Here is a 57,671-nt window from a genome sequence, read left to right as displayed (position 1 = left end):
CACACCGCTTTCCCACAAACCCTAATAAGCAGATAAGAAAAATGTCGAATATAATAACCATTGAAAAACTCAACGAATCGCATTTAGAAGCGGTCAAACGCGTGACATTATCCGACCCGCAGATCGCGTTTGCAGGTACCGCAGAAGACTTTATTGCACAGCGCAGTGATACCACACACCTGCACGTCATTTCCCACCAGAAAATGGTCGTTGGTTTCTTTAAACTGGACCTCGCCTATGCGTCCAAGTACGAATTTTGTCCTGAGCAAGCCCTCGGCTTAAGAGCGTTTGCAATAGACCAAAAGCAGCAAGGAAAAGGGCTGGGCACGCTCAGCGTCCAAGCACTACTCCGCTATCTTGCAAAGCATTATTCTGCCTACAAGCACATTTTTTTAAGCGTCAACGTTAAAAACCCAACGGCACGCGCTTGCTATCTTAAAGGTGGTTTTGAGGACACGGGAGAACTCTACCTAAAAGGCCCAGTTGGCCCACAACATATTATGCGAGCACCAATCTCACCGCTGAGCATCTAACGATGTTGTCTTAAACCAGCCTGTTCATGTGACAGGCTGGCGCTGAATGGACGGTTTTCTGCCGCGTCGATCAGCCCAAATCAATCACGGCACGAAACCTCAATGGTAGCGCGTTCCGGGGAAGCCCTGATGAAGCCCAGTCGAGATCACTTCATAGCGATTGGCGCTAAAGTTGGGCAGCGGATCAAATACAGCTCTTGGTAGACGCGGAAGTTGGACTAAGTACCCCTTTGGTGCCGACAAAAAGCCCACTTCGATGCCTATGTTATGTAGCTCCCTAGCCAATTTTGAGAGATAAAACCCACCGCCCACATTACAGGATTGTACTTTAAGCACACCCACTTTTCTTAAGCCCAAATCGAACAGCTTGCTCGCCAACCCTCTTGGACTCAGCGACGTTTCCAAACCATTTGAGTTAATGCAAACGGGGCCATAAGGATTGCCGTGTGCAACTACGTCCAATCGGTGAGCAAACGTCAGCTGAGAAAGTTTGCCCGTATTGACCTCAGGGAACAGTCTTTTCAAATGGTGCGACACGACATCGCCATCACTGTATATATTGCCTTGCGGTATACCGTAGCGGCTTTTCACATTCTCACCAAAGTGACGAAACAACGACGCCGGTTCCCCCTTACCCAACAAAAGTACATGGCGATAATCACCAGAAGAGACCCAGTTGGTTAGGCCGGATGTGGTTTGATTGAGAACCCAACCCGCAGCGCCTGCTCTCGCCACTTTATGCACACCAAATGAACCTGTCCCTTGGTACAAGGCATAATCATCACTAGAGGGGAATCGCCTAACACGCTGCCAGTCTCCCTCGACATTGGCGACGTAATCGGCACCTTCTACTGCCCCTGCACCCGCATAGTGATGCAGACCGGCTTCCACTTCTTCGCCGACTGCTGCCACGTTATCGACACCGCCCAACTCTAGTACTGAACTGGCATCAAGAGCATCGACACTGATGGTCGCTTCATGGGCTGCCAGTTCCACCGCCTCACTGGTATAGACGGCATCGGCAGCCGAAGCACCACCAAACATCAGACGGGAAAATATCAGCTCTTGTGCCAACTCCCCAAGTGCCAGCTCTCCGACAATCTCAGGTGCCACCAAAGTGGCCAGCGTCATCGCCGCCAAGCTCGGAAACTCCCAGCGGCTATGGTGAGGCTGCTGTTTGTGATCTCGCGTTGCATTCACAACCGCCTCCCCAACCATGGAGTAGCCGTATTTTTGATTGGGCAGGTCCTTGACGTGGTGATACCATTCCTGCCATTGATTTTTCTCTTCGTCACGCAGCCCATCCCACCGGCTCAAAAGTAGGTTTTGGGTCAAGGCCCCAACTCTGGCGTAGGGATGGGGCCCATTTTCTGCGCCGACAAACTGGTCGTAGCTTGGCTTCCAATTGGTGGCAAAACGTTTAAGATCATTTAACAGAACCCCCTCCAAACGCGCTTTAAACGTTCCACCCGGGGAAAAACCTGAGATTAAAAACTGGCGCAGAGACGTGGAGTGTCGATGGCCTGTTTGCTGGGCGAGTCTGGTCACTAACGCCGCCTCACCCCGTTGTTCAATCCCGATATTTAATGCAATGGAATACACCGCCAATTTCAACAAATCACTTTCATAGTAGCGCTGCAAATACAGGGCTTCATCTTCGGCCGATGGATAAATCAGCTCAAGCTCTGTCAAAAATTGGTCGAGAAACATCGCCCGCATATAATCGGCAGGAAACACTTCATGGTGAGGGAGATCATGTGCCTGAGAGAGGATAAACAAGGCCGAGGCTTCATTGACTAACGCTTGCTGAATCGGCGCTAGCGTGTGAAAGTCAAATTTGTCTTCTGCGAGTAAGCTTAAGCGAGAGAAAAACACCTCCCCCATCGGATCCACACCGTGCTTTTTCTTCGCGACATTAAACGCGTCAACCGCGCTAAGCGCATGCTCCTGAGCCTGCCAATCCACCCAAGTACTGACCTTGTCACGGATCGCCTTATGATGATCGTATTGATTATAAATAGGCTCAACCGCACTTGCAGTAAAACCCGATGCCGCCAGTAAAACAGAAAGAATAAACTTTATTTTCATTATTATATTTTCATTTGTAGGGTCACGAGAAGGCCGTGATACAGACGCGCACCGACGACCAATAAAAAGCCAGATCGTTACAATCTGGCTGAAGTAAGGAGTTTCATTCTCGACAAGATCGATTATTGATTGAAGTCAACTGGGTTGGCCATTTCCAAACGATGAAGAACATGGTCAGGCAAGTTGTTCAGGAAAAGGTTAAGGTCAAGTTCAAACGGGCTGTTAGCCGCAGAGCGGCACATCACTAAGTCATCACCCAAAATGGCAAGTTTAGGTACGCCGCCATCCCAAACCAGTTTAGCGGTCAAGTTGAGATCACTGATGTCGATACCACAATCATAAGTGCGTGAGCGGAAAATACCGTTTTCAATGGTATAGCCACCAAGCAGTGCAACAGGGTGTTGCGATTGAGGGAACACAATCGATGCATTTTCAGTCGCAGCGGAGTGTGTTGGGAAAGAAAGGCCCGCATTGGCAGATGCGAAAGCGGAAGCGAACAGGGTCACTAAGCCTATAACGTAACGAAGTTTCATTTATTGTTTCTCTTATAATTAAATGGGAATATTCCCAATGAGAATGTATATCAACCTCATATCACAGAGCAATCCGCATAAGTCTATGATTTATGTAGGAAATATGCCCTGACACACTTAAGACTCACACAAAAAGATTAAAATTCCTTATGAAACATGGAGTTAATCATTTGTTATTTCTCTACTTTCCCGTTCATACACCGTCAAAAATACACGGTCACAGGGATCGCATGAATAGACCCATTTATGTCAATAGCTCATCGTTTGTTTTTTTTAGGAAATTTCGACTTTAGCCAACCAAAACATCCCATATCTTGATTCGTATAAACCAATCCTCTTTTTAGAGTAAATACTTATTTAACGGCCGAATATCACGCCAACAATAGGTGATCTCGCACGGTGTTTTCAGTGAAAGGGGATTGCTATTTGGCGGCCAGTAAGACTGGAGACAGTAGGCAGAAAAAGATCTGGCGACGCATCTCAACCATGCGTTGATTAAAGCGCCGTCCCTGAATAGACTTGTGCCTCTGTCTTACTTGCATCCACAGAAAGGATTTCCATGCATACTCAAACCCTTAATGCCATTGCCGTCACAGGCTATCAAACCACAACCACCAACGCTCGTGAGCGTGATCCCGCCACCGCCGCCATCGGTCAACTGTGGCAAAAGTTCTCTACCGACCTAATTCCCAAACTCGCCGAAGGAAGCGGAATCTATGGGCTGTACACCCATTATGAATCCGACGCTGACGGTCAATTCGATGTGATTGCCTGTTGCGATGATCGCTCACTCATCGAACAGCCAGATCTGATAACAACAAGCATTCAAGCAGGCCGCTACCTCACATTTTCTGCGTCCGGAGAGATGCCTCAAGCCGTGATACAGCTGTGGGAAGAGATCTGGCGGTACTTTGCCTTAGAGGATTGTCCGCATACCCGGGCATACACCACGGATTTTGAGCACTATACCGGCCAAAACAGCGTCAACATCTCGATAGCCATTCACCCTTAATTCCTCACTTCGTCCGTCAACGGCCGGGAAAACCGAGCCTTCACAGCAACCCGCCAGCCCTAACCTCACTCAACCCGTGAGTGACGAGCAAGTCCGCATCTGTGGCGACACTGACCCACCCCACCCGAAAAGTCGTCAACACCCTTGCTAAGCTATTGGAACGCGCTAAATTATTCATTAGACCTCTACTTAATATCAACATGATATAACAACACGATTATCAGCAATATAGGGAAAAATTTCCGTTTAATGCCAAATTCTGTTAACCTTTCGCCGATTTTTTATTTCGAACTCTAACGAATTAGTGAGGACCAATGAGTAGTAGTAAGGATAGATACAGTATCGACAATACCGATTATACCGTCGGGCAAGATAATGTTCAGAAGTGGGGGTTTGATGTCCATAACCCAGTTTTTGGTGCCAGTGCGGGCCTGATCATTGTATTTCTTGTCGCCCTTCTTATCGTTGACCCCTCCGATGCCAAAGCCGCGCTGGACGGCGTCAAAGTACAAATCATTGAATCGTTTGACACCTTATTTATGTGGTCAGGCAATGTGTTTCTGATTTTCTGTATTGGTCTTATTCTTTCCCCTTTTGGTAAAATTCGCATCGGTGGTGTTGACGCTAAGCCCGAACATTCAAACCTTTCTTGGATAGCGATGCTGTTTGCCGCTGGAATGGGAATTGGCCTAATGTTCTGGGGAGTGGCAGAGCCTGTTGCTTACTTCACTGGCTGGTTTGAAACCCCTCTGGGTGTTGAGCCATACACTGAAGAAGCAGCAAAAGTCGCTCTGGGTGCAACCATGTTCCACTGGGGTCTTCACCCATGGGCCATTTACGCTGTTGTCGCGCTCGCCATGGCGTTCTTTGCGTTTAACAAAGGATTGCCCCTGTCTATTCGCTCCGTGTTTTACCCCATTTTAGGTGACCGTACTTGGGGTTGGTTTGGCCATATCATCGACATTCTCGCAGTGCTCGCCACCCTATTTGGGTTAGCCACATCACTGGGATTGGGCGCGCAACAAGCGGCCAGTGGCATCAGCCATGTGTTCGGCGTCGAAGGCGGTTTGGCATTGCAATTGGGCGTGATCGCCTTTGTCACCGGCTTGGCTATCTTGTCCGTGATCCGAGGAATTAACGGCGGCGTCAAAGTATTGAGTAACATCAACTTACTGATCGCCTTTGCCCTGCTGCTCTTTGTGGTAGCGGTTGGCCTAGCGACCACATTGGGGACTCTCCCAATCACGCTTTCCGGTTACGTAGAGAACATGTTGCCGCTGAGCAACCCTTACGGACGTGAAGACGAAGCTTGGATGCATGGCTGGACGGTCTTTTACTGGGCGTGGTGGGTGTCTTGGTCACCGTGTGTCGGGATGTTTATCGCCCGTATTTCCAAGGGCCGCACCGTACGTGAATTCCTCAGCGCTGTTATCCTGATCCCAACGACCATTACCCTTGTATGGATGTCAGCATTTGGTGGTTTAGCGATCGAGCAGGTGGTCAATCAGGTCGGTCAACTGGGTGAAAATGGTTTAACCGACATCACGCTATCCCTGTTCTATGCGCTAGATGCCATGCCCATGGGTACCCTATTGTCGGTGATTTCAATTGTGTTGATCATGGTGTTCTTTATTACCTCTTCTGACTCCGCCTCATTGGTTGTAGATAGCATCACCGCGGGCGGTAAAGTCGATGCGCCCGTTCCTCAACGTATTTTCTGGGCCTCAATCGAAGGCGCCATCGCCGCCGTGTTACTCTGGATTGGTGGAACAGAAGCAATACAAGCGCTGCAAGCGGGCACCATCTCGACGGGCTTGCCTTTTACCGTGATCCTGCTGACGATGTGCGTCAGCCTACTCATGGGCATGAGAACCGAACTGCAACACCATAAAGTCAGCTACGCTTAACCTAGGTTTCGCCGTACCTTCATTCAATCGCAACGCCGAGTCTGCTCAGACTCGGCGTTTTTTGTTGGCGCCTCCTTGCGAATCTACGCCTCGCCCATCTGCCTTGAATTACACCGATCCAAATTGATAATTTTATTATTTTTCATATGGTTATGAATGGTCGCTTTTTTCTGGTATAACTAAAAAACAAGGTTCTTTGGCGACAAATTAACCAGGAGAAACAGGGATGACAAACACCTTCCGCCACCAGCAGGGAAGCCGAGTTTATACCTTTAAATCCTTGGCCGATGTGATGGCAAAAGCCACCCCACAACGTTCAGGAGACGCCCTTGCTGGCGTGGCCGCTGAGTCAGCGGCAGAGCGTGTCGTTGCTCAAATGACACTGGCTGATTTACCACTCAGCACTTTTCTCAATGAAGCCGTGATCCCCTACGAACAAGACGACGTCACCCGCTTGATTATCGACAGCCATGACCAAGATGCCTTTGCCCCACTGGCGCACCTGACCGTGGGTGATTTTCGCAACTGGCTCCTCAGTGATCACACCGATACCGCTCTTTTAACAAAAGTTCGCCAAGGACTCACCCCTGAGATGGTTGCCGCCGTAAGTAAACTGATGCGTAACCAAGACCTGATCTTGGTAGCACGAAAATGTCAGGTCACCACCGCATTTCGTAACACCATCGGCTTACCCGGCCGCCTTTCTACCCGATTACAGCCCAATCACCCCACCGATTCGCTCAACGGGATCGCGGCCACCATTTTTGACGGATTAATGTATGGCAATGGTGATGCCGTGATCGGCATTAATCCAGCCACCGATAATGTCCCTCAGGCCATCAAGCTGATAAAACTGATGGACGACGTGATCCAGAACTATCGCATCCCGACCCAATCCTGCGTCTTGACCCATGTCACCAATACCATTGAAGCCATCAATCAAGGGGCGCCCGTCGATCTGGTTTTCCAATCTATCGGAGGAACGCAAGGCACCAATGAAGCCTTTGGCGTGAATTTGCCCTTGCTCAAGGAAGCGCAGCAGGCAGCGCAGTCGCTCAATCGCGGTAGCCTAGGCAACAACGTCATGTATTTTGAAACCGGACAAGGCACTGCGTTATCGGCCAACGCCTTCCATGGCGTCGATCAACAAACCTGTGAAGCACGCGCCTACGCCGTGGCGCGCCACTTTGACCCCTTATTGGTTAACACCGTGGTCGGATTTATTGGGCCTGAGTACCTGTTTGATGGCAAGCAAATCATACGGGCGGGTTTGGAAGACCACTTTTGTGGCAAGTTACTCGGCCTGCCCATGGGGTGTGACATCTGTTACACCAACCATGCCTATGCCGACCAAAATGATATGGACAACCTGCTCACCTTACTCGGAGTCGCCCAGTGCTCGTTTATCATGGGGATCCCCGGCTCAGACGATATCATGCTCAATTATCAGACCACCTCATTTCACGATGCCCTATACGCACGTAAAGTCCTCGGGCTCAAACCCGCCCCCGAGTTCGAACAATGGCTGATCGACATGCAGATTTTCAACAACGTGCCACAAGTCCGTTTGAACGATCACCCTAGCGGACGATTTGCAGGGGCGATTCAAGATCTGCACACCAACCCAAACAAGGGGAAACGCCATGGCTAAAACCAAACCGCCGTTGCAGCAACACGCCCATGTGACCGACAACCCTTGGCAAACATTGCGTGATTTTACGTCGGCTCGGATTGCACTGGGCCGCAGTGGCACCAGCATTCCAACCGATGCCCTGCTCTCTTTTCAACTCGACCACGCTCAAGCGATCGATGCCGTACACTGCCAGCTCGATACCGATGCCTTAGTGAAGGCGCTCAGCGATTGCGAGCCATTGACGGCGTTCACCCATCAGCCCCCGCAGGTCGTCGATAGCCAAGCCAGCGATCGATTGATGTATTTACAACGTCCCGATCTCGGCCGTTTGCTTTATCCACCTCATCAACAACGGCTTTATGACCATGCCCCTCAGGCACAAGTTGATCTCGCCATTGTCATCGCCGATGGCCTCTCAGCCCTTGCGGTACAAACGCATGCCGTCCCCGTGATTCGTCGTTTAGTGTCTCTATTACATAACGATCACTCGCACCGCTGGACATTGGCGCCAGTCACCATTGTGCGTCAGGGGCGAGTCGCCGTGGGTGACGATGTGGGTGAATGCTTGCAGGCTAAGGTGGTCATGATGATGATTGGCGAACGGCCGGGGCTGACCTCACCCGACAGCCTAGGCATGTATTTCACTTGGCACGCTAAACGGGGCACCAAAGATGCCGATCGTAACTGTATCTCCAACGTTCGCCCACAAGGACTCGATTACGATCAAGCCAGCCAGCGAGCATTCTATTTGCTGGATCAAGCACGCAGGCTTGAGCGCTCCGGTATCACTCTCAAAGATCACTCCGTGATCAGCGTTCAAGATGACCCTGAACAACCCAACAACGATGACAATTTCTTAATGTCCTAACCACACCTGTTAACCAGTAAAAGGATTTACTATGTCTCAACATCAACAATATTTGGCCAAACGGCAGCTCAAACGTGGCAGTGCCGGGTGGGTCCTGTTGGCCGGCCTTGGCGTCTCCTACGTGATATCCGGCGATTTTGCAGGCTGGAATTTTGGTTTGGCTCAGGCAGGCTGGGGCGGCTTTTGTCTCGCTGCCATTGCCATGGCGGTGATGTATCTGTGTTTGGTTTTATCGCTGGCAGAAATGTCGGCCGCCCTACCAACCGCAGGGGGAGGCTATAGCTTTGCGCGTCTCGCCATGGGGCCAACGGGTGGCTTTCTCACCGGATTATCGGTGCTGATCGAGTACGTTCTCGCGCCGGCGGCCATTGTGATTTTTATCGGCTCTGCGGTCAACGAACTGCTCGGGGTCGATGGCCCTTGGGTTTACGCCCTGTTTTACGCCGCGTTTATTGCAATTCACCTCACAGGGGTGGGCGAAGCCCTAAAGCTGATGATGGTAATCAGTGGCTTGGCTGTCGTGGCGATTCTGATCACAGCAGGTGTCTTGATCACTCATTTTGATTGGAACCGTCTTTTTGATATCGCCCCTGCCACCGAGCACGCGTCAGTCTGGTTGCCCTTTGGCTGGCATGGTGTTTGGGCCGCTCTGCCCTTTGCCATGTGGCTGTTCTTGGCCGTAGAAGGCGTCCCATTGGCCGCCGAAGAAGCCAAACAACCGGAAAAAGACGTCCCCAGAGGCATTATAGGTGCGATGCTATTCCTGCTGTTCACCGCCACCTTGGTCACCGTGTTACTGGCTGGCGCCGCCGGCTCTCAAGTGATCGCTCAAAGCGCGGTGCCCTTGGTCGACGCCTTGAAACTGACAGGAAACCCGACGGTGGCAACTCTGGTCAACCTACTTGGGTTGGCGGGTTTAATTGCCTCGTTCTTCTCGATCATCTACGGCTACAGTCGATTGGTCTTTGCGCTGTCACGGGCAGGCTACTTACCCAAAAACTTATCCCTGACCAATGACAAAAAAATCCCAGCGCGCGCCTTAATCGTTCCCGGTGCGCTTGGGTTTATGGTGTCATTGAGCGGAGAAGGGGATCGGATCCTCGCCATGGCCGTCGTGGGCGCAACCGTCTCTTACGCACTCATGTCACTCAGCCATATTCTTTTGCGCCTCAAACAGCCGCAACTGCCGCGCCCGTATAAAACACCAGGAGGCATACTCACCTCTGGCGTTTCATTGCTACTGGCCTTAGTCGCCATGACGGGCGTCTACGCCTTCGACCCGATGGCTTTTTATATGACGCTCGGCCTCTATCTAATGGGGATTGCATACTACGGTCTCTATAGCCGACATAAACTGGTGGCAAGCAATGCCGCCGAGGAATTGGCGATGTTAAGCGAAACGGACCTAGGCTTGAGTGGCAACGATCAGGCACTCAGCGATCCAAACAAACCCTTAGAGCCCAAGCCGCTTAACCCATCATAAGCCTTTGCCCACTAAGATAGCGCCGCGGACCACTCTGAATTAGCGTTTGTTGTCAGGGTGGCGCGGGCAATCTTGGCACAGTTCCCTACCCGTACACTTAATCACAAGGCAGCAACTGGTTCGGACCAACTTCAGCCGGCCAGTGTCGTTGTCCACCGTCAAGGTATCGGCGAGCGCTAGCGGCAAACCGCACGCTTTAAGCCACAGCTGAGCATGCTCAAGCAGGGTTTCAACCGGTTTATCGGGCGCAAACTGGCTGAGCTTGACCAAGCATCCCAGTACACAGTCGGCCAACAAATGACGAGTAAAACCAGGGCGTATTCGAGTCCACTGGCTCATTTCGTTGCGGTAAAACTCAAACAAGGTAGCGAGCTCAACGCCCGCTTGGGCAATCAGAGCTTCCTCTGTTCCATGTTGATGCTGAGCCGAATCAAATTGATACCCAGAAACAAATTCGGACTGCACCGTCTGGGCGATTCGCTTAAGTTCAGGCAGTCCATGTAAGGTATAAATCGACACAAACGCAACGTACACAGGTTGCCAGCAAATCACATCCCAGCTGCGGGTCAGCCAGTAGGCGGGGCCAGCTTCAGGGTTTGCGGATTTCAGCCGCTCATACAAGGCTTGGATGGTGTCACTGCATGGCCTATCAATATGCAACAGACCAAGCTCTGGCGGCGGTTCCGGGAGTGGTGCCAGCGCCCCTGCCAAATAGGGCGTGACTTGCAGTGAATATTCAAACAGGTGGTCAAAAAACGCATCCGAGCTCATGGCAACCCTAATACTATCTTAAAATCAGTCTCTTAGAATAAAGCGTTCCCCAGTTTAATGCAATCCGCCCAACTCAGCCCTTATTATGGTCACTTTATTCCATAATGATTGGGTGTTGTGGCTCTTTTTTCTTCGCCAACGGCCCGTTATTCTTTGGTTATCGCCGCCATGACTGCCCAGTGAACAACGCGCCGTGATAGAATCAAGGCCAGCGCAAACCAAGGGCTGCACTGGCCTCAACACACTTATTAGACCCAATCAGGAACCCTTATGACTCATCCAATCATCGCAGACCTCAATACTCGCTATACCACCAAAAAGTACGACGCCTCTCAACGTATTTCCGCCGAAGACATGGACATCATCAAACAAGCGATCCGCTTGTCGGCGTCGTCAATTAATGCCCAGCCATGGAAATTCATCGTATTGGAAAGCGATGACGCCAAACAACGTTTTTACGACACCTTTGCCCACCAGTTCCAGTTCAATCAGCCCCACGCCAAAGAGGCGTCACATACGATCTTGTTTGCGCATAACCCGCGCTTCACCAAAGAAGATTACAAAAAAGTCGTCGATGCCGAAGTCACGTCCGGCCACCTGCCCGCCGACCGCTATGACGCCATGCTCGACGGTGCGTTTGGCTTTGCCGAAAGCAATACCGATCAAACCGGTTTTAACGGCCACTGGACCAAAGCACAAACATACATTGCGCTGGGCAATACCTTACATACCCTCGCTCGGCTTGGGATTGATTCAACGCCGATGGAAGGGGTCGACCCTCAATTGATTGGCGACATCTTTGAACAAGAGCTGGACGGGTTTGAATGCAGCTTTGCTCTCGCCATGGGCTACCATAAATCGGGCGATGATTATAACCACGGCCTACCTAAAGCACGCTTGCCTATGGAATCGGTCATCACCGTACTCTAACTGGTGTCGCCGCCCCAGCTTGGCGCTGGGGGCGTACCCTAGCGCAGGGTTTACAGCCTTGGTCGTTACCATCAATAAGGCCACAGTGACAGAAAAATGCCCGACGGCGCGCGGCAAGCCAATAACAGTACTTGAGTTCATTGTCATTTCCTGTACTTTAACCGCTAGTCACCTGCACATTGGGCAGGCTCTTAGCGTTGAATAGTTCAGGTAAGCACATGTCATCATCAGAGATTAAATTTATTGCCACCGATATGGACGGCACACTTTTGGATCAAAACAGCCAGTTAAATCCCGAGTTTTTCGACATCTATGCTCAGTTAGAAAAGAAAAACATCCTGTTTGCTGCCGCTTCAGGCCGCCAGTATTTCAGCCTGCTGGACACCTTCGCGCCGATCAGTGACCGCATGATGTTTATTGCCGAAAACGGTACCCTAGTGATGCACAAAGGCCAAGAACTGTATAGCTGCCCAATGGAAAAAGACTCAATTGGTGACATCATTACTCAAGCGCGCGCGATCAAAGGCGCTCACATTGTGCTGTGCGGCAAACAGTCAGCCTACATCGAAACACAAGATCCTGACGCACTGGCGGAATTTTCCAACTATTACCATCGCTGCCAATACGTGGATGATTTGCTCAAAGTCGACGACCAATTTATTAAGATTGCTATTTGTCATTTTGAAGGCACCGAAACTCACGTATTCCCATCCATGAACGCGGGGTTTGGCACTAGTCATCAGGTCGTGGTGAGTGGGCAAATCTGGCTCGACATCATGCACGCGCAAGCCTCGAAAGGCGCGGCCATTGAACACCTGCAACACACCTTAGGGTTTAGCCGCCAGCAAACCATGAGCTTTGGCGATTACCTCAACGATGTGGAAATGCTGCAACAAAGCCATCACTCGTACGCGATGGACAATGCCCACAACACCATCAAGAAAATCGCTCGATTCCACGCACCCAGTAACCGCGAAGACGGGGTACTGACCGTCATTAAAAATACCGTGTTGGCGTAAGTTTCCCAAACAAGCCGCAAAAATAAACCCGCCGGACCTCAGTAGGCTCGCGGCGGGTTGCTTCGTCATATCGAGTCTTGTTTCTCGGAACAGTCTCCGTGCCGCGGCCATCTCGCGATATGGTCATCCTATTGATGGTAAACGCCGCCACCGCCCCTAATAACAAGTCAGACATTAAAAAACACCCACCATTTTTGAGAGGTTGTGCGAAAATTAATGACTTCAGTGATTTTGCCTATGAAAACAGGTATTTTCACTAGGCAATTCATTGGATAAATGCGTCATGAGTTTTATATCATAGGGACTCGATTATCAATAGATAAGGGTTGACTATGGGCGTCACTGTTTGCGCAAACGGGCTTAGCGTCATACACAAAGGATCGGGCGGCGAAGCCAATGCAACACTGCCGGATGTGTGTTTAACAACGGTGGGCAATGCCGTTGTTCCTATTCCTTATGGCAATAACGCAAAATCGTCGGATCTGGTGGATGGCACCACCACCATAACCATGGACGGCGGCAACAGCGTGGCCATCAAGGGCAGCAAATTTTCAAAAAGCACAGGCGATGCCGGTGGCGATAAGAAAGGCGTCGCGTCTGGCACCATTGAAGCCGAAGCCAAGTTTATTTCCGCGTCACCGACGGTCAGCATGGAAGGCAAAGGCGTCTGCCGTCTGAGTGACCAGATGACCATGAACAAAGGCAATACCATGTGCCTTGGCGGAGCACAGAACCCGTCGGTCACGGTCACAGAAGATCAAGAAGGCACCTACACAGTCGATTTGGCCCTGTCGTATGCCGATGGTGATCCAGTCCAAGGTGCCAGTTACACGCTGGTGGATCAAACCGGCGCGACCTTTACCGGCAACCTTGACAGCAAAGGCAAGGCCGCGGTGGGTGGCGTCGCACCGGGCCAGTTTGAGGTGGAATACGGGGAAGATACTCGCGAGTTCACCCCAAATGCCCCCACCAAAGCCAACCCAAGGTTTAACCCCACCACAGATCCAAAACAACTGGTCGATAACGCCAAACAAGGGGAATTGGGCTTTTGGGAAAATGCATGGCGCAAAACCTCTGGCACCGCCAGTTGGGTATGGGGGGTGATCCTCGGTGATTTCAACAACAACGCCACCGTTGAGCAGATCATCGCCAACACCGCCATTACCATGATACCTGTGGTCGACCAAGTCGCCGATTTGCGCGATCTCGCCGCCAACATACTCAAGCTCCTCGATGAGGACGCAAGAGAAGAGCCCGAAAACTGGCTGATGCTCACCCTCACCCTGATTGGCTGTATCCCATTGTTTGGCAGTGCCATGAAAGGCACCTGTAAAGTGGTCTTAAAGCTGGGTAAAGAGACACCAAAAGACGATTTACTCGCTATTATGCGGGCCCTTGGTAAAGGCGACCCAGAAAAGTTTCTCCGTGAGCTCGACTGGGGCAGCTACGCCAAACAATGCGCAGAAATCTTATCCGATGTGATCAAACCCTGCCGAGACATTGGTCTTGAGCTGGCCGAATCGGCCAACCGCATTGGCGCCGATTCACTGGGCGAATATTTCCTCGATTTGGTCAGTGAGTTAAAAACCCTTGAAAAACTCGCTTCAGACAATATCGCCAAAGCCACCGATAGCTTTGAGCACTTATTCCAATCGGTCTTAGGCAAGGCGGATGATGTATTCCCCGCCAAAACCTACCACAGTGGTGGTAAAGGCACAGCGCAAAGCGGCAATAAAACCACCAAAGCCAATGAAAAGAAAAAGGGCACGGGGACATGTAGGCTCTGCAACCGTGTAATTCAGGAAAAGGGCAAAAAAGCCGCCAAGAAACAAGATGGCAACTGTGTAGGACATAAGGTGATCTAATGGCAAAGAAAAGCGAACCAGCCCCGACAACAAAGATAGAGCAATGGCGCCCGTATTTAAAATGGATAAACAATAAGGGTAAGGTTGGCGAGTTTAAGGGCAACCTTAAGAGAGGCAATAACGGTGTCTTAAACGCTTCTATTGGTGCAACGAAAGCCTTTACTGATAGCGAAACAACCGCTGCAGCAAAACGTGATTGGAACGCCCGTCACCCTTGGGCCACTGATAGCGGAATAACCGAGCCTTATAAGACAGATAGGGCACTATTGACACCGCACCATCTAATTTCATGCAACGTTACCGAGAAGGTCCTGACAAGACATTTTGCAGACATAATTGAGAATGATATTGGTTATAATGTCAATAGCTCTCATAACTTGGTGCTATTACCCAACAGTACCGTTGTGGCCTGCTACCTAGGTGTACCACCACATGAAGGAGGCCATAAATACGAACTTTCAGCTCAGGAAACTCTCGACATTGAACGCTCATCCGATGCCAAAATTGCTGGCAAAAGAGTCTGGAAAAGCACATTTGATGTCGAGACACAAGGTTATCATGCGAAAGTGCTTAAGCTGGTACATCAAGTGATCGTCAAACACTTTGATTGTAAAGATAACATAGATCACAACAAGTTTATTGCCGATATGAATCAAGTTTCAAAAAAAATCCTTAAAAAGCTTGCCGAGTTTCAGTGGCTGCTGCATGAAAATGGCGACGATTATCATCCAGACAGCCATCAAGGTTGCCGCAATACTCGATTAATCAGCTCCTACGTCAAGGGAGAGGGTAGAGAAAAAGCCATGGGCCGCGAAAGTTCGAAACGTGTAACTAAGAACTTTCCAAAATTACAAACCGAGCCCTGCACTAATCGTGAACACACCAAAGATATGGAATATTTTGTGCATAAGCTTAATAAAAATGACATGCGTAGCAGAGGGATGAAAGTCGCCACTGAAGTCGAGTGGGTCATGTCCGCAAGTACTTCAAAAACGCCAGCCACTCAAGACAACAAACAAACCGAGACGGCCTAACCATGACTAGCCCACAAGTGTATTTTTTAAATGAAAACTACGACAAGCTGACGGATTTACTGGTGCCTGAGCATGATCTCGCCCAGCTATTTATTAGCCAAACCGAGCTATCTACCGCCCGCCCTTTGCCCTACAGAAGCCTAGAAGTGCCCTCGATGTATCGCAAAAAACTTTACGATGGTGATGGCCTTTTTGTTGATGAAGAAATTTACCAAATTCTCGCCAGCAGCGGCGCCCGTGGCCTGTATATAGTGCCGGTGCAGATTCGCTTTAGCGACGATATCACCTTTGACTACTACCGTATTGATACACGCCAAGCATTTGATCTTATCGACCTCGCCCAATCTACCGTTGATGAAGACGGTGACCTAGAGGAAGTCGTGCTTGATACCACGCCCCTCACCCAACAGGCCGAGTCCGATTTTACCTTATTTCGCTTAAACGGCCTCGACGCTATTCAGTATATGGTCAGCGAGGGGTTGCGTGATAAACTGGTGTCTTTTCATGATGATATTGTGCTCAGCACCGAACAGGACTATGAACTACTATGGTGATTGACGGCTATTTTAAACTCGATACCGCGAGTTATTTACAGTGCCCGGTAAAGGCCCATTTGGGGCATAAGGTGATCGGCGTTGAACCCGATTTAGCGTTTGACCTAACCTTAACCCCACCTCGGGTGTTTATCCGTAATGAGCTAGCGGACCTGTTAGGCGAGCTTACGCCTAAACTGATCCAAGGCGCCTACCTTAACCCAAACAATAGTCATGCCTATCAAAACTTTCGCGTGATCACTGCGGACCACTTTAGCCTGCCTAAAGTGGAGGCCGATGATGCCTTGCCTGCGGTATTTTACTACCAGCAAGCCCTCTACCTTTCACTGGCCCTGCTGGACGAGATTAAGCACGACAAAAAAATTATGGATATTGAATACAGAGTATAACTATGACTAAACCAACCATCGAACAGGTTAACCAGATTTTAACCCAGGCCAACCTTGCGTCAGTGACATTGACTACTCCGTCTTTCAAGTTATCGAAGGTTATCAACTCAATTGTTAAAGACAGTAGCTTGAGCGAAGAAACTAACTTTGAAAGGGTCCGAGTCCTCCTTAAAGCAGGTATTTTAACAGAACGTGATGTTTTGGAACTCTATAATAATAAAGTCGAACATATGGACTTATCTTATGAATACTGTCCATTGGTCAAAATATTGGCGCCACTAGAGCGAGATGGCACTTTATATTTATCTGACTCTGAAGCTATTTACGAGCTCAGCTGGGATCTGTATCTGGATTATATAAAAAGTATTGTCTTACTCGGCGGAAGAGTAGACCATGATGGATTATTGTGTTGGTTGTTTGATGATAGATACGAAGTTGAGATGTTTAATTACTTAATGGACAATTTCAATATTAAAAAAGAGACAATAAACTATGTTGCAGCACAATTATTATATAAGCAATACTGTAGCGATGAAGACTCAGATGAGGAAGATAGGGCTCTGTTTAACCGGTTAATTGAAAAAGGTATTGATATTAATTTACCTTTCGATGAAAATTCTCATATGTCTGCATTTCACTCATTTCTCGGTGCAGCTTTATTTTGTTCACCTGATCTTTTTGAGCAATATTTATTACAGAGACCCAGCCAAGAGATTATTGAAAACTTACCTTGGTCATACCCTATTAGCGAAGCGGCTTTCACCGACAAACATGTTCAATTAGTAAATAAACTTATCGAGCTTGGTTATCATGTCCCCGTAGATGAGATAATTTCGGAACTAGAAGAATACGAATATTTTGATTACGCTAAAGCCCTTTCTCACTAAGCTGACGCTTGCCCCTAAGCCTATTCTGCTTAGGGGTTTATACTGTCTATACCTCAACGATAAAGTGCCCGGCGGTAAGAGAAGAAGTCAAATTGACCAAGGTCTAATCTAAGCCAAGTTTGTAAACTTAACATTGATGATACTGGGTTATGTTGTTGAACTCCAGCCTGATTTGACAACGCTTAATCAAAAAAATAAGGGAATAACCATGGACACTACCCACGACAAAGCAGAACTAGAACAAATGTTAATCAGGCTCAAACTAAACGACTCCGCGTTGAGTGAGATTAAAAACCAGACTCCTGAACTTTGCAATATCGCGATTCAAGCTCACCCCGAAGCATTGCAGTATGTACAAAACCAAACCCCTGAACTGTGTCTTACAGCAGTAAAGCTCAGTGGATGGGCACTACCCCATGTAAAAGAGCAAACCGCAGAGATTTGCCTTGAGGCGGTTAAGCAAACTGGCCACGTATTACGCTTTGTAAAACAACAAACTCCAGAGATTTGTTTGGCTGCCATTCAACACAGTGGTTTAGCGCTTCAACAGGTAAAGGAACAGACACCGGAGCTTTGTTTGGCAGCGGTCAAGCAAAATGGCAACGCACTACGCTATGTAGAACAGCAGACCTCTGAGATATGTTTTGCTGCGGTTAGGCAGAACGGATACGCACTAGAGCATGTTAAAGAGCAGACCCCTGAGCTGTGTCTTGCAGCGGTCAAGCAGAATGGCGAGGTACTAGAACATGCAAAACAGCAGACGCCGGAACTTTGTCTTGCAGCGGTAAGGCAAAATGGCAACGCATTACGCTATGTCAAAGAGCAGACCCCCAAGATTTGCCTTGCTGCAGTAAAGCAGAGTGGATGGGCAATAATGCATGTAAAGGAGCAAACCCCTGAGCTTTGTCTAGCAGCGGTTAAACAAAATGGGTTGGCAATAAAGTATGTACCAGAGCAAACCCCTGAGCTTTGTCTGGAAGCAGTAAAGCAAAACGGCTACGTGTTAAGAGAAATAAAAAAACGGACACCTGAGATTTGTTTAGCAGCAGTAAAGCAAAATGGCCATGTATTAAGCTGTGTATCAGAGCAAACTCCCGAGATTTGTTTGGCAGCGGTAAAGCAAAATAGCGACGCGTTAAAGTACGTAAAAGAGCAAACGCCTGAGATTCTTTTAGCTGCGGGTAAGTAGAGTAGAAAGGTCACGGACCTACAAAAAGAACAGGGCGTTCAATAGTCTGTGTTAGGTTATTTTTTAGATGTCTAGCACACTGGCTAAACGCCCTTAAAAATCTATGACTTATCGAGATAAATAAGCGGTGAACCCAAGCTGATAGTCACTTGATTTTATCGCACTTATGGCAGGCTGGACGAGATGACGTATAACAAAAAACTTAAAGATATTGAATACAGAGTGTAACTATGACTGAGCCAACCATCGAACAGGTTAACCAGGTTTTAACCCAAAACAACCTAGCAACAGTGAGACTGATCACTCCGTCTTTCGACTTATATGAGGTCATCCATTCAATTGTTGATGATAGCAAATTCAGCGAAGAAACTAACTTTGAACGGCTCCGAGTCCTCATTAAAGCAGGTATTTTAACAGATTGTGATGTTCTAGAACACTATAATCATAAAGTTGAACATATGGATTTATCTTACGAACGCTGTCCATTGGTCAAAATACTAGCGCCATTAGAGCGCGATGGGACCTTATATTTATCCGGCTCTGAAACTATTTACCAACTCAGCTGGGATCTGTATTTGGATTATATAAAAAATATAATCTTACTCGGCGGAAGAGTGGATCATGATCGCATGCTGTGTAGCGTCTTCGGCGGAAGAGGTGAGTTTGAGCTGTTTAACTACTTAATGGATAACTTCCATATCAAACCAGAGACCATTAACTTTGTAGCGGGAATGCTAATAGGCCAAATATATTGGGCAGAGGGCAATGCAGATACACAAGATAGAGCCGCATTTGAAAAATTAGTTGAAAAAGGGATTGATATTAATCTTCCTTTTAGCAATGGCGACGATTTTAATTCCTTCCTGGGGTATATGTTTTGTTATGATCCCGAGATGTTTGAGCAGTATTTATTACAAAAACCCAGCCAACACATTATTGCAGCTTTACCATGGGAGTTTGCTATCGAAGAAGATTACTTCCATGATAAGCAATTGCAATTGGTTCAAAAATTGATTGAGTTGGCCTATCCGCTGCCTCTGGATGAGATCATCGAATTATTGGAAGAAGAAGAGCTGGACGATTATGCTAAAGCCCTTGCTCACTAAGCTGACGCTTGCCCCTAAGCCTATTCTGCTTAGGGGCTTATATTTTCCCTCAATACATCTTAGTGATAAAACTCCCTTCATATACTGATAGGTGGTAAGAGAAGAGAGCAAATTGACTACGGCCTAATCTAAACCATTAACATTGACGAAACTTTATGACGTTATTGGGTTAGTTGTTGAACTTCAGCCTGATTTGAGAACGCTTAATCAAAAAAACTAAGGAAATAACCATGGACACTACCTACGACAAAGCAGAGCTAGAGCAAATGTTAATCAGGCTCAAACTAAACGACTCCGCGTTGAGTGAGATTAAAAACCAAACCCCTGAACTTTGCAATATCGCGATTCAAGCTCACCCCGAAGCATTGCAGTATGTACAAACCCAAACTCCTGAACTTTGTCTTACAGCGGTCAAGCTAAGTGGTTGGGCACTACCCCATGTAAAAGAGCAAACCCCAGAGATTTGCCTTGAAGCGGTAAAACAAACTGGTTACGTATTACGCTTTGTCAAACAACAAACCCCGGAGATTTGTTTGGCTGCCATTCAACACAGTGGTTTAGCGCTCCAACAGGTAAAGGAGCAGACACCGGAGCTTTGCTTGGCAGCGGTAAAGCAAAATGGCAATGCGTTACGCTTTGTAAAACAGCAGACCCCAGAGATATGTGCTATTGCGGTTAGGCAGAACGGCTACGCATTAGAACATGTTAAAGAGCAGACCCCTGAGCTGTGTCTTGCTGCGGTAACGCAAGATGGCAATATCTTAGAGCATGTAAAACAGCAGACGCCGGAACTTTGCCTTGCAGCGGTAAGGCAAAATGGCAACGCACTACGCTATGTCAAAGAGCAGACCGCTGAGATTTGCCGTGAAGCGGTAAAACAAGATGGCTACCTACTAGAATTCGTTAAAAAGCAACCCCTCGAGATCTGCCTTGAAGCAATCAAGAACGATGGTTATGTATTAAAGGCAGTAAAAGAGCAAACCCCTGAAATTTGTCTTGCAGCGGTAAAGCAGGACGGTATGGCATTAGAGCTAGTAAAAGAGCAAACCCCTGAAATTTGTTTGGCAGCGGTAAAGCAAGATAGCGACGTATTAGAGTATGTAAAAAAGAAAACCCCTGAGATTCTTTTAGCTGCGGGTAAGTAGGGTAGAAAGCTCACGGCTCTCTACAAAAAAGTACAGGGCGTTCAATAGTCTGTGTCAGGTTATTTTTTAGATGTCTCGCACACTGGCTAAACGCCCTTAAAAATATAGGACTAACTGAGATAAACAAGCGATGTACCCAAGCTAAGTTGATGACTTGATTTTATCGCTCTTACGGGTTTTTCTGGACGAGATGACGCATAACAAAAAACTTAGGGATATTGAATACAGAGTGTAACTATGACTGAACTGAACATCGAACATATTAATCATTGCTTAGCCCAAGCCAACTTAGAAAAACTAAAACCGACTAAATCCTATTACAATATTTGGTGTGTGCTAAATGCTATTCTTGACAATAGTAACTTGAGTGAAGAAATTAACTATGAGCGGATTCGAGTATTACTTAAAGCTGGTTTAGTATCAGAGCTAGAAGTTCTAGAACTCTACAATAATAAAGTCGAATACATGGACTTATCTTATGAATACTGTCCATTGGTCAAAATACTGGCGCCACTAGAGCGAGATGGCACTTTATATTTATCTGACTCTGAAGCTATTTACGAGCTCAGCTGGGATCTGTATCTAGATTATATAAAAAGTATTGTCTTACTCGGCGGAAGAGTAGACCATGATGGATTATTGTGTTGGTTGTTTGATGATAGATACGAAGTTGAGATGTTTAATTACTTAATGGACAGTTTCAATATTAAAAAAGAGACAATAAACTATGTTGCAGCACAATTATTATATAAGCAATACTGTAGCGATGAAGACTCAGATGAGGAAGATAGGGCTCTGTTTAACCGATTAATTGAAAAAGGTATTGATATTAATCTACCTTTCGATGAAAACTCTCATATGTCTGCATTTCACTCATTTCTCGGTGCTGCTTTATTTTGTTCACCTGATCTTTTTGAGCAATATTTATTACAGAGACCCAGCCAAGATATTATTGAAAACTTACCTTGGTCATATCCTATTAGTGAAGCGGCTTTCACTGACAAACACTTACATTTAATAAATAAACTTATCGAGCTTGGTTATCATGTGCCTGTAGATGAAATAATTTCGGAACTAGAAGAATACGAATATTTTAATTACGCCAAAGCCCTTGCTCACTAAGATTACTCTGCCCCTAAGCTTATTCTGCTTAGGGGCTTAATATTTCCCTCAACGATAACCCCCTTCGCATTCTGAGAGGTGCTACGCAAACCGATCATTTTATTGATATTTCCTCGCGTTACTCACCGTTTTACTGCGTAATTGATTGGCGAGAGACCCTGTTGGTTTTGTATTATAGAGGCTGGATTATGAATCAATAAAACGACACTGGCGCCCTTTCACAACGATATTGTGCTCAGTACCCAACAGGACTATGAACGACTATGGTGATTGACGGCTATTTTAAACTCGATACCGCGAGTTATTTGCAGTGCCCGGTAAAGCCCCACTTGGGGCATAAGGTGATCGGCGTTGAACCAGATTTGGCGTTTGACTTAACCTTAAACCCACCTCGAGTATTTATCCGTAACGAGCTGGTGGACCTGTTAGGTGAGCTTACGCCTAAACTGATCCAAGGCGCTTATCTTAATCCAAACAATACTCATGCTTATCAAAACTTTCGCGTGATCACCGCGGATCACTTTAGCCTGCCTAAAGTGGAGGTCGATGATGCCTTACCCACGGTATTTTACTACCAGCAAGCTCTCTACCTCTCACAGGCCCTGCTGGACGAGATGACGCATAACAAAAAACTTAGGGATATTGAATACAGAGTGTAACCATGACTGAACCAACCATCGAACATATCAATCAACGTCTTGCTCAGGCCAACTTAGCAACGCTAACATCTACTGAACTTTATGATAATATTTGGGATGTGCTGGATGCTATTCTTGAGGATGACAACTGTAGCGAAGAAACCAATTTTGAACGGGTTCGAGTATTACTTAAAGCAGATCTCTTAACTGAGTTACATGTTCTGGAATACTATAATAGCTATGTTGAAGATATGGACTTATCTTATGAAGGTTGCCCACTAGTTAAAATACTGGCGCCATTAGAGCGAGATGGCACCTTATATTTATCCGGATCTGACAGTTTTTATGAAGACCTATGTTATGATCTTTATTTGGATTATATAAAAAATATTGTCCTACTCGGAGGCAGAGTGGATCATGATGGTATGTTGTACTGGGTTTTTGAATCAAGGTGTGAGCTTGAGATGTTTAACTACCTTCTGGAGAGTTTTCAATTTAAACCTAGCGCTATTAATACTGTCGCGGCACACATATTATCTGAGGAGTATTTCAAACATGATGGCCATGAAAAGCGAGGGAGAGGAATATTTAAACAGTTGATTGAAAAGGGTATTGATATCAATTTTCCGTTTGATGAAGAATCTGGGATGTTAGATTATCATTCTTTTTTAGGTGCAGTCTTAATTTTTGATCCTGAGTTTTTTGAACAGTATTTACTGCAACAGCCTAATAAAGAAATCGTCAAAGGATTGCCATGGCGTAAGGTAATTAAAAATGGCTATTTCAGAGAAAAACATATGCAAATAATAGAAAATCTGATAAGTCTAAAGTATTATGTGCCTCTAGATGAAATAGTTTCTGAATTAGAAAAAAAAGAGCTGTTCGATTACGCTAAAGGCCTTGATATCTAAACTAACTACTGCCCCTGAACCTCTCCTTTTCAGGGGCTTATATTTTTTAATAATACCACGACGATAACCCATTTGCATTTTGAGAGATGGCAAATAAATAGGCCATTCTATTGATATTTACTCACTTAATTACTTGTTCTATAGCATAACTTATAGATAAAAGGCAGTGTTGATTTTATATTGTGTGGTAGCGGAAACAATCAACTTCGAGCGTCGACGACACTTTACCCGCGGTATTTTACTACCAGCAAGCTCTTTACCTTTCACTGGCCCTGCTGGACGAGATGACGCACAACAAAAAACTTAGGGATATTGAATACAGAGTATAACTATGACTGAACCGACCATGGAACGCATCAACCATTGCCTAACCCAAGCCAACTTTGCAGCGGTGGCAAAAATTACGTCTTACTACCAGATATGGGAAGTGATAGATGCCATTCTTGAAGATAGCAACTTTAGTGAAGAAACCAATTTTGAACGAATCCGAGTATTACTTAGGGCAGGTATTTTAACCGAGCTCAACATTCTGGAATTCTATAATAGTGATGTCGAAGATATGGACTTATCTTATGAACATTGCCCACTGGTCAAAATACTTTCACCATTAGAGCGTGATGGGACCTTATATTTTTCTGGGTGTGACAGCTTTTATGAAGACCTATGTTATGATCTTTATTTGGATTATATAAAAAGCATTGTCCTACTCGGGGGCAAAGTAGACTGTGATGGTATGTTACGTTGGGTGTTTAATGAGCACAGACGCGAGTTTTATTTGTTTAACTACCTTCTGGATAACTTCACTGTTAAACCAGAGACAATCAACTCTGTTGCAGGGGCAATCATACTCAATAATTATTGGAAAAAGGGCTCTTCAGAAGAACAAAGAAAAGCCAAAGCAGCATTTGAAAAATTAATTGAAAAAGGCATTGATATTAACCTGACCATTGAGGAAGGTGATTGGCACTCTCAGTTTAACTCTTTCTTGGGAATTGCTTTTTGCTATGACCCTGAACTTTTTGAGCAGTATTTATTGCAAAAACCCAGCCAACAAATTATTGCAAATTTACCATGGGATTTTTCTATTAAAGAAGAACTTTTCGATGATAAACAAGTACGTTTGGTTCATAAACTGATTGGTTTGGGTTATCCGCTGCCTCTGAATGAGATCATCGAGTCGTTGGAAGAAGAAGAGCTGGACGATTACGCCAAAGCAATTGCTCACTAAGCCTTGTCCCCTGAGCCCTAATCGCGCTTAGGGGGACAATGTATTTATCGATATCCTGACCTTTTCAAAAAGATAGAATAGAGAATACCCCGCCATTAATATTAAATTAATCACATAACTATCCTAAATTTGGGAGGTTACACGTAAATGCATAAATTTATTGATTTTTCCTCGCTTAACAGACCTTTTCACTGCGTAATTTATTGGATATAGGCCGTGTTAGTTATGTATGATAGGGGCTGAATTATCAATCCAAAAAGATGGCGAAGAGCATGTTAGCGTGCCTAAGTTTGAACCCGCCGATACCTTGACTGCGGTGTTCTATGCTAGCAATCGCTATCACTGGCACGCCTAGACACGATGTCTGTTTGCAAAGCGTTAATTGATATTGAATATAGAGTGACACTATGACTGAAAAGACCATCGACAACATCAACCGAATTCTAGCCAAAGCCAACTTGGCACCAGTAACACTGCCAACCTTGGATATATTACATGCACTCTCTATCATTCTTTGGGATAGACAAGTTAGCCAAGAGCTCAATTATGAACGAGTCCGAGTGCTGATCAAAGCCGGTATTTATACAGAGCTTGACATTCTTAACGAATGTAATGATAACGTTGATAGAATGCATAAAGCCTATGAGTATTGCCCACTGGTTAAATTACTCTCGCCACTAAATCGTGATGGTACTTTGTATTTGTCCGGTGCAGAAACCATCTGTAATCTTAGCTGGGACATTCATTTATTTTATATAAAAAACATCATCTCATTGGGCGGAAGAATTGATCATAATGAATTTATCGTCCAAGTTTTTAATGATAACAAAAGTGCATTCGATACCTTTAATTACTTAATTGAACATTTTCAATTTGAACCTTTATCCATTAACAAGTCGGCCAGTAATTTGGTGATCAATCACTATTTCAAAAAATATAAAAAAGAAGAAAAAGGCAGGGCTGCGTTTGAGAAGTTAATTGAGAAGGGCATAAACATTAACTTGGCCTTTGAGGAAGGCGATGGGTTGTCAGATTACCACTCATTTCTAGGTGTTCTCTTTTGCCATGAACCCGATGTTTTTGAGCAGTATTTATTAATACAGCCCAATCAACCGATCATCGTCAATCTACCATGGAACTATTCGATTAAGAAAGCGTACTTCAATAAAAAACAGACCAAATTAGTGAAAAAGCTTATAAGTCTTGGGTATCAACTACCACTGGATCAAATCATTGAGACATTGGAAACGTTCGAACTTTTCGATTACGCCAAAGCCCTGGCGAACTAACCGGATCTTACCCCAGAGCCTCATGGCGTTCTGGGGCACCGTGTCTTATATCACCCAACGTTTAACCGCTCACTAGAGGATGTCTTCAGTAACGCATTGTCCTGACGGTTGTAGCCACTCTTTTCAAACTTCGCATCAATTTCTCGTTCGAGGTGTTTTACCGAAAGACCTCCGTGTCGTGCATAGGATTTGATTGCGCTGGTTAAAATTTGAGCTCTTGCCAAACCATGACTGCTACTTGTTTTTCCCCCGTCAGGATGAATGTCGGAAAATTCAGAATAAGAGACGCCTGGTGTCAAACATTTCATGCCGGTAGGGGTATGAGGGAGCAAAGTGTGGCCAATTTTTTGACTAATCTTTTCACTGATCTCATTGGCTTTTTTTATGTCCGCGTGATTAAAATAGATAATCGCGCTGTCAGTCCGATTGCCTTGTTCATCGGGGCCCATAATTTTTGCACTTTCGATACATGGCTCTTTCGCAACAATATCAGCCAAGAAGGGAACAAGTTCGCGCGCTTTATGGCTATCGACCGTCAAAGCGATTCTTGAATGCGGTCCATCATTTTCTAAACGCATTTCCTGTGGCGAGATAAAATACGCAAATTCGTCAAAGGCCGGCGCTAGATTATCGAGATCTAATGGAAATGGCTTGGCGTCGAGGTTTTGCGGCGTCACGTTAATGTTTTTGTTTTTTCTCGCCCGATCGATAGCCAACATCAGATCCGTTTTTTGTTGCTGATTTAAAGGTCTCATCCCTTTAGGCTTGGCATCAGCATAGACGTCATAAAGCATGCTTTCTACTCGGCTTTGCAGTTTCGTGTCCCACCGGCTTCGCAGTAGTTTAGGATCGCTTTTAATGACCGTTAGGGCTTGTTGGTATACACTCTCACTGCTGGTTGTCTGTGGCCGACCCGCAAGCTTGGCAGCCGCCTTTGCTTTGCGCAATTTCTCTCCCCTGCTCACGACTTTTTTCTCTAATTCTTGAATAGAGAGGCTTAACTCTCTGGCCTGTGGTTTTTTGCTTAACCTATCGAGTCGATCTTTAAGATTAGCGATTTTCTCTTTATCGGCAATGTTCTTTACTGAGATAATCTTTTCCGCCAAGGCCAATTTACCCAGCTTCAGAGCGGATGATGATGAATCACACAAGGCGAAACGAGCGCGGTGGTAAATAGTCTGTATTGGTTTCATAAATGACTCTATCAAGGGAAGGATACTGGCTTGATTATCTCCCTTTTTTGCCAAAAGCTAACGAGACTATTCGTGAAACATCCTGAAAACTCCCTCAAAGGCCCAGTTTAGTGTGTGGTATAGGCTTCAGATTGGTGGGATTGTTATTCGATAAGAGCCGACATAAAAGAGGCCATTGACGGGCTAAACAAGCAATGTTGGGGGGCATAAAAACGAAAAACCCCGGCAGTGACTGCCGGGGTCTAATAATATGGTCGGTGAAGAGGGATTCGAACCCCCGACCCTCTGGTCCCAAACCAGATGCGCTACCAAGCTGCGCTATTCACCGAGTTGTCTTTGGGGAATGCCCGTCGACGGATGGCTATATTACGGATTCTGTTTGCTAACGCAAGCCATTTCCTTGGGTTTTTTCCCTATCGAGCCTATTTGGTGAAAACACGACCAATGATGACAAAATGTGAACAGCAGCACATTGCTTATCCCCCTTATGCTATGACCCACACATCCTTGATCTAGATCAGTATGACCCGTCGATCCAACGAGTAATTTAGTCCCTGTCATCACTATTTTGTATTTGGAGGAAACATGGACTTTTGGCTCAATCTCCTGTTTGGTAACGCAGTTGGACTGTCTTCTATGTTGGTCATATTTAGTGCTTTAGGTCTGATGCTCTTTTATGGCGGTTACTTCATTTATAAAGTAATGAACGACAAATCTCCTCACTAAAATCGCTTAGCCCTTATTATTAGGCTTTCGCTATGCACCGAAGCAGAGGGCTTGTCTGCTTCGGTTTTTTATTTTTGCCTACCTGTGTGTTGATCACTCCCCTACCTTCAAGGGTATAATACGGTTATACATTTCCCTCTCTGAGCGTCCGTTATGTCTCAAGAAAACGATCTCGGCCTGTTTATGGAAATGATGGGCGATGTTAAGCCCATCAAACACGATACCACCGAGCATAAAAAGCACCATCACGTTACCGAGGCTCAGTTGGCCAAACGGGATGCCGCCGTGTGGTTGAGTGAGGGTGACTCGGAACAACTTTCACTTGATCATGCGCCGATGCTACACCCTCACGATGTGATCGAGTTTAAACGGGACGGGGTCCAAGACGGGGTCTATCGTAAGCTGCGATTGGGTAAATACCCGATTCAGGGCAAACTGGATTTGCATCGCCATACCCTGAAAGAAGCTCGGCAGGCGGTGGTAAAGTTTCTGCGCCAATGCAATAAGATGGACATTCGTACCGTGCTTATCGTGCATGGCCGCGGAGAAAAGTCGAGCCCTCCCGCTTTGCTGAAAAGCTATGTCGCCCAGTGGCTGCAACAACTCCGAGATGTGCAATGCGTTCACAGTGCTCAGCATTTTCATGGCAGTACGGGCGCGGTGTATGTGTTGCTGCGCAAAAGTGCAGACAAGAAACTGGAAACCCGCGAACGGCATCAAAAGCGTTTGGGTTAAGCCCATCTATAATGCTAATATACCGCCAGCAGCCATAGTGGCTGCTTTTTTAATTTTTAACGCCGTTGTGAAACGTCACTAAGGGTCTAACATCATGTCGCAAGAGTCAGCCAAACGCTTAAATAAATACATCAGTGAGACAGGGTTTTGCTCTCGTCGTGAAGCCGATAAACTGATCGATCAAGGTCGCGTCACCATTAACGGCAACGTTCCCGAGATGGGCACCAAGGTCACCCCTGATGATGATGTCTGTATTGATGGTAAGCCAGTGAGCGCCAAAGAAACTCCTGTCTACATTGCTCTCAATAAGCCCACCGGCATTACTTGTACCACCGAGCGTGATATTCCGGGCAATATCGTCGATTTTATTGGACACAAAAAGCGTATATTCCCAATTGGCCGACTCGACAAACCCTCAGATGGCTTGATTTTTTTGACCAATGACGGCGATATCGTCAATAAGATTCTCCGCGCAGGCAATAACCACGAAAAAGAGTACGTGGTCCGAGTTGATAAGCCGATCACTGAGCACTTCATCAAGATGATGAGCGCTGGGGTCGATATTCTGGATACCACCACGTTACCGTGTCAGGTCAGCAAAGAAACCAAATTTTCCTTTCGTATTGTCCTGACACAGGGCCTCAATCGCCAGATCCGTCGTATGTGTGAAGCACTCGGCTACGAGGTGTTTAAGCTGCGTCGCGTGCGGATCATGAATATTACCTTAGACGGGATCCCCAACGGGCAATGGCGTTACCTCAGTGCAGCCGAGGTGGCAGAAATTCTTGCGATGTGCGAATCCTCCAGTGGGACCGAAGAGGCCTCTAAAACCCGCCAACATGGCCAGAAAATCAAAAAAGCCACGGATGCTAAGCTATTCGATAGCCGAGAAGAAAACCAACCTTCCAAAGCAAGACGTAATCAAAAAACACGCACCTTTAAAGGCCGAAATGCGGATGAGTTTCGCCATGCGCCAAGTTCAAAGAAAGGCCGCCACAGCGGACCTTCAGGATCAAAGCCGGCAGGTAACAAAGGCCAATCTCATTCAGAGAAACCCTCCAGCACACCACGCGCAGGCGGTACGTTGAGCTTAAAACGCTAAGCCATCAAGAAATCACAAAAAAGGGCGCGAAAGCGCCCTTTTTGCTATCAAACTCAATATCTGCTTATTTGGTACCGAAGATCTTGTCACCCGCGTCGCCAAGACCTGGGACAATGTACCCTTTGTCGTTCAGTTTTTCATCAATGGCGGCGGTGTAAAGCTCAACATCTGGGTGCACTTTTTTTAATGCCTCTATGCCTTCAGGCGCAGCAACCAGTACCAGTACTTTAATCTGATGGCAGCCTTTTTCTTTGAGCAAATCGATCGTCGCAATCATCGAGCCGCCAGTAGCCAACATAGGGTCAACGACTAAGGCGATACGTTCGTCGATGTTCGACGCCAATTTATTGAAATACGGCACCGGTTCGAGCGTTTCTTCGTCACGGTAAATCCCCACCACACTAATACGGGCACTGGGCATATGTTCAAGAACACCATCCATCATACCCAAACCAGCGCGTAAAATAGGCACAACCGTGACTTTTTTACCCTTGATCTGGTCAACGTCAACCGGACCATTCCAACCCTCAATGGTGACTTTTTCAGTTTCAAAATCTGAGGTCGCTTCATAGGTCAGCAAGCTGCCTACTTCGGTCGCCAACTCACGAAAGCGCTTTGTGCTGATATCACCTTCTCTCATCAGGCCAATTTTGTGTTTCACAAGAGGGTGTTTTACTTCAACAACTTTCATTTCCATCTCCGAGTACTTGGGTGATTTTTGAATAAACCGTCAGATTATAAACGATTTCTTCATTGATTTCTTGTCATAGCTGAAAAGAAAAAACTAGCGCAAACGTTTGCTATATGGCTTTATCCACTGTTAGAATAGCGCCGATTTCATATCCAATTTTTAAACTGAGGACTTGCTTGTGAGTGCTGATAACACTTCTCTTAGCTATAAAGATGCTGGCGTAGATATTGATGCAGGTAACGCACTGGTTGACCGCATTAAAGGCGCGGTTAAACGTACTCGTCGCCCTGAAGTCATGGGGGGGATTGGTGGTTTTGGCGCACTGTGCGAACTGCCAACGAAATATAAGCAACCCGTACTCGTCTCGGGCACAGACGGCGTAGGCACTAAGCTTCGCCTTGCTCTGGATATGAACAAGCATGACACCATTGGCGTTGATTTGGTCGCAATGTGTGTCAACGACCTGATCGTACAAGGGGCCGAGCCACTGTTTTTCCTAGATTACTATGCGACCGGTAAACTCGATGTCGATACCGCCGCCGATGTGGTCACAGGGATTGCCGACGGCTGTCTCCAAGCGGGCTGCTCTTTGATTGGCGGTGAAACCGCTGAAATGCCGGGCATGTACGAGGGTGAGGATTACGATGTCGCCGGGTTCTGTGTCGGCGTGGTGGAAAAAGAAGCCATCATCGACGGCACCAAGGTTGCTGCTGGGGATGCCCTGATTGCAGTAGGTTCCAGTGGTCCACACTCAAATGGCTATTCATTGATTCGTAAAATCCTTGAGGTTTCAGGTGCAGACAAAAATGAAGAGTTGGCAAGCCGCACCATTGGCGAACACTTATTAGAGCCGACAAAAATCTATATCAAATCGGCCCTAAGCCTGATCGAGCAACATGATATTCATGCCATCTCTCATATTACTGGAGGCGGTTTCTGGGAAAATATTCCTCGAGTCCTTCCTGAAGGCACGAAAGCGGTCATCGATGGTAGCAGCTGGGAATGGCCCGCTATATTCCAATGGCTGCAACAAAAAGGTAATGTCACCACACACGAAATGTATCGCACTTTCAACTGTGGCGTCGGGCTTGTGATTGCGTTGCCAAAAGATCAGGCACAAGCAGCGGTAAGCTTACTTGAAGCTGCTGGCGAAACGGCTTGGGTGATCGGTGATATCGCGACTGCTAACGCAAATGAAGAACAAGTAGAGATCAAATAAAGATGAAAAGTATTGTTGTTTTAGTTTCAGGAAATGGTTCGAACTTGCAGGCGATCATTGATGCTTGTGATACCAAGATCAAAACCGGCCGAGTGAGTGCTGTTTTTTCAAACAAGGCAACGGCTTATGGGCTGGAGCGAGCCAAACAGGCCGGCGCCCAAGCCCATTTCTTAGATCCCAATGGTTTTGATACACGCGATGCCTTTGATCATGAACTGATGAAGCAAATCGATGAGTACCAACCCGATGTGATTGTTCTGGCGGGTTACATGCGTATTCTAAGTGGTGAATTTGTTCGTCACTACAAAGGCAAGATGATCAATATTCACCCGTCGTTACTGCCCAAATACCCTGGGCTCAATACGTATCAGCGTGCCATCCACGCTGGTGACGAAGAACACGGAACCAGTGTCCACTTTGTTACCGAGCAGCTCGATGGGGGCCCCGTGATATTACAAGCCAAGGTGCCTATTTTTGATCAGGATTCGGTCGAGACCCTCACTCAACGCGTTCAGACCCAAGAGCATAGCATCTACCCCTTAGTGGTTCAGTGGTTAGTCGAAGACCGGCTGACCATGAAAGATAACAAAGAAGCTTATCTTGATGGTCAATTGCTGGGTATCCACGGATACGCGCAAGACTAAACCTTGATGACCTCACCTAAAGCGAGCGCCTGCTCGCTTTTTTCGTTTTGTTAATCCTCTATTCATCCTGACTGTTTTACTCTGGGAAAAAACAAAGGATGACTCCCATGGATTTAAAAAGCCTATTGAATCAAGCTTTAAGCTCCGATATCGTTCGCCAAGGGCAGCAAAAAATTCAGCAATCATCAGGCTCTGGTCACTTGAAGACGTTGGGTGCTGGGGCGCTCGGTGGCGGCTTGGTCAACGTACTGATGGGCTCGAAGAAAAGCAAGAAGCTCGGTAAAAAAGTCGGCAAGAATGCGCTAAAAATTGGGGGAGCAGCCGCGTTAGGTGCACTCGCATATACCGTCTACAATAATTGGCAAAGCAAGCAAACCGGGGCGCAAACTCAGGAAGTATTTAATGCCAATGATGACCAACATCAGGCGCTGATTCTCAAAGCGATGATCGCCGCAGCCAAGGCCGATGGCCACGTCGACGAAGAAGAAATGGCGAGAGTTGAGGCCACATTGCAACACGCAGGGGCCGATAGCTCGCTGCAAACGCTGATCCACCAAGAATTGAATAAACCTCTTGATCCGGCAGACATTGCCCGACTCGCTCAATCCCCGCAGCAAGCCTCAGAGATTTACCTCGCCTCTTTGATTGTGATCGACGAGCAAAATTTCATGGAAAGAGCGTATTTACAGGAACTGGCCAAACAACTGAATCTGGCACCGGAAGTCACCCAACAGCTTGAACAGCAGCTCAGCGAGTAGCACGTACGCGCGGCAACTGATTGTACTCTCAGGCGTTTAGTCTGATGGCGTGTGCAACGCTTGGTGCAACTCATGTTGCCGTGCGGAACTTTGCTCGACCGCTTCGGCGGTGATTTTCAATGCCTGAGCCATTTGAGAAACATGGCTTGTCGCCTCCACCACCGTGCGTTGAAGAGGACGCAGCAATACCAGATAAACCGCCACCATGATGCCGACCAACACCAAGCCAAACAGAATAATCGTCATAAAAACCTTGCGTTGCAGCTCGTCAAAGAAGTGTTGGCTTTTCTCGTCCAAGACCTGATGTGACCGCGCCAATGCCGAAGGCAACTCAGCAGCGGACGCTTGCGCCACCTTGACCAGATCATTCAAGTTGTTGAGCGTATCGCCCAAGGCCACTTTCTGCTCGTCGGTGAGGTTGTCACTGCCCGCAATGTCTTTAAGCGCGACTCCGATCGTATCGAGCGAAATTCGGGTTTGATCAATCGCGTGTTCGATGCCATCGAGTTCCACACTCACAGTCACATCAATGAAGGCCTCATCAGACTGGGTTTGTTCGGCCCAAAGCCCAGTTGATATCAGGGTTAAACCAAGGGCAATCCAAGTTTTCATGCGTGATTCTCACAGGTCAGACGGGTATCTTGGTTGAATTTAACCTTTATTTGAACCAATGACCCGTGATTCTATCGCCCCATCATCACAAATAGGACTCCGATCGTCACAAGCCATCAGTCACAATGGGTATCGAGATAGCGCTGGGCGTTTTCTCTGCCCATGTATTTACTCAATGCCCGCAGAGACACGGAAGTTAAATCAACCACAATCAAGCCGTCCAACGCATAATTAAAAGCCGGATCGACATTAAAACACACCAGTTTCCCATTCATCCCCAGATACTGTCTTAATAACACCGGTAATCCCTGACCCCGTTCAAGGCGGCTAAGTACTTTGGACAGTAAGGGTAAGTCTGATAAAGAACTGAGCATATCCGGTCGCCAAAACTCCTGACCGCTGCGTTTTAGGGGGGTGGTCGGCGACACTAACTTTGCTTTTTCTTCATCATAATAATGGACCGACATCACTGAGGCGATCAGCTGCCTCGCCACGGGGCTGTAATCGTTACTAATACTGACAGGCCCAAATAAGTGCGTATATTGGGGATGGCGCTCAATGAAACACGCGATCCCTTTCCATAAAAGCAGTAAAGAATGCATGTTGCGCTGGTACTGTTTCGCGACCACAGATCGGCCAAGCTCGATGGTCATGCCCAACGAATCGATAAAGGTTTGGTCATAGTCAAACAGGCTGGTTGAATACAAGCTTTCGAGCCCGCCCTCGGCGAGCAATTGGTCGACCCGTCCCAGACGATACGCCCCAACCAGATCTCGGTTGGCGGTGTGCCAGACAAACAGTTGATGATAATGTGAGTCAAACTTATCAATGTCACATGCTAACCCACTGCCTTCGCCAACCTCACGAAAGCTGTGTTCACGGACACGGCCAATTTCTCTCATCATTTCGGGGATCTCGGCCGTCGGCGCACAATACACCACAAAATCACCCTGTTGATGTAACTTATACGCTTCGATTTGGACCAGTTCCCGCTCCAGCAATTCGACGTCGGCCCGTTCTATAACCGGGGTGAGAAAGGGGGCGGTGTCGTGAGAAGGTGTCGCTGCATCCATGCTTCCCATCAAATAGGTATTTAGGCGGAAATACTGTGTGATGTCTTCTTCTTTTTCAAAATGGCTGATCTCTGAGAAAGGGATGGCATTGCCTATCGACACGGAGATGGTCTGACCGGATTTGTTCAGCAATTCACGACCTAGCATGGCTGTTCTTAGTAAGGGATGAATACGTCCAACTTGATAGAACAGCTTGCTGTTCATGCCATTGATAAACACAGGAACCGTCGTCGCTTCGGCATGCTTTACAAACTTAGCAACCGATTTACTCCATGTTTTATCAGTGATTTTTTTATCTTCTGATTGCCATGCGGATACCTCGCCTGCCGGAAAAATGATCAAGACACCCCCCTCTTTGAGGTGCTGGTTGGCCTGTTGAATAGCCTGACGATTGGTCTTTCTCGCCTGCTCTCCACCAAACACATTGACGCCAATAAACAACTCGTCCAGTTCTGGGATGCGTTTCAACAGTTCGTTGGCCAACACTTTGACATCTTTGCGCGCAGTGGCGATCAAAGACGCCAGAATAATCCCTTCAATACCCCCAAAAGGGTGATTGGCAACCACTAGCACTGAGCCCTGCGCAGGAATCGAATCAAGGCTACCATGATTAACCTCATAGCGGGTTCCGATCCGATGCAACGCTTCTGTCATAAACTCGAAGCTGTCTTCGGGCAAGGCCTCTTGGTGGTATAGGGTATCGAGCGTTGATAGGCCAGTGGCCCATTCAAGCACCGATTCACCCAGACCAAAGGGCGTCACTCTTGGTAATCTGAAAGGGCTCTCCAGCATATTATTCTCCTTTGGCAAGAAGGTTGTGGGTGAAGGTCCCTTCGGTTTTGACATCTCGGACGAATAAGAACACACCGCACAACCACACAATGCAGGCCATGCCGAACAATAAGCCCCCATCGTCACCAACAATCTCACCCATCGCGTTAAACTCAGGCATGACAATCCCTAGTGGCGTAAACAAATGAAAGACGATTGCGCCAGTCATGATCCCTGCGCTCATTGCCGCACCCACGCCGTGCAGTCGGGTAAACAATAAGATCGCCGCGATCAACTCGGCCGACCCGATCAAGTAGCCGCCATAGACACCAAACCACGCCAACCCCGACCATTCCCCTAAGGTGCCGAAGATATGATCTGTTTCAAAAGAGCCTGAAAACTTAAAGAACAGTGACTGAACAAATACAAACGCGATAAACGCAGCAGGAAGGTGTTTAACCGGAGAAAATGTCATCTGGGAGTCCTTATAAATAGTTATGCTGATCACTGAATCAATTTAGGCCAGTTGATGTCCGCTTGTTTGATATGGCCTGAACGGTCGTCATCCCACCAACTTTTAACTTCGGCGTCATAATTAAGGTAGAGCTTGCCGTCAACAATCGCCCATTGCTTGGGGTCGGCCGAGGCAAAATCATTCTTTGCTGACACCGCCCAAGCACAATAGCCACCGTACTGAGGTGCGTAGCGTTCTGGATCGGCTTTAAACGCGTCAAGGTGCTCCTGAGACGCGAAATACCAGTTGGCATCTTGATATTCTGTTTGAAATTGGCTGTCTCCTTTTACTGGCTTTCCCTGAGTAAAATACGCAACCGTGTCGTAACCGCTGAGCGCCTTACTACTGAATATGCCGGTATAGATCTTGTCTGCAGACCAAGTTGGAAAACTCAACATTAAAATAAACAGTGTGACTAACTTCTTCACTTGAAAACTCCTTGTTCAGCAATGTTACCTTTCAAACAACTCTGAGTGGTCTGAAAGTCACGATTGCGATGGTTGTCGATAGATTGATAAATCATGTCCTGACGGCTCGCACTGACTACCACACAGGTCGTACTGACGGTGCGCGCATCATCACGCACCATCAGTGGGGAAAGATGAGGGTAAGTCTCATCAAATGATCGATGAAAACGCTGAACAATCTCCTCATTGGGGGCGCTGAGCAGTAATTCATTAAACAAGCGGAGACGATAATGTTTGGCCTCTTCAAAATGCCGGCCTGCGGAAACAATCGGGGCAAACGCCGGTGCATGACGCAGTTGTTCCCCATCCCATGTCCATTGCGTGGTCTCATTGGCCGTTCGGCGAGTATCGAACGACACCACAGTAAACGGGGCAAATCGGCGGAGATCCATCTCTAATATTCGCGCGTCGACCACCTGACTTGAGCAACTGCTTGCCAGCTGCTTAATGATCAAACCACGGCTGGTTAACCGGCCTTTTGGGGTCGTGCCTTGGTAAAAATTAAGCAAACACACGGTGACGCCATGTTCATTGGTCGCGATCCAACTGCCTCCACCCACAGGGTCGATCGGCATCACACAATGTACCCCGTCAATGACGGAGTCTTGGGGCTCAAGTGCCGGCAAGCGCTCTCGTTGTTCGTCACGGTTAAAATAAACTTGGTAGTGGCTACTGCCATGATAAACCCAAGAGAGTGTACACATAGTTTACTGCGCCCTATGATAAGTTGCGGTTGCTGGCGCCACGCCAAATCGCCCATCGGCTTCCAGCCCCCTTAAAGATGCAACCACCTTAGCCATGGCAAAATGATGCGTCGCATGTAGCGCCGCGAAGGTAATTTCACGCACTAACGTCGAGGTGACCTCTTCAATCTGGGTATGCGACAACATGACTTCCGTTTCGACCTGAACGCTCTGGGGTAAGGCATTTGCTGGCAGTCCAAACAACCATTCAATTAATTGAGCGATTTCCGCCTTGGCGATATCCATATTCCGTTCAACCTCATGGCCACGGCGCCTCACGTTATAATCGACTTTGTCGCTGTCCCTGCGAATGGCATGAAACAAGTCCAACCAATGGCGGTAATGCTCTCCAATCGAGCTGCTGATGTGCGGCTGAGCAATATAAACGTAATCATCATGATTCAGGCCTTCCAGAAACTCGTAACCCTGATTTAAAATCTCAATACTGCCGACAATCGCCTGAGGAGGCGGTGAATTACTGTCGATGACAAAACGGGGCGAAATTTTTTTCATAAACATTGTTCCTCAACAGAGCAGATTAGTCGGTCATCGGGTAAAGCTGTGTTAGCAACTTTTCCTCTCGCCACGCCTGCATTAACGCGCGCAGAGAAGGCGTTTGGTAGCCTTGTTGTTTGTGTTTTGAACCAATTTGATAAAGGAGACGATACTGTTTGAGTAAGGTACTGAAGATATGCGGCAGCGTCGTATCACTATCCCAGATGTGCGCCGCTTCACTGCTGGCGCCATTAATTTCGAGAATATCGAACGACTCACCACGCATGAAGGATTGGATATCATGAAACTTAACGTCCAGTCGCCCATAATGAAAGCCTTCAAACTCACCGAGAATTTGATCCAATTTGCGTGCTAAACTTTCCGTAATGAATTGATTACCATCACGAAAAATACACCCACGTGAATGGCTGCCCGCAAATGCCAATTGAAATTCGTCCCCTTTGCCGATCACTCTGTCCAAATGCTCATAATGACGAGGCAGATACAGATGTTGCAATTGACCTGCCCGCGGGCAACGCTCGATTAATTGTTTCAGTGTCGCATGACCATCCCCCACCACTTTCGGGGAATATTTAAGCGTAATTGATATAATTTTGCCCTGCGATTCTCCCGGCTGTCGGACATAAAAAACACCCGCTTCAGCACAGTAGTTGGAGCGCTCCTGAATCAGAAATCGACCGTCAGAGGGAAAGTCTGCGATGTAATCTTGTAGCTGCTGATCGCTATTGATCAGCTTCACTCCTACCCCGCGACACCCCAAGTCGGGCTTAGCGACCAAGGGGTAACAAAGGTGGTTCTGCTTTAACTGCTTCAGGGCTTGTTCAAACAGGGCTGAGTGATCATTAGCCGGCTTTTCTAAGGTAATAAAGGGAAGGATCCATTGACGCGCGGTGTCCCCTGCGGCGCGAAAAATCTCATCTTTAGACTCTCCGACCATTCCACTGAGCTTAATGGCTGGGTTGGCAATCAGAGGTAGTGCCCAGTCTCGGTGATAGACACTCAAGGCCACACTCTGTAACACCACGGGGGCATACACAAACCATGCAGGCAAGAATTCAAACGGAGAAATGACGCGTTTCGGCGCCCGTAGCACAGGCATCCCTGCATTCACTTTGCCCTGAGGAATCATGTCAATCTTATCGAGCTGTGTCATAAGTACCTCTTAAAAAGGTTTTTCTAATCATTTTATTCAGCAGCCACATCAGACCTAGCCCCGCTGGTATCAGCAACCAACTAAATGGGCTTTGCTGCAACCAAGCAGCACTGCCCAGTTGATAGAAGGACCCAAAAATAAGAGCGGTCCAAAGAGCAGTCGCCCCCATGACAGCGACCAAAAAACGCATCACGGGCACATCAAGAAACCCACTCAGTGTAAAACCGACCGTACGCAAACCGGGGATAAACCGGACAACAAACAAGGTCACAAATGCGCGTTGGTGGAGCTTCTTTTTGACCTGCCTGACGCGTTGATACTGAAACAGTCGATAACGTAAAAATCGTAGACGTTGTGCGAGTTTTCCCAATAAATACAAACCAAGGTCTCCCGTCGCAATACCAACAAAAATGGCCATGAGAGCAACACTTGCTGGCATAAGATCCTGAACTGCCAACGTCGCCGCGGTAACAATGGCAAGGTCTTCAAGCAGATACGAGAGCAAGATGATGCCAACAAACAACATGGTAATGGACGGCTGTCCCGCGTATAACCATGTTTGAATCTGGTGTGCTACTTCCATCTTGACCTCAGCTTACTTCTGTAACGTTCAATGCGACTCGTTTAGCCCCGTCGATATCCACGGCCTTTATCTAATCGCCATGGTTTACAAGATAGACAAATCAGTTAGAAAATTTCACCTACTTACAATTTAGTTGAAAAAAAACCGCCAAGGGGAGGAAATGATGGAGTTTTTTCAGCGCGATAGCACAGCCCGCCAGCCCATGGGCGAGTAAAGTGTCACTATTGGCACTGAGCGGCGTTTTGACAATCAGTTCGATAGAATCTGACCATGATTCATCAACGAAACACAAACCCGCATGCATCATCAGGAACATTTCGGCAAGCTAAGACGACCCTTATCGTCGTCGTGATCTGGAATGGGTTATTCCGTCAACCCAAAACGGTCACCGATGGCGGGGCAGGATCAAAAAGGGCAGCTCCGAAGCTGCCCTTGGTCGTCTCGATTGAGCTTACTTCAATTTGTAAAACAAGGTAGATAATGGTGGTAAGCTAAGGTGCAGCGATTGCGGCTGGTTTTCACTGGCAACCTCTTGGGTCACGGGGTTTGTTGTCACCGCATAACCGCTGCCGTGATAATCTTTAGCGTCCGTGTTGAGCAACAGCTCGTAATCTCCCGCAAGCGGGACGCCCAAACGAAAATCATCGTGAGGCACTGGGGTAAAATTGCTGATCACAAGTATACGTTCGCCCTTTTCACTCAGGCGCTCGTGTGCCAAGATCGACGCTTGTTCTGCATCCTGTAAACGCCATTCGAAACCACGGGGTTCGCAGTCAAGTTCATGTAAAGCAGGCTCTTTGCTGTACAATTTGTTTAAATCCCGGTTAAGCAAGAGCACCCCTTGATGACGTTCAAATTCCAGTAAGAACCACTGTAATTGATCGTCATGATTCCATTCCGCCGTTTGACCGAATTCCGTGCCCATAAAATTGAGTTTTTTACCGGGCTGCCCGTACATATAACCCAAATAAGTCCGTAAGTTCGCCGTTTGTTGCCATTCATCACCCGGCATCTTGTTATGAATTGAGGCTTTACCGTACACCACTTCATCATGCGACAGCGGCAGAACATAGTTTTCACTGTGTGCGTACATCAAAGGAAAAGTCAGGGTATTGTGATGATATTGCCTGTGCACTGGGTCTTGTCGAATGTAGGTTAAGGAATCATGCATCCAGCCCATGTTCCATTTAAAACCAAAGCCGAGCCCTCCCACAAAGGTCGGAGAGGACACACCAGGAAATGCAGTCGACTCTTCGGCAATGGTCATCGCATTAGGGAAGTATTTGTACACTTCTTCATTCATCCATTTTAGGGTGGCGATCGCGTCGTAGTTTTCATTGCCCCCGTCAACGTTGGGTATCCACTGATCGTGGCTACGCGAGTAATCGAGATACAGCATAGACGCCACCGCATCCACTCGAATCCCATCAATATGGAATTGTTCAAACCAGTACAGCGCATTGGCCACCAGAAAACGACGCACATGTTCACGCCCGAGATCGTAAATGTAGGAGTTCCAGTCCTGATGCCAGCCTCTGCGCGGGTCAGGATCATGGTACAAGGGCGTGCCATCAAAGTTGGCTAAACCGTGGTCATCAGAGGGGAAGTGGGCAGGTACCCAGTCCAACACAACGCCCAACCCCGCTTGGTGGCACTGATCAACAAAATACTTAAAGTCATCAGGGCTGCCAAAACGGCTGGTTGGTGCAAACAGGCCAACAGGCTGATACCCCCACGAGCCATAAAAGGGGTGTTCCGATACTGGCATCAACTCAACATGGGTGTAACCCATGTCGACCAGATATGGGACAAGCTGTTCTGCAAGTTCACGGTAATTAAGAAAATGGCCATGCTCATCGCGACGCCAAGAGCCCACATGCAATTCATAGAAGGATAACGCTTGTTTACGCTTTTCAGTGAGGGGACGTTGCTGCCAAGAGTGATCTTGCCATTGATAACGGCGGTGATCATAGGTCAACGAGGCAAACGAGGGGTATTGCTCTGCATGGCTACCCCATGGGTCCGCTTTATGGGCCACTCCCTCTCCATTGGGGCCTTTAAGCTCAAACTTGTATTGAGAACCTTCGTCGAGGTTGGGGATGAAAATCCCCCAGATACCGTAATCTAAACGTTGCATCGGCGTACGCCGCCCGTCCCATTGATTGAACTCACCAATCAGACTAACTGACGAAGCATGGGGGGCAAAAACCAGAAAACGCGTCCCGTTAACCTGTTGATCACCTCGTTCCAATGTGATGAATTGTGCCCCCATATGTTGATACATTTGTTTCGGGGTATGGAGATCGTCGTATTCAGCATAAATAGTATGGTATTGGTAGGGATCGTCGATCAATTGTTCTGTGCCCGCCCAGTTGACCGCCAATTGATAGTGAATCGATGTCAGATCCCGAGCCTGCTTGAGGATAAAACCGGAATCTTGTTCCCTTTCAAGGGCAATCCGCACCTCTCCTTCAATCACCAGTTCAACCTTATCGGCTCCCGGCATCCATACCCTGAGCGCACCTTCTTTGGCATTAATAAATGGGCCAATAAATGAGAATGGGTCGGAAAATGAAGCGTGTTCAAGCTTTTGATACTGCGTGGCTTTTTTATCTCGTGTCGTCACTTTCAAGTGATTCTCTCCCTAACCTAACTTTGCGCAAAATTCACCGCTGCTGACCAGCGAAGCCGCCAAGATGAAGTGAGCTAGGCGACGTCGCCTTGCCCACTTAATCATACTCCGACCGTTTCCGGCCATTAGAGCGGAGGCGGTGAAACAAAAGCCCACCAGCCACGGCGAGCTCCAAAGCAGCCCAAAAGTCTATCGAATTACGTGTTCACATAGAGTGATGCCGCCGAGACTTCTAGGGTGCCTCACTATTTACTGACCTTAGCCCGAGCCGCAGTCAGTTGACTGGCAATGCGATTCACACCTTGATGGGCGAAGACTTCATCGAGATTCATCGACAGTTTACGTCGCCAGTTAGGGTATTCTTCAACCGTACCCGGAATATTGACGGGCTGATCCATTTCCAACCAATCCTCAAGCTGGACACTGAGCAAGGTGGACGCGCCAGCCGCCACATGCAATTGCAGCGCCTGAGCAAGGTAGGCGTCCATTGGCACATATTGGGCATCCCGCCCAACGCCTTCGGGTAAATAACCATGCCAAGCCACAGAGTCAAGGATGCCCTGCTTACAGGCTAAACGGTCGGAAAACAGCGTTTCCAGTTGTTGCGAGTCTGGGTACAAGCCCAGTTCACGCCCCATTTTAAGATCATCACAATGCCAGAAACCTCGTAAGGTCGGCATGTCGTGTGTACACAGCGCCGCCATTGATTGTTCAGTGTAGTGGGCCGGAGAAATATACCCGCCGTCTTGTGGCGACGTTTCAAAGAAAAACACCTTGTAGGAATGAATCCCCGCATCACTCAAGATGCCCACAATTTCGTCAGGGACGGTCCCGAGATCCTCACCTATCACGCTGCACTGGTGACGATGTGACTCTAAAGCCAGAATCGCCAACATATCGTCAACGGGGTAGTACACGTACGCTCCTTTCGTGGCGCTTTCTCCATTGGGTATCCACCAAAGACGGAGCAAACCCAAAACATGATCAATTCTCAGGGCACCACAATGCTTCATGTTGGCCTGTAACAATTTAATAAACGCCTCGTAACCCGTTTGCTCTAATACCTGCGGGTTCAAGGGGGGTAATCCCCAGTTTTGGCCCAATGGGCCCAGAACGTCAGGCGGCGCACCGATGCTAGCTTCCATAACGAGGTTGCCTTGATCGGCCCAAGTCTCTGCGCCGGAATTCGCCACCCCCACGGCCAGATCACGATACAAGCCGACCGCCATGCCTTTTTCTTCCGCCAGTGACTGAACTTCTTGGATCTGAGTGTCGGCAATCCATTGAAAGTACAAGTACATATGCACCTGATGAGGGTTTTGCGCAATAAACTCATTCACCGCTGGGTTGCTAAAACGGCGGTACGGTTCAGGAAAAACGGGCCATCCCCAAATGCTTGAGTCTTCTTGATGTAACGCGGTATGCAAGGCATCAAACGTTGCCTGATGCATCAAGCTGTCTGCACCGTTTTCAACAAACGCTAAAAACGCGTCGGCACGTTCGGTTTGGTTGTCGAGATGGCGTTTTTTAAATTCCTCAAACAAAAGCGGCAGCACGCTAAATTTTAGCTCCGCGACCTCAGAATAATTGACCCAATGCGTTTGCCGAGCTTGCTGCAAACGCTGCTGAAAATCGGCGCTGCCGACGAGCTGCTGGGCTTCAGTACTGAGGGCAAACTCAGGCACCGAACTGACGTCGATATAAAGAAGATTTAACCACTGACGTGATGAGGGGCTATACGGACTCGCACCTTCTGGGTTAGCAGTGAACAAAGAATGAATGGGATTGAGGCCGACAAAATCCCCGCCACGTGAGGCAATGTCCGCGACCAACTGTTTGAGATCGCCAAAATCTCCTATCCCCCAGTTGTGCTGAGTGCGTAGCGTATACAACTGCACACTTGGCCCCCACATTTTTTTACCCTGCTCGATCGCTGGTTGCTTATAACAAGACTGCGGCGTGATAATCAGGTGCATCACATAAGGGAATTTGCGACGCTTTCGGCGAATCGTGAGTGTATGATAGCCCCATTCAAGATCCTTGGGCAGTGCAAACACTAACGGCCCCCCCTCTTGGCGTTCATCCCTGACGATTTGTGATTGAAGATAACCTTCTAAAACCTTGCCCTGTTCCATATCCAGTCGCCAGCTAAACTCACTTTCGCGAGCACTGGTGCCCAGATACAGCGAGATTTCCACCGGCTCTCCATCTTTCACGACCCGAACTGGATCCACCACGTCTTTTTTATGTTTTTTCTGAGCCGATTGGAGCAACGTTTCATCGTTGGTCGTATCGTATCCCAATGACTTAAGCAGATAACGCATGGTGTCGTCATCGACGTCTGTTTCATCGCCCCACGCGCTCACGTAGCGGTCAGCAATTTTTGCCATTGCAGCGACTTGTTTTAAGGCATTATTTTGTTTCATCGCTTTCTCCGAAGGGCTTGATGCCTTCACATGTAGGGTGGTTCGCTAAAACCGCCGAGGTCGACACCTCGACGGTCTCTAGCAACTTCAGCGTTTGACCGCTTCTAATTTCCATATATTGTTGACGTAATCTCGAATCGACCGATCTGAGCTGAACTTACCCATCAAAGCGGTATTCAAAATCGCTTTCTTCGCCCATCCCGATGAGTCACGATACTGCTTATCCATAGCCTCATGCGCGGTCACATAAGAAGCAAAATCGGCCAGACATAAATAAGGATCGCCACCATCTAATAGGCTGTCGTAGGTCGCTCTCAATTTACCGGGCTCTCCTGGGGTAAATTCGTCGTCTAACAGCAGATCAAGGGACGCCTTCAAAAGCGGATCGGCATGATAATAATCAAATGGGTTGTAACCTTGTCCACGCAGCGCCTCAACGCCATCAACATCAAGACCAAAAATATAAATGTTGTTGTCGCCAACTTCTTCGCGAATTTCAACGTTAGCGCCATCCATGGTCCCGATGGTTAATGCTCCGTTGAGCGCCATCTTCATGTTTCCTGTCCCAGACGCTTCTTTACCCGCGGTAGAGATTTGCTCAGACACATCCGCGGCAGGAATAATAATCTCCGCCATACTAACGCGGTAGTCAGGAATAAAAACCACCTTCAGCTTGTTACCGATCCTCGGATCGTTGTTTACCTTCTCGGCAATCTTATTGATCGCGTAAATAATCTCTTTGGCTAAGTGGTAACCCGGCGCCGCTTTCGCCGCAAAAAACACCACTCTGGGCACCATGCTGAAATCAGGATCATTCAGTAAACGATGGTACAGAGACAAAATATGCAGCATATTCAAGTGCTGGCGTTTGTATTCATGCAAACGCTTGATCTGAACATCAAAGATAGCCTCAGTATCCAAATCAATATTGAGAGTCTGTTTCACCCAATCAGCCAGCCGCTGTTTGTTGTGCTTCTTAACCGCCATAAAGTCGTTTTGGAAGCTTTGATCGTCGGCAAATTGCGTCAGCTGCTCTAACAGGCTTAAGTTTGCTGGCCAATCATTACCGAGCTTGTCGGTGATCAAGTCTGAAAGCTGTGGGTTACAGAATTTTAGCCAACGGCGGGGCGTAATCCCGTTAGTGACATTTTGCAGTCGTGAAGGATACAAAGCATCAAATTCAGGGAACAGATCTCGCTTCACCAACTCAGAGTGCAGGGCCGCAACTCCATTCACCGCATAAGAGCCAATCACACACAAATTGGCCATCCGTACCATGCGGTGAAAGCCCTCTTCAATGATCGACAGTTTCTGTTGTTTTGCCACATCTCCTGGCCACTTGGCTCGGACCTCTTTAAGAAATAAGTGATTGATTTGATATATTATTTCCATGTGGCGCGGCAGCAAACGTTCGATCAACGATTCACTCCATGTTTCAAGCGCTTCTGGCAACAAGGTGTGGTTCGTGTAAGCAAACGTTGTCGAGCAGATTTTCCATGCTTCATCCCAACCTAAGCCTTTCTCATCGATCAAAACACGCATTAACTCGGGGATGGCGATGCTCGGGTGAGTATCATTCAGTTGAATCGTTTCGTAGTTGGGTAAGGAAGCTAACGTATGACCCGCCTGCTCATGGCGACGCAAAATATCCCGTACTGAGGCGGCCGAGTGGAAATATTGCTGCATCAGGCGCAGGGTTTTGCCTTTTTCATGATTGTCGTTCGGGTACAACACCTTAGTAATGTTACCCGCGTCAATCAGCGCGTGCTGCGCCTCAAAATAATCACCATTGTTAAAACTTGCGAGAGAGAAAGGGGCGATCGCCTGACATTCCCAAAGACGCAGTGGGTAAACGGTATCCGATTGATAGCCAACAATAGGGATATCCCACGGCATCGCTTTAACCGACATACCCGGTACCCAACGTCGTTTCTCTTTGCCTTCGTGTTGGTAGACCTCAACATGGCCATAAAACCCAATTTCTTGAGCCAATTCAGGACGGGCAATTTCCCATGGGTAGCCTTCTACACCACACCAAGCGTCCGGTGCTTCTTGTTGGTGGCCTTGATCAAAAGATTGCTTAAACAACCCATATTCGTAATGCAGGCCGTAACCAACCGTTGGAAATTCCTGAGCGGCTAACGAGTCCATAAAACAAGCGGCCAAACGACCAAGGCCACCATTGCCCAAAGAAGGGTCGCGTTCTTCTTCTAACAAATCGGTGAGATTCTGCCCCATTTCGGCCATGGCTTGTGTTATCGATTCGTACAAACCTAGGCTGATCAAATTATTGCCGGTCAGACGACCTATCAAAAACTCCAAAGACAGATAGTTGACGCTTTTCGCGTTGTGTATTTTTTCATCCTGTTCAGTTTGCAGCATGTCAAACGTGGTCAATTCAGCGAGTGCACGCCCCATCGCTAAGTACCATGAACGGCCATTGGCTTTTTCGACTGTTGTCGCATAGGTTGCCGTCAGATGCTTTTTCACACTTTGCTGGAAGGACACCTTATCGAATTGTTGCTGTTGAGTCGGCTTCATTGGAGAAATCTCTCTTGTTCGGTTTAATCCATCTGCGACATATCGTGCATCTACACGATAGTCAAAACATCCTCCTGTAATCATCTCGGATCAGGAGGAGAGCATAGGGCGTAGATGGGGGCATTCACCACTTCAGTGAGCCAACTCTCAGATCAATTCAGCATCAACCTATCTCTGTCGATAAAGATCACATCATCCGCTGATTTTACCTTAGCGCCGATAGAGAGAGACAAGGTGCACATTTGCGCGCCCAATTGATCAATATGCATAACAGATCACATGTTGATAGAAATTCGTTCACGCATTTCATCGATTTTGGTGCAAAACATTCCCAACATCGACGTTGGTACATAGTTAAAGGTGATTTATTTCACAAAATGGGGGCGTAGTCCGGAGCAAAATGTGAATCGCGCGAAAGTATAGCATTTGATCCATAACTCTAGCGCGGCTTCTCAAGTAACATCCCTGTCATTAATTTCGAGTTGACCGAACTTTATCAATACACTCTGAGTCACACCGATCTTGGAGAACGCCAGTACAGGGAACAGAAGATGTGGATTCCTTCGAAACTCACCCGTCCGGGACGGCTGCACAATGCGATTATCCGTCCGAGGGTTCTTGATCTATTGCAGCAAGCGCCTTGCTATAAGTTAGTTCTCTATCGCTCACCTGCCGGTTATGGCAAAACAACCATGGCCGCCCAGTGGTTGGCCAATAAGCCTTATGTGGGGTGGTATAGTATTGATGAAACCGATAATGATTCTTTTCGTTTTATCAACTACCTGCTGTTGGCCCTGAATAAAGCCACCGATAACGCCTGCCCAAATGCTCAAAAACTGGCAGAAAAGCGGCAGTTTTCATCACTTCATTCCTTGTTTAGCGAAGTGTTTACTGAAATTGCCCAATTTGCTCAAGAATGCTATTTGGTTCTCGATGATTATCACCTTATCGCCAACGACGATATTCACGAAGCGCTGCGATTTTTCCTCAAACACATACCAGATAACCTGACGTTGGTCGTTACCAGCCGCGCCACGCCACCATTAGGTACAGCCAACTTGAGAGTGCGGGATTTGATGATTGAAATTGGTCACGATTTGCTGGCATTCGACACAGAAGAAACCACGCGTTTCTTTAATCAACGTGTGACAGAAGGTATTGATGACCGGATGGCTGATAACCTTAGGCAATATGTCGAGGGATGGCCTTCTGCTCTGCAACTGATCGCCTTGCAGGCCGAGCATCAACATAAGACTCTCGCCCAATCGGCCGAATCATTCTCACATTTAAATCATGCTCATTTATGGGACTATCTGGTCGAGGAAGTGTTCGATCTGCTTGATCAGGACACTCGCTTGTTTTTGTTGCAGTGTTCGGTGTTGGATCATTTCAACGATACTCTCGCTGGCATAATCACTCAACGCGAGGATGCCTTGAGTAGACTAGAGTCTCTCAATCGTTACGGCTTGTTTATTCACCCCCTTGAAGGGGAACAGAACTGGTTTCGTTTCCATAATTTATTTGCCGAATTTCTTGCTCATGAGCGATCAGCTCGCATTCCCCAGCAAGAGCAGGATTTGCAACAATCCGCCGCTCAGGCTTGGCTAACGCTTTCTTCCCCACATCAGGCCCTACGTCATGCACAAAACGCCAACAATCGACCCCTGATTGCTGAGATACTGAGTCAATATGGCTGGAGAATGTTCAACAGTGGCGGACTGCAAACCGTCGAGCAAGCGATCAACATGCTTCAACCACAGCAGCTCTATGGCGAACCTAAGCTGTGCATGCTTCAAGCTTGGCTGGCACAAAGCCAGCACAGGTACAATGATGTCGGGGATTTACTCCTTAAAGCTGATCAACAGATGACAAATTTTCACGTGACGCTTTCGACAACCCAACAAGGGGAATTCAATGCCCTTCGCGCACAGGTGGCCATCAATCAAAACGAACCTGAAAAGGCACTGGATCTAGCGGAAATTGCCCTCAGCCAACTCGACAGCACCGCTTATCGCAGTCGTATCATCGCCACCTCAGTTGTCGGAGAAGTGAACCACGTGCTCGGTCATTTAAGCCGCGCTTTACCCATGATGCAACAAACCGAAAAGTTGGCTCGGCAATACCAAATTTACCACCAAGCTTTATGGGCCATGCTTCAACAAAGCGAGATCCTGATCGCTCAGGGCTACGTTCAAGCCGCTTTTGATGTGCAGGAAACGGCCTTCAAACTGGTTGATGAACAGCAGTTGCATCAAGTCCCCATGCACGAGTTTCTTCTTCGGGTTCGTGCACAAATTCTCTGGTGCTGGAATCGTTTAGATGAAGCCGAAGAATGCGCTTATAAGGGGCTCGATGTCCTCGGTAATCATAGCCCTAGTAAGCACTTACATAGCTACTCAATGCTGGCACGTATTGCGGTTGGCCGTGGAGAACTGGATAAAGCCCATAAGTTTATCGCTCAGATCACGGATCTGATGAAGCAATCTTCCTATCACGTCGATTGGACAGCCAATGCATCGCTATCACTGATCCTGTTTTGGCAGGCACGAGGTGATCTGGATGCAATTCAACAATGGCTTACCACCACCCAACGCCCCCACGAAGCGTGTAACCACTTTACGCAATTGCAGTGGCGTAATATTGCCCGTGCACAGATTAACCTTGGGTTGTGGGATAAAGCGAGCGCAACCCTCGACTTCTTACAAAAACAGGCCAGCGACAATGCACTCGTCACGGACAACAACCGCAACCTAATTGTTGAAGCAGTACTTGCGACAGCACAAAACGATGCTGGCCGTGCGGGATTACTCTTAAAACAAGCACTAGAGCTGACGAATCAGACCGGTATCTTAGGTAATTTTCTCGTTGAAGGTAACAAGGTGGCGCCCATCATTGAACGGCTGCTAAACCACAATCAGTTAAGTGATTTGGAACGTCATCGCGCTAATCAGCTGCTGAGGGATATTTCAACCACTCAACGCAGTCGATCGATACACTTTGATGAAGAATTTGTCGAGAAGCTGGTCAATCACCCAAACATCCCAGAACTGGTCCGTACCAGTCCGTTGACCCAACGTGAATGGCAGGTACTGGGCCTGATTTATTCAGGCTTTAGTAATGAGCAAATCGCTCAAGAGCTCGATGTCGCTGGCACCACCATTAAAACTCACATCCGCAATCTTTATCAAAAACTCAATATTGCCAACCGTAAAGAAGCCATCACAACCGCCGCCAGTTTACTTCAACTCATGAACCACTAAACCTTCCAGAGGGCAGAATACCTATCGGCCAGTGCGACGACCTTCGCTCTGGCCGATAGGTTGACGCCTTTGCAAGAGCCATTCCTCGTCCCTCTGTCAGCCATTTTTTCTCTACATTCATTCTTAATTCAACGCACTATTGCATCATTTAATAATATTTTTATATAACTATTATTAATTTATACCCTATTGCTATTCGTCTGACTTTTCATTAAAAAAGCCCAGAAAATCAAAATTAAACAAGGACTTCCCCTTTTGGAGGTTCTATTTTTTGGTGTTTATTCAATTATATTGTTTATGACATATTACATTCCATCAATCATGACCGACGTGGTCATAATGAGCGATGGTTTAGGCAATCAATGGAGAACTTAGTGAAAAATACATTTTGGCTTATTGCCATCACTCTATTCGGTGTTGCGCCTACGTGGGTGCTCGGAGCAGGTCAACCTCCACAATCGGGAAAATGCAGTGTCCCCATGATGAAAATGTTGGAGACTGCCAATATTAACCTCAGTGATTTAACCCAAGGCGACCCTTTTTATTACACCAGTAACCTCTCTCCTCGCCCTGTTGAAACACATTCAAAAATCCCTCATCTGCCCTTTTATTCTGGCTACATGAGCACTAATGATACCTATCGGTTTGTGTCGGTAGCAGAGCAAGTCTTTACCATGATCGGGGAAGGGAAACACGGATTGTGGCGCGTTCAGGAAAATGGGGTAGTCCGAGAGTACCGTCGGTCCGGCATCACGGGCTTATCACAAGATACGGATGTCAACGATGCGGCTGTATTGTCGATACTGAAAAACGACTACAGCCATTATCTCACTGATGAAAGCTGGTCAGGGTACAAATTCCCCTCAGAACAAACAGACAGCTCTGGCTATTTGCAGTTTGTTGACCTGTCCATCTATCACCCAAAATACCAGCAACGCTACCACGATCATCCCCCCATCGATTTACCGATGTGGTACTGCACCATGTCGGGCCACCAGTACCCTTACGCTCAAAAAGCCATGGCGTTCGCCTTTGCCCAGCCAGCTGCGAATCAAGTCGGCCCGCTTGGAAAGCGCGCTGGGTTGGACATCCGAGAAAATTACACCAATGTCCTTAGACTCAACCTTTTTGAAGACGCGAATGTTTGGGCCAACACGGGTAGCTCAGACGAAGTTGACTGGCAGGCGGTTGATCTCAACAAAACTCGCGCCGAGTTTTATCTCGTCGAAAGGCCCTTTTTTAATGAAAAACATCTTTTCCTGACCGCAGTGTTTAACAATCACAATAATGATGATTTTTCCTACATACGCCCAGACGGTGAGTATTTTGATGCTTTAACAGAGAAAGGCGTACAGGCGAAAAGCGTGGTCACACACCAACCTAGATTTTATTTACAACGCCCTCACCACGGTGCCAATTATACCCGAGCGGCAGGCACAAAACTGTATGGGGTCCATCACCCGAATCGAGCCGAGTTTTCAGGCGGAGGCGCGTGTCCAATGAAAGGTGGAGATTGGGCAAAGTACCCTGAAACAACTGGCGGAGCTGGCTGGCCAACGAACTACCAAGAAGTCACCCCTTTGTGTGATGCCGTTCTGATCGATATTAAGCTGACGACCAATCTTGATGGGAAAACGTGGAACAGCCCTCGTAAGTATTTAGCCAACGCCGGAACTGGACAAAAGGTCATGGAATATACTATTGATCCTTCTGGATATTATGGTGAATTTACTCAATCGTTTCTGCTTGACCGTGGCATCACCAATCCTGATGAAGGCTACATCGGCCCTGTCGAAACCATCCGCTATAAGTCGGTCCAACCGCCCGTCGGTTATGTCTTACCCGACGACTCTCAGCACTGAGTCAAGCTTCCTTGAATACCGCCCTGCTCGTCAGGGCGTTGGATCTGGCGAAACTGATTCGACGCCAGACCCAAGCACAGCTGGACGGGTTTAAACGATGATCACGCCATGCTGACAGACTATAGCGCTTTGTGCATCCAGACATCACAACCACCGTGTATCGTCCCTTCTAGTGGCGCACTCAGGTGCTCAAAGCCCAGACCTTCATAGAGCTTGACCGCAGCCGACATGGTGGACAAGGTATCGAGATAGCATCGTTCAAAACCCTGCTCTCGAGCAAACGTCAGGCAAGATTGGGTCAGCGTTCTACCCAACCCTAACCCACGGCTTTGCGCCAGCAAAAACAATTTTTTCAACTCACAGATTTTGCCATCATCACCGAAAGGTGCGATACCACACCCGCCAACAACCTCACCATCCAGTAACGCCACCAAATACAAACTGCGATGTTCAGCTCGGTAGTAATGGCTCATGGCTTCAACTTCCGCGTCCGATGGACCAAATCCTTCACCAACCGCCCCGTACTCTTTCCCAACTTGATGGATGATGTCATATATTGCGGCATCGTGCTGTGGGGTTATCGGGATGACACTAAGGTTTCCATTGTTCATACTACGGTTCCTTGATTTGTATGGTTGATGACGCCATCGACTGGCTCCACGATAAGACGATGCACTGTTGTGTTATGCAATAAAGAATGCCCAAACTTCGATAATATGTCCACCACGCTGAATAAATTTACATTGTAAATCTACGGCTTCATCTCGTTAGCTCTGTTGACTGAATGAGCCCTGAGTGCGGGCAAAATCACATTCTCCCATCATCACTTAATCACTTTGCTGGTTAAGCTCTTGCACTTAACGTTAAGGCTGCCACAATTGTCATTCTTAATATAATGAATGAGATAACAGTAATGGGCTGGCTTAAGAAAAAACGGGTGACTGCGGCACTATTGGCAAGCGTCACAGCCTGCATGCCCGCGTATGCACAGATCGGCGAAGTACCGGTCATTGGCGGTGTATTCAATTCGACCCAAGTGCTGAAAAACCAGATCACCGCGTCGTTGTCGTATTCGACACGCTTTGCCCGAGATATGACCTTATTCACTATTGGTGGAATGACACTCGAAACTTACCTCTTGACCTTACCACTCGATAACGCCACAAAACTGCGAGTCATGGGCCAAGTTGCCGATCCAAGTTATGCGATTCCCCTTGGGTACTTTCTCCACCAATTTTATGACCGTTACACCGGAGTCGGTAACCAAGATCAATTTAAAGCCTATCTAAAGACCGTGTATGACACAGAGGTGCTGACTGGCTTTGAGCATACGCTATTTCAAGTTTCAGAGTCTATCGATACCGCGCCGAAGCAACATGCAAAAGATCAAGCGCATCAAGAAGGCATTAAAATTGATCGTCAGTTTATCGCCACGATGGTGACGCTGTATGATGCGTTGGTCCAAATTGGCGAATGGCAAAACCTTGACCATTTACCTGAACAATACACTTATCTAACGCAAAGTGAGCAGGATTTGGCGCTGGTGGCCAAGGTTCAACCTCTCGTCGTCAATATCATCAAACAAGCCGCATCGGGCATGGAACAAGGTGAAATGAAGCAAGCCTTGATGGGAATTGTCGCTGACGGGACACCAGCACGAGCCAGTCAGCCAAACAATAAAGCACAAGCGTTGACGATCACCTTAATCGATTTTGTTCGGCTCAATGTCCTCAAAGCCTACCGACAATTTATCTATCAAGATGAAAGAGCCCAAACGCTTAATCAGTGGCTGAAAAAAGCGTTCGTTGACCGCCCCCAACAAGCCCTTGATTTTCTCCAGTCACAGCAAGAACGTCGTTTTGCGGTACAAATCACCGTCGATGGGCTCCAACAAGGTTTGATGGCTGGCTTGGTCAATACCAATAAACCCTTTATTAAACAGGCTTATCAGCAACATATCGACCGCGCTAAACTCAATTCCTCCGTCGCTACAGGGAAGCCCGAACATGTCCAGTCAACCCGATTTTTGCAGGTGTTGGCCGAGCAGAGCTACCAAGACCCCAACTACCTGCCCTTTTTCAAGCAACTCTATCAAAACTACGCCCCCACCCTCACTCAAGTGGGTATCTCATCAACTCCGACGATCAGTGTCAGAAACTTACCCATTATAAAAACTGGCGCGAAAGTATCCGGTGACCAAGGCACTGGTATACCCAACTTCCATTTTGTTGATCGCAATGAGGACAGAGCCTACTACTTCTTCGGTAATGATGCGCTTCAGCTTGATAGACTGATACAAAAAAATCGAGTTCAGACCATGTTTGATCGCTTGGTCCACCTCAAAACACTGAACTGCAACGCCCAGTATGACTGGAATGCCCATACTACCTTTGATGGTTTGGTGAATTTGGGAGCCGGCGAGACGTTAAGAGATTTTGGGGAAAAGCGCTGCCTGAGAGAACTTCAGGAACGAGCAAACGTTGAAATCAAGTTGCATCGATTCCGGCAGTCCTTGATTGACAACATTCGCGACTATCAGGCGATTCCGTTTTGGTCCTTCTATACCAAGCTGACCCGTAAGTGGAAAATAAAGCAGGACATTAAACACTATGCAGAACTAGACGGCCAAGGCATGCCCGATTATACCTTGATTTATAACCCATGGCCGGACCATTTCGCCCACTTTGTCGGCCCATTCAGCGATGAAATTATCATGCCGACTGGGGAACTAAACCGGCTTGATTACTGGATTCGTCAAATAGAACAAACCTATCAGACCGCCGGTATTTATCGGAAAACGCTGTGGGGAATGGCCGGCGATCATGGCTTGTCACCCGTCTATTCGACACTCAACCCTGAAAAAGCGATTTTTGGGGCTTTAGCTACTAAGCTTGACTACCCACTGGTTATCAAAAAGATTTCATCTGACGAAGGCGAAGGCCCTAAAATCACCAATGCTTTGCAGTACCCCAGTAATCGCGGTATCGACGTGGTGGTCGCCTCAACGGCTGGCGGCAATTTCATGATGGATATGTTCAATGCACACACTGGCTGGGCAATTCAACCGATTTATTCAGAGCTGGCCCAATGGCAACCTATTAATGCCCCTGATAACGAAAGTCTCGACATCATTGCCGAGTCTATTCATGCTCTCAAAGACAGCCTTGACTATCTCGTTGTAAGGGAACAAGCCTGCACGGAATCCCAATGCAAGATCAGACTGGTTGCCCAGCGCAACGGGCAGCGTGTTGATGAATGGATCACAAAAGAAGGCAACCGCTTTTTCTACGAGATTGGAGTCAGCAATGCCCCCCCTCTACTTGAGGTTCAGTCACTCAACCCCTACTTAACCAAACCCGATCCTAACCAACTTGAGATTTTTGCCGATTTAGTCACTCAGTGTGTTGAGAAAGCCGATAAACATGATCCACAGAGCTGGTGCACAAGCGAACAATGGCGTGAACTGACTCGCTACACACCCAGGCCAGACTCTGTCGTTCAACTGGCAAACTTGTACGCGGAACCAACAGCAGGAACCATCAATCTTTTTCCTAGAGAAGGCATTGGGTACAACACAAAAGTACCCGGGCGACATGCCGGTGAAAGCTATTTAGAGAAAGATGCCTTTCTGGGCTTTTGGGGCGCACCAATCGGTCGTCAACCTCATCCACTGACGGCGGAGGAAAATGGCTCTCTAGCCCCGACTCTTTATCAATATCTCACAGGTGAAAATGTCGTCGAGGGTAAAGATGGCTGGGGCTATCCTTCTTTACTGAATAAACTGGATATCCAATAAAAAAAAGCGCCGATTGGCGCTTTTTCTTGAGATCTTTGCCAAACCTAGAAAGGCTTGGGGGCAAACCCTTTCATTGTTTTGAGATTGAGTTCTTTCCCCAGCTTAGTCATAGGATGGACCAAGACCAAGCCCTTAACCGACTTCTTCAGTTTACCAATATCCGCTTGCTCAGCGTTGGTGATTTCACGTGAGAAAGGCATATCGAGCAGGCTTTTTCGCTCCTTACTCATGTCGTATTTCTGCTTACTTTTCATCGCATGAATCTTTTTGCCCAACTTGTCAATTTCGTCGGTAAACTTCGTCACCATCTCCTGATCACCACGGGCTTTTGCTGCATTCAGTTTGCGCTCACAGGTATCCCGTCGGTTGTGAAGATTTTGAAGTTCTTGCTTAAAGCTCATGGTATTCATCTCATTGAAACAGAAAAGGGCGGCGAGTTTAGCACAAGCTGACTCTCTGCCCTAATTTTAGCCCGTGAAATTCGCATTCGCCTGTCCAACCCTTCACACCAATAACCGACATTCGGATAATTTATAATAAAAAATAGCCAATGGATTCCCCCATACACACCTTATCTTTTTCAAGTGGTGTAACTTTGCTCCCAAATTAATTAAAAAACGTTCATTTCGCTCATATAAGTATCAGTGATTTAAAAGCCAATCAGGTATGATACTTATGAAATCAAGCACATACATTGCGAATCTCAATACTGACGTAGTTAAAAGGTTGGCAAAACCCATTGATACAAACGTATCGTTATTAAGAATGGCCCCCAATGAACTGAGTCACTTCTGATTATGTTGCGGTGGCCCCTAATTTTGAATAAGGAGAGGTGTGTGAATCTCACTATTAGAAGTCGCCTTTACATACTGTCGCTTGTCCCATTGTTGGTGATCGCATTGGGTACACTCGGTGTCACGTACATAAAAACGATGGAATTTAATCAGCGGCAAGTCGAACTCACTCGCTCAAACATGATGGACATGAAAAAAGCGGAGTTAAAAAACTATGTACAAATGGCCAGATCAGCAATAGCGCCGTTTTTGGCTAAAGGCGCAAGCCTCGATGAAGCCGCGCCCGCACTGAAAGCCCTTCAGTATGGTAAAAATGGCTATATCTTCGGCTATGATTCCAAAGGCGTCAGGCTCATACAGGGCAATACATCCACTGGGGTTGGCAACAACTATTGGCTTCTTGAAGATAAGCAGGGTAACTACCTGATTCAGGACCTGATTCGCAATGCCAAAACCGATACATTTACAACGTACTACTTCCCTAAACTCGGAGAGACGCAAGCACTACCTAAGCTGAGCTATTCTGTGTTTATCCCTGAATGGGATCTTATGATAGGCACGGGTTTCTACACCGATGATATTGATGCCCGAGTTGCCGAGATGGAAGCGGACGCTTTAGCCGAATTACAGTCCAACATTACTGCGATTATGTCCTATTGCATCATCATCGCTGGGCTGGTTGCCATCGGCACATTCGCCATCAATCGTACCATTCTCAAACCCCTT

General features: G+C 47.4%; 50 protein-coding genes and 1 tRNA gene (1 of these 51 only partly in view). 31 read left to right on the top strand and 20 right to left on the bottom strand.

Annotation, left to right across the window (positions count from 1 at the left end):
- The first annotated feature begins 50 nt into the window (after positions 1 to 50).
- Positions 51 to 533, top strand: a complete 483-nt coding sequence (locus HLM86_RS07760; protein ID WP_076588593.1) for a GNAT family N-acetyltransferase — start codon at positions 51 to 53, stop codon at positions 531 to 533.
- Between the two features lie 99 nt (positions 534 to 632).
- Here the strand turns inward: HLM86_RS07760 and HLM86_RS07755 are convergent, their stop codons facing one another.
- On the bottom strand, positions 633 to 2,621 hold the full coding sequence (locus tag HLM86_RS07755; protein WP_217702136.1) for a hypothetical protein: 1,989 nt from the start codon (positions 2,619 to 2,621) through the stop codon (positions 633 to 635).
- Between the two features lie 122 nt (positions 2,622 to 2,743).
- The gene (locus HLM86_RS07750) at positions 2,744 to 3,154 is read right to left on the bottom strand and encodes a hypothetical protein (protein WP_076588427.1); all 411 of its coding nucleotides are present in this window, start codon (positions 3,152 to 3,154) and stop codon (positions 2,744 to 2,746) included.
- 559 nt (positions 3,155 to 3,713) lie between these two features.
- On the opposite strand from HLM86_RS07750, the gene HLM86_RS07745 reads away from it, so the two are divergent.
- Positions 3,714 to 4,166: a GyrI-like domain-containing protein gene (locus tag HLM86_RS07745; protein ID WP_170882543.1), complete on the top strand. Its 453-nt coding sequence runs from the start codon at positions 3,714 to 3,716 to the stop codon at positions 4,164 to 4,166.
- A gap of 40 nt (positions 4,167 to 4,206) precedes the next feature.
- On the opposite strand, the gene HLM86_RS07740 is transcribed toward HLM86_RS07745, so the two are convergent.
- Positions 4,207 to 4,344: a hypothetical protein gene (locus HLM86_RS07740; protein WP_170882542.1), complete on the bottom strand. Its 138-nt coding sequence runs from the start codon at positions 4,342 to 4,344 to the stop codon at positions 4,207 to 4,209.
- A gap of 136 nt (positions 4,345 to 4,480) precedes the next feature.
- Here HLM86_RS07740 and HLM86_RS07735 point away from each other — a divergent pair, with 136 nt between their 5' ends.
- The 4 genes from HLM86_RS07735 to eat all read left to right on the top strand — a co-directional run bounded on the left by HLM86_RS07735 (position 4,481) and on the right by eat (position 10,057).
- On the top strand, positions 4,481 to 6,073 hold the full coding sequence (locus HLM86_RS07735; protein ID WP_076588423.1) for a BCCT family transporter: 1,593 nt from the start codon (positions 4,481 to 4,483) through the stop codon (positions 6,071 to 6,073).
- A 226-nt stretch (positions 6,074 to 6,299) separates the two neighbouring features.
- Positions 6,300 to 7,724, top strand: coding sequence for an ethanolamine ammonia-lyase subunit EutB (locus HLM86_RS07730; protein ID WP_170882541.1), 1,425 nt, complete (start codon positions 6,300 to 6,302; stop codon positions 7,722 to 7,724).
- The gene (gene eutC, locus HLM86_RS07725; protein WP_170882540.1) at positions 7,717 to 8,574 is read left to right on the top strand and encodes an ethanolamine ammonia-lyase subunit EutC; all 858 of its coding nucleotides are present in this window, start codon (positions 7,717 to 7,719) and stop codon (positions 8,572 to 8,574) included. Before HLM86_RS07730 ends, eutC begins: the two co-directional genes overlap by 8 nt.
- A gap of 31 nt (positions 8,575 to 8,605) precedes the next feature.
- Positions 8,606 to 10,057, top strand: coding sequence for an ethanolamine permease (gene eat, locus HLM86_RS07720; RefSeq protein ID WP_170882539.1), 1,452 nt, complete (start codon positions 8,606 to 8,608; stop codon positions 10,055 to 10,057).
- 39 nt (positions 10,058 to 10,096) lie between these two features.
- Here the strand turns inward: eat and HLM86_RS07715 are convergent, their stop codons facing one another.
- Positions 10,097 to 10,828 carry a siderophore ferric iron reductase gene (locus HLM86_RS07715; protein ID WP_170882538.1) on the bottom strand — a complete coding sequence of 244 codons (732 nt, stop codon included), beginning with the start codon at positions 10,826 to 10,828 and terminating at the stop codon, positions 10,097 to 10,099.
- Positions 10,829 to 11,098: 270 nt separating this feature from the next.
- On the opposite strand from HLM86_RS07715, the gene HLM86_RS07710 reads away from it, so the two are divergent.
- The 15 genes from HLM86_RS07710 (at position 11,099) to HLM86_RS07640 (ending at position 26,134) form a co-directional block, all read left to right on the top strand.
- Positions 11,099 to 11,758, top strand: coding sequence for a nitroreductase family protein (locus tag HLM86_RS07710; RefSeq protein ID WP_170882537.1), 660 nt, complete (start codon positions 11,099 to 11,101; stop codon positions 11,756 to 11,758).
- Positions 11,759 to 11,976: 218 nt separating this feature from the next.
- Complete coding sequence (locus HLM86_RS07705) at positions 11,977 to 12,777, top strand: Cof-type HAD-IIB family hydrolase (protein ID WP_170882536.1); 801 nt, start codon at positions 11,977 to 11,979, stop codon at positions 12,775 to 12,777.
- 332 nt (positions 12,778 to 13,109) lie between these two features.
- Positions 13,110 to 14,642 (top strand): PAAR-like domain-containing protein, encoded by a 1,533-nt coding sequence (locus HLM86_RS07700; protein ID WP_170882535.1) that lies wholly within the window; start codon positions 13,110 to 13,112, stop codon positions 14,640 to 14,642.
- Positions 14,642 to 15,676: an AHH domain-containing protein gene (locus tag HLM86_RS07695; RefSeq protein WP_170882534.1), complete on the top strand. Its 1,035-nt coding sequence runs from the start codon at positions 14,642 to 14,644 to the stop codon at positions 15,674 to 15,676. Before HLM86_RS07700 ends, HLM86_RS07695 begins: the two co-directional genes overlap by 1 nt.
- A 2-nt stretch (positions 15,677 to 15,678) precedes the next feature.
- Positions 15,679 to 16,230 (top strand): hypothetical protein, encoded by a 552-nt coding sequence (locus tag HLM86_RS07690; protein WP_170882533.1) that lies wholly within the window; start codon positions 15,679 to 15,681, stop codon positions 16,228 to 16,230.
- A complete protein-coding gene (locus HLM86_RS07685; protein ID WP_170882532.1) occupies positions 16,224 to 16,619 on the top strand; it encodes a hypothetical protein in 396 nt (131 codons plus the stop codon). Before HLM86_RS07690 ends, HLM86_RS07685 begins: the two co-directional genes overlap by 7 nt.
- 2 nt (positions 16,620 to 16,621) lie before the next feature.
- Positions 16,622 to 17,506, top strand: coding sequence for a hypothetical protein (locus HLM86_RS07680; protein WP_170882531.1), 885 nt, complete (start codon positions 16,622 to 16,624; stop codon positions 17,504 to 17,506).
- Positions 17,507 to 17,714: 208 nt separating this feature from the next.
- Entirely contained in the window at positions 17,715 to 18,695 is a 981-nt protein-coding gene (locus HLM86_RS07675) for a DUF4116 domain-containing protein (protein ID WP_170882530.1), read from the top strand.
- A 230-nt stretch (positions 18,696 to 18,925) separates the two neighbouring features.
- Positions 18,926 to 19,801, top strand: a complete 876-nt coding sequence (locus HLM86_RS07670; RefSeq protein WP_170882529.1) for a hypothetical protein — start codon at positions 18,926 to 18,928, stop codon at positions 19,799 to 19,801.
- Positions 19,802 to 20,031: 230 nt separating this feature from the next.
- Entirely contained in the window at positions 20,032 to 20,946 is a 915-nt protein-coding gene (locus HLM86_RS07665; RefSeq protein ID WP_170882528.1) for a DUF4116 domain-containing protein, read from the top strand.
- Between the two features lie 237 nt (positions 20,947 to 21,183).
- Positions 21,184 to 22,068 carry a hypothetical protein gene (locus tag HLM86_RS07660; protein WP_170882527.1) on the top strand — a complete coding sequence of 295 codons (885 nt, stop codon included), beginning with the start codon at positions 21,184 to 21,186 and terminating at the stop codon, positions 22,066 to 22,068.
- Positions 22,069 to 22,331: 263 nt separating this feature from the next.
- Complete coding sequence (locus HLM86_RS07655) at positions 22,332 to 22,727, top strand: hypothetical protein (RefSeq protein ID WP_170882526.1); 396 nt, start codon at positions 22,332 to 22,334, stop codon at positions 22,725 to 22,727.
- Between the two features lie 2 nt (positions 22,728 to 22,729).
- The gene (locus tag HLM86_RS07650) at positions 22,730 to 23,617 is read left to right on the top strand and encodes a hypothetical protein (RefSeq protein ID WP_170882525.1); all 888 of its coding nucleotides are present in this window, start codon (positions 22,730 to 22,732) and stop codon (positions 23,615 to 23,617) included.
- 331 nt (positions 23,618 to 23,948) lie between these two features.
- Positions 23,949 to 24,845: a hypothetical protein gene (locus HLM86_RS07645; protein ID WP_170882524.1), complete on the top strand. Its 897-nt coding sequence runs from the start codon at positions 23,949 to 23,951 to the stop codon at positions 24,843 to 24,845.
- Between the two features lie 407 nt (positions 24,846 to 25,252).
- Positions 25,253 to 26,134 (top strand): hypothetical protein, encoded by an 882-nt coding sequence (locus tag HLM86_RS07640; protein ID WP_076588377.1) that lies wholly within the window; start codon positions 25,253 to 25,255, stop codon positions 26,132 to 26,134.
- A 50-nt stretch (positions 26,135 to 26,184) separates the two neighbouring features.
- Here HLM86_RS07640 and HLM86_RS07635 read toward each other — a convergent pair whose 3' ends face one another.
- Both HLM86_RS07635 and HLM86_RS07630 read right to left on the bottom strand, forming a co-directional pair.
- On the bottom strand, positions 26,185 to 27,327 hold the full coding sequence (locus HLM86_RS07635; RefSeq protein ID WP_170882523.1) for a T3SS effector HopA1 family protein: 1,143 nt from the start codon (positions 27,325 to 27,327) through the stop codon (positions 26,185 to 26,187).
- Positions 27,328 to 27,578: 251 nt separating this feature from the next.
- Positions 27,579 to 27,655: transfer RNA gene (locus HLM86_RS07630), tRNA-Pro, on the bottom strand.
- 257 nt (positions 27,656 to 27,912) lie between these two features.
- On the opposite strand from HLM86_RS07630, the gene HLM86_RS07625 reads away from it, so the two are divergent.
- The 3 genes from HLM86_RS07625 (at position 27,913) to rluF (ending at position 29,890) form a co-directional block, all read left to right on the top strand.
- On the top strand, positions 27,913 to 28,053 hold the full coding sequence (locus HLM86_RS07625) for a DUF3149 domain-containing protein (RefSeq protein ID WP_076588372.1): 141 nt from the start codon (positions 27,913 to 27,915) through the stop codon (positions 28,051 to 28,053).
- 153 nt (positions 28,054 to 28,206) lie between these two features.
- A complete protein-coding gene (gene smrA / locus HLM86_RS07620) occupies positions 28,207 to 28,788 on the top strand; it encodes a DNA endonuclease SmrA (RefSeq protein WP_076588369.1) in 582 nt (193 codons plus the stop codon).
- Between the two features lie 94 nt (positions 28,789 to 28,882).
- Positions 28,883 to 29,890 carry a 23S rRNA pseudouridine(2604) synthase RluF gene (gene rluF / locus HLM86_RS07615; protein WP_170882522.1) on the top strand — a complete coding sequence of 336 codons (1,008 nt, stop codon included), beginning with the start codon at positions 28,883 to 28,885 and terminating at the stop codon, positions 29,888 to 29,890.
- A 64-nt stretch (positions 29,891 to 29,954) separates the two neighbouring features.
- Here the strand turns inward: rluF and upp are convergent, their stop codons facing one another.
- A complete protein-coding gene (gene upp, locus HLM86_RS07610) occupies positions 29,955 to 30,581 on the bottom strand; it encodes a uracil phosphoribosyltransferase (protein WP_076588363.1) in 627 nt (208 codons plus the stop codon).
- A gap of 178 nt (positions 30,582 to 30,759) precedes the next feature.
- On the opposite strand from upp, the gene purM reads away from it, so the two are divergent.
- The 3 genes from purM (at position 30,760) to HLM86_RS07595 (ending at position 33,202) form a co-directional block, all read left to right on the top strand.
- Positions 30,760 to 31,800, top strand: a complete 1,041-nt coding sequence (purM, locus tag HLM86_RS07605) for a phosphoribosylformylglycinamidine cyclo-ligase (protein WP_170882521.1) — start codon at positions 30,760 to 30,762, stop codon at positions 31,798 to 31,800.
- A gap of 2 nt (positions 31,801 to 31,802) precedes the next feature.
- Positions 31,803 to 32,444 carry a phosphoribosylglycinamide formyltransferase gene (gene purN, locus HLM86_RS07600; protein WP_076588359.1) on the top strand — a complete coding sequence of 214 codons (642 nt, stop codon included), beginning with the start codon at positions 31,803 to 31,805 and terminating at the stop codon, positions 32,442 to 32,444.
- A gap of 107 nt (positions 32,445 to 32,551) precedes the next feature.
- Positions 32,552 to 33,202: a tellurite resistance TerB family protein gene (locus tag HLM86_RS07595; protein WP_170882520.1), complete on the top strand. Its 651-nt coding sequence runs from the start codon at positions 32,552 to 32,554 to the stop codon at positions 33,200 to 33,202.
- Positions 33,203 to 33,238: 36 nt separating this feature from the next.
- Here the strand turns inward: HLM86_RS07595 and HLM86_RS07590 are convergent, their stop codons facing one another.
- From HLM86_RS07590 to HLM86_RS07535, 11 genes are all read right to left on the bottom strand, one after another.
- The gene (locus HLM86_RS07590) at positions 33,239 to 33,814 is read right to left on the bottom strand and encodes a hypothetical protein (RefSeq protein WP_170882519.1); all 576 of its coding nucleotides are present in this window, start codon (positions 33,812 to 33,814) and stop codon (positions 33,239 to 33,241) included.
- Positions 33,815 to 33,930: 116 nt separating this feature from the next.
- Positions 33,931 to 35,679, bottom strand: coding sequence for a bifunctional lysophospholipid acyltransferase family protein/GNAT family N-acetyltransferase (locus HLM86_RS07585; RefSeq protein WP_170882518.1), 1,749 nt, complete (start codon positions 35,677 to 35,679; stop codon positions 33,931 to 33,933).
- Position 35,680: 1 nt separating this feature from the next.
- The gene (locus HLM86_RS07580; RefSeq protein ID WP_076588351.1) at positions 35,681 to 36,133 is read right to left on the bottom strand and encodes a hypothetical protein; all 453 of its coding nucleotides are present in this window, start codon (positions 36,131 to 36,133) and stop codon (positions 35,681 to 35,683) included.
- Between the two features lie 29 nt (positions 36,134 to 36,162).
- Positions 36,163 to 36,600, bottom strand: a complete 438-nt coding sequence (locus HLM86_RS07575; protein ID WP_170882517.1) for a YHS domain-containing (seleno)protein — start codon at positions 36,598 to 36,600, stop codon at positions 36,163 to 36,165.
- Entirely contained in the window at positions 36,597 to 37,343 is a 747-nt protein-coding gene (locus HLM86_RS07570) for an NRDE family protein (RefSeq protein ID WP_076588347.1), read from the bottom strand. Before HLM86_RS07570 ends, HLM86_RS07575 begins: the two co-directional genes overlap by 4 nt.
- A gap of 3 nt (positions 37,344 to 37,346) precedes the next feature.
- The gene (locus HLM86_RS07565; protein WP_170882516.1) at positions 37,347 to 37,895 is read right to left on the bottom strand and encodes a hypothetical protein; all 549 of its coding nucleotides are present in this window, start codon (positions 37,893 to 37,895) and stop codon (positions 37,347 to 37,349) included.
- Between the two features lie 25 nt (positions 37,896 to 37,920).
- Entirely contained in the window at positions 37,921 to 39,051 is a 1,131-nt protein-coding gene (locus HLM86_RS07560) for an ATP-grasp domain-containing protein (RefSeq protein ID WP_076588343.1), read from the bottom strand.
- On the bottom strand, positions 39,035 to 39,634 hold the full coding sequence (locus tag HLM86_RS07555) for a DedA family protein (protein WP_170882515.1): 600 nt from the start codon (positions 39,632 to 39,634) through the stop codon (positions 39,035 to 39,037). Before HLM86_RS07555 ends, HLM86_RS07560 begins: the two co-directional genes overlap by 17 nt.
- A gap of 451 nt (positions 39,635 to 40,085) precedes the next feature.
- Entirely contained in the window at positions 40,086 to 42,266 is a 2,181-nt protein-coding gene (gene glgB / locus HLM86_RS07545; protein ID WP_170882514.1) for a 1,4-alpha-glucan branching protein GlgB, read from the bottom strand.
- Between the two features lie 245 nt (positions 42,267 to 42,511).
- Complete coding sequence (malQ, locus tag HLM86_RS07540; RefSeq protein ID WP_076588334.1) at positions 42,512 to 44,692, bottom strand: 4-alpha-glucanotransferase; 2,181 nt, start codon at positions 44,690 to 44,692, stop codon at positions 42,512 to 42,514.
- An 87-nt stretch (positions 44,693 to 44,779) separates the two neighbouring features.
- Positions 44,780 to 47,233 (bottom strand): glycogen/starch/alpha-glucan phosphorylase, encoded by a 2,454-nt coding sequence (locus HLM86_RS07535; RefSeq protein WP_076588332.1) that lies wholly within the window; start codon positions 47,231 to 47,233, stop codon positions 44,780 to 44,782.
- A 551-nt stretch (positions 47,234 to 47,784) separates the two neighbouring features.
- Between HLM86_RS07535 and malT the strand changes: the two genes are divergently transcribed.
- Positions 47,785 to 50,493, top strand: coding sequence for an HTH-type transcriptional regulator MalT (malT, locus tag HLM86_RS07530; protein ID WP_076588330.1), 2,709 nt, complete (start codon positions 47,785 to 47,787; stop codon positions 50,491 to 50,493).
- A 374-nt stretch (positions 50,494 to 50,867) separates the two neighbouring features.
- On the top strand, positions 50,868 to 52,355 hold the full coding sequence (locus HLM86_RS07525) for a hypothetical protein (protein ID WP_076588328.1): 1,488 nt from the start codon (positions 50,868 to 50,870) through the stop codon (positions 52,353 to 52,355).
- Between the two features lie 119 nt (positions 52,356 to 52,474).
- Here the strand turns inward: HLM86_RS07525 and HLM86_RS07520 are convergent, their stop codons facing one another.
- On the bottom strand, positions 52,475 to 52,966 hold the full coding sequence (locus tag HLM86_RS07520; RefSeq protein ID WP_076588326.1) for a GNAT family N-acetyltransferase: 492 nt from the start codon (positions 52,964 to 52,966) through the stop codon (positions 52,475 to 52,477).
- A gap of 302 nt (positions 52,967 to 53,268) precedes the next feature.
- On the opposite strand from HLM86_RS07520, the gene HLM86_RS07515 reads away from it, so the two are divergent.
- Complete coding sequence (locus tag HLM86_RS07515; RefSeq protein WP_076588324.1) at positions 53,269 to 56,151, top strand: alkaline phosphatase family protein; 2,883 nt, start codon at positions 53,269 to 53,271, stop codon at positions 56,149 to 56,151.
- Positions 56,152 to 56,195: 44 nt separating this feature from the next.
- On the opposite strand, the gene HLM86_RS07510 is transcribed toward HLM86_RS07515, so the two are convergent.
- The gene (locus HLM86_RS07510) at positions 56,196 to 56,552 is read right to left on the bottom strand and encodes a YibL family ribosome-associated protein (protein ID WP_076588322.1); all 357 of its coding nucleotides are present in this window, start codon (positions 56,550 to 56,552) and stop codon (positions 56,196 to 56,198) included.
- A gap of 435 nt (positions 56,553 to 56,987) precedes the next feature.
- On the opposite strand from HLM86_RS07510, the gene HLM86_RS07505 reads away from it, so the two are divergent.
- Positions 56,988 to 57,671, top strand: the 5' end (the start) of a protein-coding gene (locus HLM86_RS07505) for a methyl-accepting chemotaxis protein (RefSeq protein ID WP_076588320.1). The gene runs 978 nt beyond the window's last position; only the first 684 of its 1,662 coding nucleotides appear in the window; it begins with the start codon at positions 56,988 to 56,990; the stop codon falls past the right edge of the window.

It is taken from the genome of Vibrio ostreicida, from assembly GCF_013074385.2.
GTDB classification, from domain to species: Bacteria; Pseudomonadota; Gammaproteobacteria; order Enterobacterales; family Vibrionaceae; genus Vibrio; species Vibrio ostreicida.
This window is presented reverse-complemented; position numbering and strand designations above follow the sequence as displayed.

Excerpts from the sequence above, each read along its gene's own strand:
- rluF (WP_170882522.1), top strand. The coding sequence starts at position 28,883 with ATGTCGCAAGAGTCAGCCAAACGCTTAAATAAATACATCAGTGAGACA.
- HLM86_RS07715 (WP_170882538.1), bottom strand. The coding sequence starts at position 10,828 with ATGAGCTCGGATGCGTTTTTTGACCACCTGTTTGAATATTCACTGCAA.
- HLM86_RS07670 (WP_170882529.1), top strand. The coding sequence starts at position 18,926 with ATGACTGAGCCAACCATCGAACAGGTTAACCAGGTTTTAACCCAAAAC.
- eutC (WP_170882540.1), top strand. The coding sequence starts at position 7,717 with ATGGCTAAAACCAAACCGCCGTTGCAGCAACACGCCCATGTGACCGAC.
- eat (WP_170882539.1), top strand. The coding sequence starts at position 8,606 with ATGTCTCAACATCAACAATATTTGGCCAAACGGCAGCTCAAACGTGGC.
- HLM86_RS07745 (WP_170882543.1), top strand. The coding sequence starts at position 3,714 with ATGCATACTCAAACCCTTAATGCCATTGCCGTCACAGGCTATCAAACC.
- HLM86_RS07585 (WP_170882518.1), bottom strand. The coding sequence starts at position 35,679 with ATGCTGGAGAGCCCTTTCAGATTACCAAGAGTGACGCCCTTTGGTCTG.
- HLM86_RS07740 (WP_170882542.1), bottom strand. The coding sequence starts at position 4,344 with ATGAATAATTTAGCGCGTTCCAATAGCTTAGCAAGGGTGTTGACGACT.
- HLM86_RS07510 (WP_076588322.1), bottom strand. The coding sequence starts at position 56,552 with ATGAGCTTTAAGCAAGAACTTCAAAATCTTCACAACCGACGGGATACC.
- HLM86_RS07730 (WP_170882541.1), top strand. The coding sequence starts at position 6,300 with ATGACAAACACCTTCCGCCACCAGCAGGGAAGCCGAGTTTATACCTTT.
- HLM86_RS07650 (WP_170882525.1), top strand. The coding sequence starts at position 22,730 with ATGACTGAACCAACCATCGAACATATCAATCAACGTCTTGCTCAGGCC.
- HLM86_RS07565 (WP_170882516.1), bottom strand. The coding sequence starts at position 37,895 with ATGAAAAAAATTTCGCCCCGTTTTGTCATCGACAGTAATTCACCGCCT.
- HLM86_RS07680 (WP_170882531.1), top strand. The coding sequence starts at position 16,622 with ATGACTAAACCAACCATCGAACAGGTTAACCAGATTTTAACCCAGGCC.
- HLM86_RS07635 (WP_170882523.1), bottom strand. The coding sequence starts at position 27,327 with ATGAAACCAATACAGACTATTTACCACCGCGCTCGTTTCGCCTTGTGT.
- HLM86_RS07750 (WP_076588427.1), bottom strand. The coding sequence starts at position 3,154 with ATGAAACTTCGTTACGTTATAGGCTTAGTGACCCTGTTCGCTTCCGCT.
- purN (WP_076588359.1), top strand. The coding sequence starts at position 31,803 with ATGAAAAGTATTGTTGTTTTAGTTTCAGGAAATGGTTCGAACTTGCAG.
- HLM86_RS07665 (WP_170882528.1), top strand. The coding sequence starts at position 20,032 with ATGGACACTACCTACGACAAAGCAGAGCTAGAGCAAATGTTAATCAGG.
- HLM86_RS07560 (WP_076588343.1), bottom strand. The coding sequence starts at position 39,051 with ATGACACAGCTCGATAAGATTGACATGATTCCTCAGGGCAAAGTGAAT.
- HLM86_RS07570 (WP_076588347.1), bottom strand. The coding sequence starts at position 37,343 with ATGTGTACACTCTCTTGGGTTTATCATGGCAGTAGCCACTACCAAGTT.
- HLM86_RS07515 (WP_076588324.1), top strand. The coding sequence starts at position 53,269 with ATGGGCTGGCTTAAGAAAAAACGGGTGACTGCGGCACTATTGGCAAGC.
- malT (WP_076588330.1), top strand. The coding sequence starts at position 47,785 with ATGTGGATTCCTTCGAAACTCACCCGTCCGGGACGGCTGCACAATGCG.
- upp (WP_076588363.1), bottom strand. The coding sequence starts at position 30,581 with ATGAAAGTTGTTGAAGTAAAACACCCTCTTGTGAAACACAAAATTGGC.
- HLM86_RS07590 (WP_170882519.1), bottom strand. The coding sequence starts at position 33,814 with ATGAAAACTTGGATTGCCCTTGGTTTAACCCTGATATCAACTGGGCTT.
- HLM86_RS07710 (WP_170882537.1), top strand. The coding sequence starts at position 11,099 with ATGACTCATCCAATCATCGCAGACCTCAATACTCGCTATACCACCAAA.
- malQ (WP_076588334.1), bottom strand. The coding sequence starts at position 44,692 with ATGAAACAAAATAATGCCTTAAAACAAGTCGCTGCAATGGCAAAAATT.
- HLM86_RS07640 (WP_076588377.1), top strand. The coding sequence starts at position 25,253 with ATGACTGAAAAGACCATCGACAACATCAACCGAATTCTAGCCAAAGCC.
- HLM86_RS07645 (WP_170882524.1), top strand. The coding sequence starts at position 23,949 with ATGACTGAACCGACCATGGAACGCATCAACCATTGCCTAACCCAAGCC.
- HLM86_RS07675 (WP_170882530.1), top strand. The coding sequence starts at position 17,715 with ATGGACACTACCCACGACAAAGCAGAACTAGAACAAATGTTAATCAGG.
- smrA (WP_076588369.1), top strand. The coding sequence starts at position 28,207 with ATGTCTCAAGAAAACGATCTCGGCCTGTTTATGGAAATGATGGGCGAT.
- HLM86_RS07625 (WP_076588372.1), top strand. The coding sequence starts at position 27,913 with ATGGACTTTTGGCTCAATCTCCTGTTTGGTAACGCAGTTGGACTGTCT.
- HLM86_RS07690 (WP_170882533.1), top strand. The coding sequence starts at position 15,679 with ATGACTAGCCCACAAGTGTATTTTTTAAATGAAAACTACGACAAGCTG.
- HLM86_RS07705 (WP_170882536.1), top strand. The coding sequence starts at position 11,977 with ATGTCATCATCAGAGATTAAATTTATTGCCACCGATATGGACGGCACA.
- HLM86_RS07535 (WP_076588332.1), bottom strand. The coding sequence starts at position 47,233 with ATGAAGCCGACTCAACAGCAACAATTCGATAAGGTGTCCTTCCAGCAA.
- HLM86_RS07695 (WP_170882534.1), top strand. The coding sequence starts at position 14,642 with ATGGCAAAGAAAAGCGAACCAGCCCCGACAACAAAGATAGAGCAATGG.
- HLM86_RS07735 (WP_076588423.1), top strand. The coding sequence starts at position 4,481 with ATGAGTAGTAGTAAGGATAGATACAGTATCGACAATACCGATTATACC.
- HLM86_RS07595 (WP_170882520.1), top strand. The coding sequence starts at position 32,552 with ATGGATTTAAAAAGCCTATTGAATCAAGCTTTAAGCTCCGATATCGTT.
- HLM86_RS07660 (WP_170882527.1), top strand. The coding sequence starts at position 21,184 with ATGACTGAACTGAACATCGAACATATTAATCATTGCTTAGCCCAAGCC.
- HLM86_RS07655 (WP_170882526.1), top strand. The coding sequence starts at position 22,332 with ATGGTGATTGACGGCTATTTTAAACTCGATACCGCGAGTTATTTGCAG.
- HLM86_RS07580 (WP_076588351.1), bottom strand. The coding sequence starts at position 36,133 with ATGACATTTTCTCCGGTTAAACACCTTCCTGCTGCGTTTATCGCGTTT.
- HLM86_RS07555 (WP_170882515.1), bottom strand. The coding sequence starts at position 39,634 with ATGGAAGTAGCACACCAGATTCAAACATGGTTATACGCGGGACAGCCG.
- HLM86_RS07520 (WP_076588326.1), bottom strand. The coding sequence starts at position 52,966 with ATGAACAATGGAAACCTTAGTGTCATCCCGATAACCCCACAGCACGAT.
- HLM86_RS07700 (WP_170882535.1), top strand. The coding sequence starts at position 13,110 with ATGGGCGTCACTGTTTGCGCAAACGGGCTTAGCGTCATACACAAAGGA.
- HLM86_RS07755 (WP_217702136.1), bottom strand. The coding sequence starts at position 2,621 with ATGAAAATAAAGTTTATTCTTTCTGTTTTACTGGCGGCATCGGGTTTT.
- HLM86_RS07685 (WP_170882532.1), top strand. The coding sequence starts at position 16,224 with ATGGTGATTGACGGCTATTTTAAACTCGATACCGCGAGTTATTTACAG.